Source organism: Chelatococcus composti (assembly GCF_014201415.1).
Taxonomy (GTDB): Bacteria; Pseudomonadota; Alphaproteobacteria; order Rhizobiales; family Beijerinckiaceae; genus Chelatococcus_A; species Chelatococcus_A composti.
The window spans coordinates 1-54,523 of record NZ_JACHEH010000006.1; the positions used below are offsets into that span (position 1 = coordinate 1).

Below are 54,523 nucleotides of genomic sequence, written 5' to 3' on the forward strand. Positions count from 1 at the left end.
CCCTCTCAGGATACCCCCAGAAGACAGGCCGCAAAAATACCGCCGCCTACGCTTCTCTTCCTCTCTCAACAATGTCAAAGAGCAACGGCAACCGAAGTTGCCCGCGAACCAGCATGGGCTCGCACTATATCAGCGACAGAGGAACCTGCGGCACCCAGCGGTTGCTCAGCGCCCGGTTCATGTCTCAGGTCTTGGAGGACCTTGTGCCTCTTTGTCAAGCGGCGTTGGAAGCCGTTCAACCGGAGAGGCGAGTGACGCATCGGCCGGCGGCTCATCGCTGCGGCCCGCGTCGTGTGTGGCGGTTTATGCTCAAATCGCCCGGAAAGGTCAAGCGGCTTCTTGCGCCATTTTCCACAGAAGCCGCCGATCCCTTGCCTCGCCTCGGTTTGACGCGTGGAAAACTCCCTTTCCAGCCCGCCCCCTTGCCAAATTTCCCGAGCGACTCGCCTCGCCGGCCGGATTCGCGCTTGCCGGGCCCTCTCCTATTCCGCCGGATGCGCCGCGGCCGCGGCCGGCACCGCTTCCTCGCCGGCGTGCTGGCGCTTGCCGATGAGGCTGTAGACCGTCGGCACGACGAAAAGCGTCAGGATGGTGCCGAGCGTCATGCCCCCCACGATGACCCAGCCGATCTGCTGGCGGCTCTCTGCACCCGCCCCCTGGGCGAAGGCGAGCGGCACGGCACCGAGCACCATCGCCCCGGTCGTCATGAGGATGGGCCTCAGGCGCAGCGCGGCGGCCTCGATCACCGCCTCGAGCCGGTCGCGGCCCGCCTCCTGCTGCTGGTGCGCGAACTCGACGATGAGGATGCCGTGCTTGGTGATGAGCCCGACGAGCGTCACGAGGCCGATCTGCGAGAACACGTTGAGCGTGCCGCCTGTGTAGTAGAGCGCCGCGAGCGCGCCCGTCATGGACAGCGGCACCGTCAGCAGGATGATGACGGGATCGCGGAAGCTCTCGAACTGTGCCGCGAGCACCAGATAGATGAAGGCGAGCGCCAGCACGAAGACGAGCGCGAGTGACTGGCTAGAGGCGCGGAACTCGCGGCTCTGGCCGGTCAGGTCCGTCTGCACCTGGTTGGGCAGCACCTCCTTGGCCGCCTGCTCGAGGAAGGCGATGCCGTCACCCATGGTGTAGCCGGGCGCAAGGTTGGCCGAGATGGTGACGGAACGCAGCTGGTTGAAGCGCTTCAACTCCTTCGGCGCCACCGATTCGTAGACCTTCACCACGTTGGAGAGCTGGATCATCTCGCCGTTCGGCGCGCGCAGGAAGATGGTCGACAGCGTCTCCGGCGAGGCGCGGTCCTCCGCGGCCAGCTGCACGTAGACATCGTACTGCTCGCCATCGAGCTCGAATCGCGTCACCTGCCGCCCGCCGAGCAGCGTCTCGAGCGTGCGGCCGACGACAGCAATGTCGAGCCCGAGGTCGGCCACCTTCGCCCGGTCGAGCTCGATGCGGAACTCGGGCTTGTTGAGCTTGAGGTCCGTGTCGACGTTGACGAGACCGGGCCAGGTCTCGATCCGCTCCATCAGCTTGTCGACGTAGCTCTGCAGCTCCTCGTAGGTGCCGGAGGTCTGCACGACGAACTCGATGGGGCGGGAGGAGCCGCGCTGCCCGAGGGACGCGGGGTTGATGGCGAAAGCGTTGACGCCGGCGATGCGCCGCAGCTTCGGCTGCAGGTCAGCGACGATGTCCTGCTGCTTGATGCTGCGCTCGTCCCAGTCGGCGAGGCGGCCGAAGGCCATGAAGTCGGTCACCTCCGGGAAGCCGACGATGCTCAGCGTGGAGCGGACGCCGGGATACTGCGACACCAGCTTCTCGACCTCCTTCGCGTAGCGTGTCGTATAGGCGAGTGTCGCGCCCTCCGGGCCGCTGCCGCGCAGCATCACCGCTCCGCGATCCTCCACGGGCGAGAGCTCGGAGCGCAGCTGGGTGAAGTAGAAGGCGCTCATGCCGGCCACGCCGGCAGCCAGCAGCACCACGAGCCAGCGCACCTTCAGCGAGGCGACGAGGGCCCGGCGGTAGCCGCGCTCGAGCGCCGACAGGAGCCCCTCCAGCGTGGAGAAGATGACGCCGGGGTTCGGATTGTGCTTGAGCAGGCGCGAGCACATCATCGGCGTCAGCGTCAGGGCTACGAAGCCTGACACGAGCACCGAGCCGGCGAGCGTCAGGGCGAATTCGAGGAAGAGCCGCCCCGTGCGGCCGGGCGAGAAGGCGACCGGCGCATAGACCGCGGCGAGGGTCAGCGTCATCGCCACCACGGCGAAGGCAATCTCGCGCGAGCCCTTGATGGCGGCGGCGATGGGCGTCATGCCCTCCTCGATGTGCCGGTAGATGTTCTCCAGCACCACGATGGCATCGTCCACCACGAGGCCGATGGCGAGCACCATGGCGAGCAGGGTGAGCGTGTTCACGCTGAACCCCATCGCATACATCAGCGTGAAGGTGGCGATGAGCGAGATGGGGATGGTGACGATCGGGATGATCGACGCCCGCAGCGAACGCAGGAAGAAGAGGATCACGAGCACGACGAGGACGATGGCCTCGCCAATGGTGTGATAGACGGCCTTGATCGAGCGGTCGATGAAGACGGCGTTGTCGTTGGCGATCTCGGCCGTCACGCCGGGCGGCAGCGATTCGTTGATCACCGGCAGCACCGCGCGCACCGCGTTGGAGACGTCGAGCGGATTGGCGACAGCCTGCTTGACGATGCCGACCGTGATCGTCGGGTTGCCGTTGTAGCGGCCGTCGCGCCTGAGATCCGCGGCGCCGAGCTCGACGCGCGCCACCTCTCCCATCTTCACCTGGTAGCCGTCCGCGCGCTTGACCACGATGTCACGGAACTGCTCCTCTGTGGTCAGCCCCGTGCGCGACAACACCGTGAACTCGCGCATCTGGCTCTCGATGCGGCCCGACGGCAGCTCCACGTTCTGGCTGCGCAGGGCGTTCTCGACATCCTGGACCGTCAGGTTGTAGGCGGCGAGCCTCTCCCGGTCGATCCAGATGCGCATGGCATAGCGACGCTCGCCGAAGATGGTGACGTCGGCAACGCCGTTGAGGTTCTTGAACCGGTCGACGACATAGCGGTTGACGTAGTCCGTCAGCTCCAGCGCATCCATCCCCTCGGCGATGAAGGAGATGTAGATGATCGGCTGGGCGTCCGCCTCAACCTTGGCGATGGTCGGCTCGTCGATCTCGTCCGGCAGGCGGCGGCGCACGCGGCTCACGCGGTCGCGCACATCGCTGGCGGCGACGTCGATGTCGACGTCCGGGCGAAAACGCACGGTGATGCGGCTCGACTCGGCGCGGCTCGTCGATTCGAGGATGTCGATGCCGGCGATGCCGGCGATCGAGCCCTCGAGCACCTGCGTCACCTGGCTCTCGATGATGGTCGCCGACGCGCCAGGATAGCTTGTGGTCACGGAGACCACAGGCTCGTCCACGTTGGGATATTCGCGCACCGTCAGCCGGTCGTAGGAGACGATGCCGACGAGGATGAGGATGAGGCTGAGGACGGTGGCGAAGACGGGACGGCGGATGCAGATCTCCGGCAGGCGCATCTCGATTCCCTTCCGCTCAGCCCTGGGCGGCGGTCGAGGCCACCACCTCGACGTTGGCGCCGTCGCGCAGCCTCTGCTGGCCGGCCGTGACGACCACTGCCCCCGGTTCAATGCCCTCGGTGACCTCGACGAGGCCGCTGTAGCGGTTGCCGAGCGTCACGCGCGTCTCCACCGCCTTGCCGTCCTCGACGCGGAAGACGAAGATGTCCTTCCCGCGCGGCACGATGGCCTCCTCGGGAACGGTCACCACCTGCCGCTCCTTGCTGCCCTTGATGACGATGCGGGCGAAGAGCCCCGGCCTGAGCACGAGGTCTGGGTTGGGCACCCGGGCACGCACGCTGAGCGCGCGTCCGTTGACGTCCACCAGCGGGTCAATGGCCTCGATGACGCCGGCGAAGGTGCGGCCGGGGAAGGCGTCGACGGTCACCTCGACGGCCTGCCCCACCGAGATGTCGGCGAGATGGATCTCCGGCACCTTGAAGTCGACGTTGAGGGTGTCGATCTTCTCGAGGTTCACGAGCGGCTGGCCGGTCGTGACATAGGCGCCGACTGAGACGGTGCGGATGCCGACGATGCCGGAGAAGGGAGCGCGAATCGTCAGCTTGTCGAAACGGGCCTTGATGAGCGCCACGGCAGCGCGCGCCATGGCGAGGTTGGCCACCGCCTCGTCGTTGGCGCGCTGGGTGGTATTGCCGGAACGCGCGAGGGTGCTGGTGCGCTCGTAGTTGGCGAGGGCGAGGTCGAGCTTGGCCTGCGCATCGTCCATCTCGGCCTGGGTCAGGCTGCCGTCCAGCTTGAAGAGGATGTCCCCCTCGTTGACCGCCTGGCCGTCGCTGAAGGCGATCGACGAGATGCGGCCGGCGATCTCCGACGCGATCTTGACCGATTCGTCCGAGGCGAGACTGCCGATGGAGCGGATGTCGACCGTCGAGACGGCCGGCTTGGCCACCGCGGTCTCGACAGCGAAGGCCGGTGCGCCGCGCGGCGTCGCCCCACTCTGGCCCTGGGCCGAGGCGTTCGACTGGAGCGTCGTCCACAGGCCGTCAAGCCTGCCCCCGTTGAGCAGGTAGGCCCCGGCCCCGGCGGCCGCGAGCAATGCAATGGCAACTACGACCGATTTGCGCATACCGTCCTCTAACTTCGCCGGCCCATCGCCGATGGAGCACAACGAGCTTGTCCCGGCATGTCGCAAACGCGTCCGGACGGCTCCGTCCAGCGGCCCGATGCGGCCGAGCCCTTCGAATTCGAGATTGTATGTTAGCTATGTGGCGGCTTACGGAAAGCGCCAAATTAAATCTTTGTCATCAAAGAACCGGCATGGGCGGCGCATCTTGCAGGCAATCGCTCAAAGAGCGGACAGGAGATGCCCGCCGTCGACGGGGATGACCGCCCCCGTCATGTAGGCCGAGGCGGACGACAGGAGCAGCAGCAGCACAGCATCGAGATCCTGCATGCGGCCGAAGCGCCGTTGCGGAATACGCCTGACGAGCGCCGCCCCGGCCTCACTCGCCAGGAAGTCGCGGTTGAGATCCGTCTCAATGTAGCCCGGCGCCAGCGCATTGACACGGATGCCGTGACGCGCCCATTCGAGTGCCATCTGCCTGGTGAGCTGGATCAGCCCCGCCTTCGACGTGGCATAGGAGCCGACCTGGCCGCCCTGGCGCAGGCCGAGGATGGACGCGACGTTGACGATCGCCCCGTCACCGCCCGCGGCGATCATCACCCGGGCCACCTCGCAGGCGACATGCCGCGCACCGGTGAGATTCGTGTCGATGGTCTCCGCCCACGCTTCCGGTGTTTCCTCAAGCAGTGGCTGCGTGCGGGCGATGCCCGCATTGTTGACGAGCCCGTCGATGGCGCCGAAGCGCGCGAGCACCTGCGCAATGCCCTCGCGGACGCGGGCAATGTCCCGCACGTCCATCGCCACGGGCTCGGCCTCGCCGCCGGCCATGCGGATCTCCTCGACGAGCGGCTCGAGCAGCGTGAGCCGCCGGGCGGCGACGGCAATATGAACGCCGTGGCCGGCGAGCACGCGGGCGAAGTGACGCCCGAGGCCGGACGATGCGCCCGTGACGAGCACAACCTTTCCGGCAAGGTCCGCGAAGGGGTTCGGCGCTTGCAGGCCACGCTCGTCCGGCATCCTCCCACCTGTCTGCTACCGACCCGTACCGACCCGGCAACGGGCCCCTCGGAGCTCCATGCGAGCACGCCTGCCCGGCCCGCGCAAGGCGGGCGGGACACGCGCCGCCCGCGCTGCCACATTCGCGTCGTACACAACGGGGAATGCGTGACCGGGCCCACGGAATTGTCGCAAGGCCCCGTTTGGCGCTACCGTCCGACATGGCCTGTGGCCGTTTCGCGTCGCGGAGAGTGAGACAGCATGCGCAACCCCGCCAGCCTCATCGACCGCATGCGCCTTGAGCTGCCGGAGATGAACCGGGCCGACCGGGCGGTGGCGGATGTCATCCTGCACGACATCGATGCGGCCACGCGGCTCAGCACCAAGGAGCTCGCCGGCAAGGCCGAGGTCAGCGAGCCGACGGTCATCCGCTTTGCGCGGCGGATGGGCTGCAAGGGCTTCACCGACTTCAAGATTCGCCTGGCCCAGGACTATGCCATCGGACGCATGTACCTCGTCGCCGAGCGCTCGGCGCCAGCCGAGACGGGGCGCGAGGTGGCCGAGCACGTCTACGAGGCCACGGCCCAGGCGCTCGCCAGCGCCTTCGCGCAGCGTGATCCGGCCGCGCTCGAGGCGGCCGTCGACGTGCTGAACAAGGCCCGCCGCATCTTCTGCTTCGGCGTCGGCGGCAGCTCGGCCAACGTCGCGCAGGAGGCCGAGAACCGGCTGTTCCGCCTCGATCTTGCCGCCTCGGCCACCGCCGACCCCTACAAGCAGCGCATCATCGCGGCGACGTCCAGCCCGGACGACGCTTTCCTCATCTTCTCGGTCACCGGCAAGCCGCGCTCACTCGTCGACGCGGCGGAGATCGCCCGCGGCATTGGCGCCGCTGTCGTGTCCGTGACGGCTCCCGGAACACCGCTCGCCGAGCGATCGACGGTGGTGGTCCCCCTCATCGCCTTCGACGAGGAGAAGTTCTTCTACATGCCGAATCGCGGCCGCTACGGGCAGCTGTTCGTGCTCGACTGCCTGGCGACGCTGATCGGCGCCCGGCGCATGAAGAGTGTGGCCAAGAAGCTCTGGCGCGCCCGTATGACACTCGTCGACCTGCACGGCTCGACCGAGAGCCAGCCCGTCGGCGACTGATTTCAGCGGCGTTGCGCTGGCCGACTGCAGCCGGCGCACGGCAGGTTTTTCACGCAGCAACGGCATAAGAGGCGGCGGACAGGCAGGCCCGGAAGGCTTTGCCAGCGCGCCTTTTCGCTACGGCCGGAAATGCAGCGGCGCCCGGTGAGACCATCGCACTCCAATCGAGTAATTAAATTACATACCCCTCCATCGCGCCCCAACCGGCAGGAGCCCGGGAATCTTGGGCCGCGCATGCCGCAATACGCCATAAATGCTTTGTATTCTCGCCATTTCGAGCATCCTGCACGCCGTCGTGCAATGCCGGCGCACGGCCACCCCGGACTTCGGGGGCCGATTGACACGGTGGTAATAAAACTACATAGTGCGCCAATTCCAATTCCAACCTGGCGAATGCGAAGCATGCAGCGCTCCGACAAGACCATTGTTTCCTTCCGTTTCGACGAAGTCATCGTCCCGGCCCATCCGGGCGTGATCAATTCGGAGAGCCTCGCAAAGCCGCTTCACATGCTGCCTGTCGGTGGCAAGGCGGCATGGAGCACGCAGTTCGACGAGCTGCCGAAGCTCATCGTGCGCATGACGCTTGCCGACGGCACCGTCGGCCTCGGCGAGTTCTACCGCGACCACGAATGGCCGCGCATCGAGGCGATCTGCGCCAACCTGCTGGGCACCTCCATCCTCGATTACCCGCTGCAGGACCTGCCGCTTCCGCTTTGCCGGGAATACGACGGCTTCGAATGCGCCATCTGGGACGCCTACGCGAAGTCTCTCGGCGTGCCGATGCATGCGCTGCTTGGCGGCGCCATCCGCGACCGCGTGCCCGTCAGCGCCTGGTCGAGCCACCGCACGCAGGAGGAGGTCGGCCCCTGGGTGCGCCGCTACTGGGAGCAGGGCTACAAGGTCATCAAGTTCAAATGCGACCTCGAGGATGACGTCGCCGGCTGGTGCGCCCGCATCAAGGAGCACGCGCCGGGCATGAAGGTCATCTTCGACCCCAACCAGCGCTGGGAGAACGCCGGCAACGCGCGGCGCATCATCCGCGAGCTGGAGCCCATCGGCAACGTGCTTTTGCTGGAGGATCCGCTGCCGCGCTGGATGCTGCTTGACTTCGCAGAACTGCGCCGCTTCTCCTCGATCCCGATCGTGCTGCACGTCTCCCTGCCGTATGTCTACCAGGGCCAGCGGCCGCACGATGCCATCAACGCCATCGCGCACAACGCCGTCGACGGCTTCAACTTCAACGGTGGCTTCGCCAAGTTCCAGGCGCTCGACCACATCGCCTCGACAGCCGGCCTCTACTGCTGGCACGGCTCGGAGGTGGACCTCGGCATCCTCGAGGCCATGTACGTGCACCAGTCGGCGGCGGCGAAGAGCTGCATCTGGCCGAGCGACATCTTCGGCCGCATGATCCGCACGCATGACCTCCTCGAGAAGCCGCTCGCCTTCGAGCCGCCCTTCGTGCGCATTCCGGACGATGGGCCGGGTCTCGGCGTGAAGCTGGACGAGGAGGCGATCGCGCGCTTCCGCACCGCCCAGCGCACCATCTCCTGAGGTCGCCGATGCGCTGGGAAAAACTCACCACGAACGAGATCGCCGCGCTCGACCGGTCGATCCCCGTCGTCCTCAACATCGCCGCCGTCGAGCAGCACGGGCCGCACCTGCCGCTCGACACGGACGTCGAGATCGGCGGCCACTTCCTCGCCCGGCTCGACGAGGCGCTGGGCGACCGGGTGCTGATCCTGCCGCAGGTCAAGGTGTGCTGCTCCGAGCACCATATGGACTTTCTTGGCACGCTCACCGTTCGCCACGAAACCTTCCTCGCCTATGTGGGTGACATCCTGGAAAGCGTCGTGCGGCACGGTTTCCGCAACCTCGTGCTGTTCAACAGCCACGGGGGCAACCAGGCCATCGGCCAGGTGCTGCTCGAGAGCTTCGGCGCGCGCCACCGCGACTGCCGCATCGCCATGCTGACATGGTGGCGGCTCGCCGCCCCCGAGCTCGAGAAGATCCGCGAGAGCGACTTTGCCGGCATCAACCATGCCTGCGAGTTTGAAACCTCGCTGATGCTCCATGCTGCACCCGACAGCGTGCGTCGCGCGCTGGTCAGCGGCATGAGCTATGTCCCCACACACGACTGGGCCCAGGCCGACATGATCCGCGCCAGCCGCGGGGCCATGTTCCGCTCCATGCACGAGATGTCGGGCGGTACGGGTGTCGTGGGCGACCCGTCGAAGGCAAGCGCAGAAAAAGGAGAGAGGATCACCGCGGCCGTGGTGAGCCAGCTCGCCCACGTCGTCTCGACGCTTGGCCGGGCGCGCTGAAGAAAAAGTTTCCACCGGCAACCAACAGAGGGGTGTGCCACATGTTCAGAAAGCTGGTCCTGGCGGGGCTCGCAGCGACGAGCCTCTCCTTCGCTACGGCGCTCCCGGGCCTGGCCCAGGAGCGCGGCGGTATCATCAACGTCGCGATGATCGGGGAACTCAACTCGCTCGATCCGACCGTGGCGACGGGTGACCTTCTCGGCACGGTGACGCAGCACTTCTTCGAAACGCTGTTCACCTTCGACAAGGATTGGAACGTCACGCCCCTGCTGGCCGAGAAGCTGCCGGAGGTCTCGGCCGACGGACGCGTCTACACCATCACCCTGCGCAAGGGCGTCAAGTTCCACGACGGCAGCGAGATGACGGCCAAGGACGTCGTCGCCTCCCTGCACCGCTGGTTCGAGCTCGCCTCGCGCGGCAAGCTGGTGCAGCCGAACCTCGCCGGACTTGAGGCGGTCGACGACTACACCGTCCGCCTCAGCCTGAAGGAGCCGTTCGCGCCCCTCACCGCGCTGCTCGCCTTCAACAATTCCGCCGCCGTCATCATGCCCGCCGGCAAGATGGACAACCCGCTCAAGGAGTACATCGGCACCGGCCCCTACATGCTCAAGGAGCGCAAGGCCGACCAGTACATCCAGCTCGTGCGCTTCGACGGCTACAAGCCGCGCGAGGGCGAGCCGAACGGCTTCGGCGGCGCGCGCAAGCAGTATCTGGACGAAATCCGCTTCGTGCCCGTGCCGGACGCGAACACGCGCGTCGAGGGCGCCATCGCCGGCCAGTATGACTATGCCGACCTTCTGCCCGTCGAGGCCTACGACCGCCTCAACGGCCAGGAGAAGACCGAGCCGATCCTGCTCAAGTCGTTCGGCTGGCCCATGTTCATCATGAACAACAAGCAGGGCCTGATGACCAAGCTGGAGATGCGCAAGGCCGTGCAGGCCGCGCTCAACGCCGAGGACATGCTGGCCGCTGCCTTTGGCAAGCCGGAGTTCTACACTGTCGACGGCGCGCTCTACCCGCAGGGCTATCCGTGGCGCACGGACGCCGGCACCGAGGCCTACAACCAGGGCAACCCGGAGAAGGCCAAGGAGCTCGCCAAGGCGGCCGGCTACGACGGCAAGCAGCCGATCCGCATCCTCACCAGCCGCCAGTACGAGTTCCACTACAAGATGGCGCAGGTGGCGGCGGAATACCTGAAGGCGGCGGGCCTCGCCGTCGAGCTGCAGGTGGTCGACTGGGCGACGCTGGTGCAGCGCCGTGCCGACCCGGCCCTGTGGGACATCTTCATCACCCACAGCCCCTTCCTGCCCGATCCGGCGCTCATCGCCCCGCTGCCGTCGACCTACCCGGGCTGGTGGGACAACCCGCAGAAGGAGAAGCTGCTTGTCGCCCTCAACGCCGAGCTCGACCAGAAGAAGCGCGAGGCACTCTTTGCCGATCTGCAGAAGCTGCTCTACGAGCAGGCCCCGCTCTACAAGGTGGGTGACTTCAGCGCCCTCTCGGCCAAGTCGCCGAAGCTGAAGGGCTATGACGCCTCGCCTTGGCCGTATTTCTGGAACGCCTATCTCGAAAAGTAAGACGGGGCGCCGGCCCACGCGCCGGCGCGCCGCCCTCCCCCATCGCCGGGGAGGGCACCGGGCGGGTGACGCCCGCGGATGAAAGGCCATAATCTTGCCGGCCCGCGGGGCCTGCCACTCAATCAGGCCCCGCCCCTCCCGGCAGCGAGTGGAGCGATGACCCGCTACATCCTGCAGCGTCTACTCGGCATGCTCGCCGTGATGTTCACGGTGGTGACGATCGTCTTCATCATCGTCCGCATCGCCCCGGGCGACCCGGCGGCGGTCATGCTTGGACCAGACGCGACGCCGGCCGACATCGCGGCGCTGCGTGCCCGCCTGGGGCTCGATCGGCCGCTTGCGGTGCAATACCTCTTCTTCCTCGGCCAGCTCGCCCGGGGCGACCTCGGCCAGTCGATCTTCCTCGACATGCCTGTGACCCAGGCGCTCGCCGAGCGGGCCGAGCCCACCTTCTTCCTGACCCTCTTCTCGATTCTCATCGCAAGCGCCATCGCGCTGCCGGTCGGCATCCTGTCGGCCTACAAGCGCGGCACACTGTTCGACCAGGCGGTAACGACCTTTGCCATGTTCGCGGCGAGCATTCCGAGCTTCTGGCTCGGTCTCGTTCTCATCCAGGTCTTCGCGGTGCGTCTCGGCTGGTTCCCTGTGGCAGGCTACGGTGGGCCCGACGCGCCCTTCCTCACGCGCCTGTCGCATCTCGTGCTGCCGGCGGTGGCGCTCGGCATCGTGTCCTCGGCGCTGATCACGCGCTTCACGCGCGCCTCGATGCTCGACGTGCTCAACGACGACTATGTGCGCACGGCCCGCTCCAAGGGCATGGGCGAGTTCCGCGTCGTCATGAAGCACGCTTTCAAGAACGCGCTCATCCCCGTGCTGACGGTGATCGGCCTCACCGCCGCCCTTCTCGTGTCGGGCGCGGTGGTGACGGAAACGGTGTTCAGCCTGCCGGGCATCGGCAACCTGGTCGTCTCGGCCGTTCTGAGGCGCGACTATCCCGTCATCCAGGGCGCGCTCCTCGTCATCGCGGCGATCTACGTGCTGATCAATTTCGGCATCGACATGCTCTACATCCTCATCGATCCGCGGGTGCGCTACTGATGGCTGCTGTCAGCATCACGCCCGCGCCGCGCATCACGACGCTCATCCTACAGCGCAAGACGCTGGCCATCGGCCTCGCCGTCATCCTCGCCATCGCGCTGCTCGCCCTGTTCGCGCCGCTGATCGCGCCCTACGCACCGAACAAGCTGTCCATCGTCAACCGGCTCAAGCCGCCGAGCGCCACCTGGCTCTTTGGCACCGACGAGTTCGGCCGCGACATCTTCAGCCGCACGATCTACGCCGGCCGCCTGTCGCTGACGGTGGGCGCGGCGGCGACGGCCCTCGCGGGAGTCATCGGCATCACACTCGGCATCGTCGCCGGCTTCTTCCGCCGGGCAGACACGGTGATCGCGCGCATCGTCGATGCCATGATGGCCTTTCCCGACATCCTGCTCGCGATCGCGCTCGTGGCTGCGCTCGGCCCCTCGCTGGCCACCGTCATCGTGGCGCTCGGCATCGTCTATGCGCCGCGTCTTGCGCGCATCGTGCGCGCCTCGACGCTGGTGATCCGGGAACTGCCCTATGTGGAGGCGGCGCGCGCGCTCGGCGTGCCGACGTGGCGCATCATGACGCGCCACGTGCTGCGCAACCTCGTCTCTCCCATCCTCGTGCAGGCCACCTTCATCTTCGCCTACGCCATGCTGGCCGAGGCCAGTCTCTCCTTCCTCGGCGTCGGCGTGAGCCCGGAGATCCCGACCTGGGGCACGATGATCGCCGCCGGGCGCCAGTACGTCGGCCAGGCCGACTGGATGACGATCTTCCCCGGCGTCGCCATCATCCTGTCCGTCCTGTCGCTGCAGCTCGTCGGCGACGGACTGCGCGACCTCCTCGACCCGCGACTCAGGAAGGACCTCTGAGCGATGGCCGCCGTCCTGTCCGCCCCCTCCCCCTCCCCACTCGCCGAGACGCTGCCCGAGGATGTGGTCCTGCGTGCCGACGACCTGCACACCCACTTCATCGTCGGCGAACGGGCGGCCAAGTCCGTCGACGGCGTGACGCTGACGGTGCGCCGCGGCCAGACGCTCGCCGTCGTTGGTGAATCGGGCTCCGGCAAGTCGGTGACGAGCCTGTCGATCATGCGGCTCCTCGCCTACCCCGGACGCATCGTCTCCGGCAGGATCCTCTACCGCCTGCGCGACGGCACGGTCGTCGATCTCGCGAGCCTGCCTGAGAAGCGCATGCGCGCCATCCGCGGCAAGGAGATCGCCATGATCTTCCAGGAGCCGATGACGAGCCTCAACCCGCTCTTCACCGTCGGCGACCAGATCATGGAGATGATCCGCCTGCACGAGCCGGTCTCCCGGCAGGAGGCGCGCCAGCGCGCCAGGCGGATGCTCGAACTCGTCGAGATCCCGGCTGCCGAGAAGCGGCTCGACCAGTATCCGCACGAGATGTCGGGCGGCATGCGCCAGCGCGTCATGATCGCGCTCGCGCTGTCCTGTAACCCGGCCCTTCTCATCGCCGACGAGCCGACCACCGCGCTTGATGTCACGATCCAGGCGCAGATCCTCGACCTGATGCGGCGTCTGCAGCGCGACATCGGCATGAGCATCCTGTTCATCACCCACAATCTCGGTGTCGTCGCCGAGATCGCCCACGAGGTGGCGGTGATGTATGCTGGCCGCGTCGTAGAACAGGCGCCGGTCGGGGCGCTCTTCGCACGCCCGCGCCATCCCTATACCAAGGGCCTGCTCGCCTGCATTCCCAACCCCGAACGCGACCGGACGGCGGACGGGAAACGGCTGATGCTGAAGCCCATTCCAGGCAACGTGCCGAGCGTGCTCGCCCTGCCGCCCGGCTGCACCTATGCGCCGCGCTGCCCGCTGGCTGAACCGCGCTGCGAACGCGAGGCGCCGGGCCTTGTGCCGGCCGGCCCCGGCCACCTCTCCCGCTGCTTCAGGCACGAGCTGCTGTGACCGACATGAGCCAGACCCAATCTCCGGCAGCGGGCGATGACGTGCTGCTGTCCGTCCGCAACCTCTCGAAGCACTTCCCTACGGCGAACGGCGTGGTGAAGGCCGTCGAGGACGTCTCCTTCGACGTGCGCCGCGGCCACATCGTCGGCATCGTCGGCGAATCGGGTTCGGGCAAGACCACGGCCGGGCGCTGCATCCTGCGGCTCGTCGAGCCGTCGGAGGGCGAGGCCATCTTCGACGGCGTCGACCTGTTCAAGCTGTCGCAGAAGGCGTTGCGCGCCTACCGCCGGCGCATGCAGATCATCTTTCAGGACCCCTACTCGAGCCTCAACCCGCGCATGCGCGTGGGCGACATCATCGGCGAGGCCATCGACACGCATCGCCTCGCCAAGGGCGCAGCGCGGCAGGCGCGCATTGCTGAACTGCTGACGCGCGTCGGCCTCAGCCCCGAGCATGCGCGCCGCTATCCGCACGAGTTCTCCGGCGGCCAGCGCCAGCGCATCGGCATCGCCCGGGCGCTCGCCGTCGAACCCGAGCTGATCGTGGCCGACGAGCCGGTGTCGGCCCTCGACGTGTCGGTGCAGGCGCAGGTGCTCAACCTGGTGCAGGAGCTGCAGAAAGAGCTGGGCCTCACCATGCTCTTCATCTCGCACGACCTCACCGTCGTCGAATACCTGTGCGACGACATCGTCGTGCTCTATCTTGGCCGCGTCATGGAGCAGGGGCCCGCGCGGGAGGTCTATGCCAATCCGCGCCACCCCTACACACGGGCACTGCTGTCGACGGCGCCGATTCCGGACCCGACGGTCCGGCGCGAGCGCGTCATCCTGCAGGGCGACATTCCGAGCCCGCTCGATCCGCCGTCCGGCTGCGTCTTCCGCACCCGCTGTCCCTTCGCCATCGACGCCTGCGCCACGACGGTGCCACCGCGCGAGACCGTCTCGCCCGGCCACACCGTCGCCTGCATCCGCCAGGCGGAACTCGCTTCCCTCGATATCCGGAAGGTCTCGGCATGACCCCCTACCAGCGCCTCGCCGATCTCGGCCTCACCCTGCCGCCCGCACCGAAGCCCGTCGCCACCTACGTGCCCTGCGTGCAGGAGGGCAACCTGCTCTTTCTCTCCGGCCAGGGGCCGCGCGAGGCGGACGGCCGCTTGCGCACCGGCAAGGTCGGCGCCGAGGTCGGCGTCGAGCGGGCCTATGACGATGCGCGGCTGACGGGCCTCAACCTTCTTGCGGTGATGCACGAGGCGCTCGGCGACCTCGGGCGGGTGCGGCGCGTGGTGAAGCTGCTCGGCATGGTCAACGCCGTGCCGGAGTTCGGCGAGCATCCGAAAGTGATCAACGGCTGCTCGGACCTGTTCGTTGCCGTGTTTGGCGACGCCGGGTGCCATGCGCGCTCGGCCGTGGGCTTCGGCTCCCTGCCCGACAACATTACGGTCGAGATCGAGGCCATCGTGGCGGTGGACTGAGGCAGGCCGTCCGCCAGCCGGCGGACAGCCTGCACAGCCACATTCTCTACTCGCCTGCCGCGGCCTTTTTCGCCGCCTTGCCTGCGCTTTTCTTTGCCGGCTTCTCTGCCGTTGTGTTGCCGGCCTCCTTCTTGGCGGCTGTCTTTTTGGCAGCGGTCTTCTTGCCGCTGCCGGAGGCGCGCTTGGCGCGGATGAGGGCGATGGCCTCCTCCAGCGTCAGGGCGTCCTTTTCCATGGTCTTGGGCAGGGTGGCATTGGTCGTGCCGTCGGTGACGTAGGGCCCATAGCGTCCGGCCTTGACGCTGAGCTGCTTGCCCGTCTCCGGCTCCTCGCCGAGAACCCGGCCCGGATCGGCCGCGCCGCCGCGGCGTCCGCCGCCCTGCTCCTTGGTGATGATGAGGTCGATGGCCCGGTTGGCGCCGATGTCGAGCACATCATCGTCCTTGCCGAGATTGGCATAGGTCTTCTCGTGCTGGACATAGGGGCCGAAGCGGCCGATGCCGACGAGAATCGGCTTGCCTGTCTCCGGATGTTTCGCCACCTCGCGCGGCAGCGACAGCAGCTTCAGCGCCTTCTCGAGATCGACGAGATCCGGCGAAAGACCCTTGGGCAGCGTCTGGCGCTTGGGCTTGTCTCCGTCCCCGAGCTGCACGTAGGGGCCGAAGCGGCCGTCGCGCAGGGTCACGTCGAGCCCCGTCTCGGGATCCTGGCCGAGGACGCGCGGGCCACTGTCGGCGCCGGCATTCGCCTCATCGCCGCTCGCGGTGAGCTGGCGCGTATAGCGGCACTCGGGATAGTTGGAACAGCCGATGAAGGCGCCGAACTTGCCGAGCTTCAGCGACAGCTGCCCGGTGCCGCAGCTCGGGCAGGCGCGCGGATCGCTGCCGTCAGCCTTCTTGGGGAAGATGTGCGGCCCGAGCTCCTCGTTGAGGGCGTCGAGCACCTCGCTCATGCGCAGGCTCTTCGTCTCCTCGATGGCGGCGATGAAATCGCGCCAGAAGTCGCGCAGCACCGCCTTCCAGTCGATCTCGTTGTTGGAGATGCGATCGAGCTGTTCCTCGAGGTCGGCCGTGAAGTCGTATTCGACATAGCGGCGGAAGAAGCTCTCGAGGAAGGCCGTGACGATGCGGCCCTTGTCCTCGGGCACGAGGCGCTTCTTGTCGATGGCGACATAGCCGCGCTCCTTCAGCACGGCGAGCACGGCCGCATAGGTGGAGGGCCGGCCGATGCCGAGCTCTTCCATGCGCTTGACGAGGCTCGCCTCGGTGTAGCGCGGCGGCGGCTCGGTGAAGTGCTGCGTGGCGCGGATCTCGCGCTTTTCCAGAACGTCGCCCGCCTTCATGGGCGGCAGGCGCCGGTTTTCCTCGTCCTCCTCGTCGTCGCGCCCTTCCTGATAGAGCTTCAGGAAGCCGTCGAAGGTCACGACCTGGCCCGTGGCGCGCAGCTCGAGCACGCGGTCGCCGGCCCTGGCCTCGATATCAACCGTGGTACGCTCGAAGATGGCTGATTCCATCTGGCTCGCCACGGTACGCGTCCAGATGAGCTCGTAGAGGCGTGCCTGGTCCGGGTCGAGATAGCGCGCCACCATCGCCGGCAGGCGGCCGAGATCGGTGGGGCGCACCGCCTCGTGTGCCTCCTGCGCGTTCTTGGCCTTGGTCGTGTACTTGCGCGGCGCGCTCGGCACATAGGCGTCGCCGAACTCCTTGGCGATGACCCGGCGTGCGCCGGCGATCGCCTCCGGCGCCATGTCGACACCGTCGGTACGCATATAGGTAATAAGGCCAACCAGCTCGCCTCCGATCTCGACACCCTCATAGAGGCGCTGGGCGATCTGCATCGTGCGGGCCGGGGCGAAGCCCAGCTTGCGCGAGGCCTCCTGCTGAAGGGTGGAGGTCGTGAACGGCGGCTGCGGATGGCGCTTGGCGGGCTTGGCCTCGACGGCGGTGACGCGGAACGCGGCCGTCTCGAGCGCCTTTCTGAACGCCTCCGCCTCCTCGCCGTTGCCGATGTCGAGACGAGCGATCTTCTTGCCGTCGGCACCGACGAGGCGGGCCTCGAACGTGGCTCCCTCCCCCGTGGCGAGCAGGGCGACGAGCGACCAGTACTCGCGCGGTACGAAGGTCTCGATCTCTCGCTCGCGGTCGCAGACGAGGCGCAGCGCCACCGACTGCACGCGCCCGGCAGAGCGGGCGCCGGGCAGCTTGCGCCACAGCACCGGCGAAAGGTTGAAGCCGACGAGATAGTCGAGCGCGCGGCGTGCGAGATAGGCATCGACCAGAGCCTGGTCGATCTGCCGCGGCTGGCGCATCGCCTCCAGCACCGCGTCCTTGGTGATGGCGTTGAAGGTGACGCGCTCCACGGGCACGCCCTTCAGCGCCTTCTTCTGGTTCAGCGTCTCGACAACGTGCCAGGAGATCGCCTCGCCCTCGCGATCCGGGTCGGTGGCGAGAATGAGCTTGTCCGCCCCCTTCACCGCCCTGGCGATGTCGGCAACGCGCTTGGAGCCGCGATCCTCCAGCTCCCAGACCATGGCGAAGTCCGCATCGGGATCGACCGAGCCATCCCTGGCCGGCAGATCGCGGATGTGGCCGAACGACGCCAGAACCTCATAGTCCTTGCCGAGGTACTTGTTGATCGTCTTCGCCTTGGCGGGAGATTCGACGACAACGACTTTCATCGAGTGTTCCTCGGCGAGCCTTCGGGAAAAGTGCGGACGGCCGGCACAAACACGACCGGCGGGCGGACTAGTTGAGTGAAAGGGGGCGCGAAGTCAAATGGCAAGGCACCGGCGGCGATGCAAGGGGCGCCCGGCGCCGGCCGAGCGGGGCGCCGGAAGAGGCCTTTTTCGGGCCTTTTCTCGCCGTGCCCTTATCGACAAGGGCGCCTGCCTCGTGTATAGGGCGCCACCAACTTAAAACAGCGCGCCGAAACGCTCGTGTCCGCGGGAACCTTCCTCCGGGCATGCCGGCAGGAGTGATCGACATGAACATCATCGAAGAGATCAACAAGGAACAGATCGCCAAGCTCACGGCGTCCAAGGAAATTCCGGACTTCGGACCCGGCGACACGGTGCAGGTCAACGTGCGCGTCAAGGAAGGCGAGCGCAGCCGCGTGCAGGCCTACGAGGGCGTGTGCATCGCCCGCAACGGCGGCGGCATCAACGAGAGCTTCACCGTCCGCAAGATCTCCTACGGTGAGGGTGTCGAGCGCGTGTTCCCGCTCTACTCGCCGCTCGTGGAGTCGATCAAGGTCGTGCGCCGCGGCAAGGTGCGCCGCGCCAAGCTCTATTACCTGCGTGATCGCCGCGGCAAGTCGGCCCGTATCACCGAGCGCAGCGAGCGCCGCACGGAGAGCGACGGCGAGTGATCTCCCCACGCACGGCCGGCGGCTGTCGCCGGCCCCTGGACGATGGAAGCGCGGCCTCTCGCCGCGCTTTTTCGTTTGTCGGGCCCTCTCCGGCACAGCACGCGCGGGAGCCATGCATTGCCGTGCCGCCGCGCGCGTTGTCGCTGCCGTTTTGATCTGTTAAAAACGGCGCGACATGATGAAGCGCGGGCAACCGATATGCCGGCCCGACGTGACGGCTTGCCGTCTGACGTCCCAGCCGCTGCCGACGACGCAGGAATTTGCGGCGCTGCACGATCATGCCCGCCTGCCATGGCGCTTCTTCGCGCGCCTTCTGGCCTGCACCATCGCCGACCTTCGCAGCGCCTGAGCCGGCGCCCTCCCGGACGCCCGCCAGGCATCGCGCCCCGCAAGGGGGGACGGCCGCAGGAGCGGCCCGTGACGCGGATCAACATGTCCCGGCCGGCGGCCCGGATGCGGGACTTAGGAAGCGACAAGTATTCCGATGGCAACTGCCATCACAGCATGAGAAGCCGAAACCCATGACAGCGCGCACCCTCTACGACAAGATCTGGGACGATCACGTCGTCGACACCCAGCCCGACGGCACCTGCCTGATCTATATCGACCGTCATCTCGTCCACGAGGTCACGTCCCCGCAGGCATTCGAGGGCCTGCGGGTCGCCGGCCGCAAGGTGCGCGCGCCGCACAAGACGCTCGCGGTCGTCGACCACAACGTGCCGACCACCGACCGCTCGCGGGGCATCGAGGATCCCGAGAGCGCGCTGCAGGTGGCGACGCTCGCCGACAACGCGCGCGACTTCGGCGTCGAGTATTACAACGAGCTCGACCGGCGCCAGGGCATCGTCCACGTCGTCGGCCCCGAGCAGGGTTTCACCCTGCCCGGCACGACCATCGTGTGCGGTGACAGCCACACCTCGACCCACGGCGCCTTTGGCGCCCTCGCCCACGGCATCGGCACCAGCGAGGTGGAGCATGTGCTCGCCACGCAGACGCTGATCCAGAAGAAGGCGAAGAACATGCTGGTCCAGGTCGACGGCGCCCTGCCGGAGGGTGTCACGGCGAAGGACATCATCCTCGCCATCATCGGCGAGATCGGCACCGCCGGCGGCACCGGCCACGTCATCGAATATGCGGGCGAGGCCATCCGCTCGCTGTCGATGGAAGGGCGCATGACCGTCTGCAACATGTCGATCGAGGGCGGCGCCCGCGCCGGCCTCGTGGCGCCGGACGAGAAGACCTACGCCTATCTCAAGGACAAGCCTAAGGCTCCGAAGGGCGCGGCCTGGGATGAGGCCGTGCGCTTCTGGGACACGCTGCGCACCGACGAGGGCGCGCATTTCGACAAGGTCGTCCGCCTCGACGCGGCCAACCTGCCGCCCATCGTCACCTGGGGCACGAGCCCGGAGGACGTCGTCTCCGTGAATGGCGTGGTGCCGAACCCGGACGACATCGAGGACGAGACGAAGCGCCAGTCGAAGTGGCGGGCGCTGGAGTACATGGGCCTCAAGCCGGGCACGAAGATCACCGACATCGGCATCGACCGGGTCTTCATCGGCTCCTGCACCAACGGGCGTATCGAGGATCTGCGCGAGGTGGCGCGCATCGTCGCCGGCAAGACGGTCCATCCCAACGTCAACGCCATGATCGTGCCGGGGTCCGGCCTCGTGAAGATGCAGGCCGAGGCCGAAGGTCTCGACAAGATCTTCAAGGCCGCTGGCTTCGACTGGCGCGAGCCCGGCTGCTCCATGTGCCTCGCCATGAATGCCGACAAGCTGAAGCCCGGCGAGCGCTGCGCCTCCACCTCGAACCGCAACTTCGAGGGGCGCCAGGGCTTCCGGGGCCGCACGCATCTCGTCTCCCCGGCCATGGCGGCGGCGGCGGCGATCGCGGGCCATTTCGTGGACGTGCGCACCTTCGGCTGAGCCGGGCGCGCCAATGCACGGCGGGCGTGGGCCGGCCCTCACGGACCGGCCCCGCGCGAAGCGGCCCCCGCCGTCAGTAGCGGCAGACCGGGCGCCAGCGCACCACCCGGCCGTGGCCGGGGATGAAGCGCGCCTGCTTCACCCAGTGGCAACGGTGGAAATAGGGACCGCCGTAGATGGGATGGGCGTACCATCCGGCGCTCCACACGCGGTGGTGATGATGGTGATGGTGGTGTCCGTGGGGCCTGCCGTGGCGGGCCTCGGCACTGCCGGCACCGAGGGCCGCGGCGCCGAGCCCGGCGAGGAGAGCGAGGGCCAGCAGGCCGGCCTTATGGCTGACACGGGGGAGGCGACGCTGCATCGAGGACTGGGTCATGGGTTCGGTCTCCTGAAGGCTAGTCGGTCGTTCCCTTTGCGCGCCCCGAGAGGCGAACGCGGGACAATCATGGCCGGGACCGCACGCCGTCGCTGTGCTGCGCAGCACACGCGACGCGGGTGGAACTGAAGGGAGGCGCCGGGTGGTCGCGATGAAGGGTGGTGACGAGGAGCGGCAGCGTGAAGCGCGCGAAGCCCTGGAGCGGGTGGAGCGGGACAGCGAGACGTTCGCCTCCTCCTCCCTCGGCCGTGCGGCGCGCCGCCTCGGCGACCACTTCTCCGGCCGCGACGCGGACCATCCGGAGGACGACCGCATCGAGGTCTGGGGCAAGCGCATCGGCCGCGCCCTCGGCCTCGTGCTCCTCGTCTATCTTCTCTATGCACTGATGCAGCAACTGGCGCACTGACCCATGGAAGCGCAGACCATGAGCACGAGCCGGGACACGGACCGCCTGCACGACCTGATGGCGCCCAGCATCGAGGCTTTCGAGGACCTCGCCCAGGCCGCCTTCGACACACTGCCGAAGGAGTTCCGCCGCCTGTGCGAGGGGGTTGTCATCCGTGTGGAGGACTTCCCGGACGAAGAGACGATGCAGGAGATGGGCTGCGAGAGCCCCTTCGACCTGCTCGGCCTCTTCCGCGGCTACGGCCTCGCCCAGCAGGGCGCGGTGCCGATGTCGGGGCAAATGCCCAACATGGTCTTCCTCTATCGCCGCCCGATCCTCGACTACTGGGCCGAGCACGAGGAGACGCTGGGCGCGATCGTCACGCATGTCCTCGTGCACGAGATCGGCCACCACTTCGGCCTCTCGGACGAGGACATGGAAGCAATCGAGGCCGCGGCGGGATGACCGGCGCGGCCGCCGGCTGCGCTAGGCGCACTATGCCGGCTTTGGTATGACACTGGGCAACACGGTCGCCGCGGCGGCCACAGACGGACGGAAGAGCGAAAGATGGAGAAATTCACCACCCTGACGGGCGTCGCCGCACCGCTCGAGATCGTCAATGTCGACACCGACATGATCATCCCGAAGCAGTATCTGAAGACCATCAAGCGCACCGGCCTCGGCAAGGGCCTCTTTGCCGAGATGCGCTACAACGAGGATGGCTCGGAGAACCCGGACTTCGTCCTCAACAAGCCGGCCTACCGCAACGCGAAGATCCTCGTGGCGGGCGACAACTTCGGCTGCGGCTCCTCGCGCGAGCATGCACCGTGGGCCCTGCTCGACTTCGGCATCCGCTGCGTGATCTCCACGTCCTTCGCCGACATCTTCTACAACAACTGCTTCAAGAACGGCATCCTGCCGATCAAGGTCTCGCCGGAAGACCTCGAGAAGCTGATGGACGACGCGCGCCGCGGCGCCAACGCGACGCTGACGATCGACCTCGAGGCGCAGGAGATCCGCGGGCCCGACGGCGGCAAGATCACCTTCGACATCGACCCCTTCCGCAAGCATTGCCTGCTGAACGGGCTCGACGACATCGGCCTCACCATGGAGAAGGCTCCGCGCATCGAGGCCTACGAGGCGAAGGCCGCCACGACGCGTCCTTGGCTCTGAGCGGAACCGGGCGCGGCCAGCCGCAGTGACGTCGTCGCGCCCCTCCCTCTGCCTGACCGCTCCCGATGGCGGGGCGGGAAACGGCGCGCAGTGCGGGTTGTCTGCGCTGCCTCGAACCACCGCCCGCAGTCCGACCAGGAGGCATCAGATGACGCGGCGTCTCATCTCCACCGGCTCGCCTTTCGAGAGGGCCTACGGCTATTCGCGCGCCGTGGTCGACGGCCCCTTCGCCTTCGTCGCCGGCACGACCGGCTACGACTACGCGACGATGACGATGCCGGAGGATGCAGCCGCGCAGGCCCGCAACTGCTGGGCAACCATCGCACGCACCCTGGAGGAGGCCGGCTTCTCCCTGGCCGACGTCGTGCGCGCCACCTACTACGTCACCGATGCCGCCCATGCGGAGCCCGTGCTCACTGTCTGCGGCGAGATGCTGGCCGAGGTGCGCCCGGCGGCAACCATCATCGTTGTCGCCGGCCTGCTGAAGCCGGAGATGAAGGTCGAGATCGAGGTGACGGCGCTGCGGCGCCAGGCCTGACACCAAGCGGAGTTGCCCTGCAGTGGCCAAAGCCATCCACACCATGATCCGCGTGCTCGACGAGGCACGCTCGCTCACCTTCTACGAGACCGCCTTCGGTCTGAAGGTTGCTGACCGCTTCGTCTTCGACGGCTTCACGCTCGTCTATCTGCGCAATGCCGAGGCCGACTTCGAGCTGGAGCTCACCATCAACCACGGCCGCAGCGAGCCTTATGCGCTCGGGGACGGCTACGGGCATCTCGCCTTCGCTGTCGACAATCTCGATGCCGAGCACAGCCGCTTGACGGCGGCCGGCCTGGCGCCGCAGCCGATCAAGGAGCTCACGCGCGACGGGGCGCGTCTGGCGCGCTTCTTCTTCGTGACCGATCCGGACGGCTACAAGATCGAGGTGCTCGAACGCCACGGCCGCTACCGCTGAAAGGCGGCGTGCGCCAGCCATGCGCCGCCGAGCCTTGCCAAACCCCTAACTGCGCAGCAAAACGCTGCGCGACAGTCTCATCCCGCGCAAACGAGGGCATTATGGCGTCCTACAATCTCCTTCTCCTTCCCGGTGACGGCATCGGCCCCGAGGTCATGGCCGAGGTGGAGAAGCTCGTCCGCTGGTTCACGAAAACTGGCATCGCCCGTTTCGAGACGGAGAAGGACCTTGTCGGCGGCTGCGCCTACGACGCGCACGGTGTCGCCATCACCGACGCGGCCATGGATCGCGCGCAGGCGGCGGACGCGGTGCTCTTCGGCGCCGTCGGCGGGCCGAAGTGGGACAAGGTGCCCTATGAGCACCGCCCCGAGGCGGGCCTCCTGCGCCTGCGCAAGGATCTCGGCCTCTTCGCCAACCTGCGCCCGGCGATCTGCTACCCGGCCCTCGCCGATGCCTCCTCGCTCAAGCGCGAGCTCGTCGAGGGGCTCGACATCGTCATCGTGCGCGAGCTCACCGGCGGCGTCTACTTCGGCGAGCCGAAGGAGATCGTGACGCTGGAAAACGGCGAGAAGCGCGCCGTCGACACGCAGCTCTACACCACCCACGAGATCGAGCGCATCGCCCGCGTGGCCTTCGAGCTCGCCAAGGTGCGCCGCAACAAGGTATCGTCCGCCGAGAAGCGCAACGTGATGCGCACCGGTGTGCTGTGGAACGAGGTCGTCACCCGCGTCCACAAGGAGGAATATCCGGACGTCGAGCTGGAGCACGTGCTGGCCGACAACTGCGGCATGCAGCTGGTGCGCAACCCCAAGCAGTATGACGTCATCGTCACCGACAACCTTTTCGGCGACATCCTGTCCGACGTGGCGGCCATGCTCACCGGCTCGCTCGGCATGCTGCCGTCGGCATCGCTCGGCGCCGAGGATCCGGCCACCGGCAAGCGCAAGGCGCTCTACGAGCCCGTGCATGGCTCGGCCCCCGACATCGCCGGCAAGGGGCTGGCCAACCCCATCGCCATGATCGGCTCCTTCGCCATGGCGCTGCGCTACTCCTTCGGCCTCGTGAAGGAAGCGGACATGCTGGAGAAGGCCATCGCCAACGTCCTCGACAGCGGCCTGCGCACGAAGGACATCGCCGGCCCCGGCGTCAATGCCGTCGGCACGGGCGAGGTGGGCGACGCCATCGTCAAGGAAATGGAGAAGCTCGCCGGCTGACGCCGCCGGGCCTCCCGCGGCAGGACGCCGCCGGCATGAGCCGGCGGCGCCGAAGCCGGAGCCGGGAGAGGAAGGGTGCAGACAGCGGCGGCGTTCGTCGTGGCGGCGCTGGCGGAGATCGCCGGCTGCTTCGCCTTCTGGGCCTGGATCAGGCTCGGCAAGTCCCCCTGGTGGCTGGTGCCGGGGCTTGCGTCTCTCGTCGTCTTCGCCTGTGCCCTGACCTTCGTCGAGACGGGCGCGGCCGGGCGCGCCTATGCCGCCTACGGCGGAATCTACATCGCCGTCTCGCTGCTCTGGCTGTGGGCCATCGAAGGGCTGCGACCGGATCGCTGGGACATCGCCGGCGCGGCGCTGTGCCTCGCCGGCGTCGGGATCATCATGGCGCCGCGCGCGGCCTGAGCCGGCGCCTGCGAGGCGCGGCTCAGCGCGGCGCCTGGAAGTCGACCGGGCCGAAGGGATTGCGCCCGCCACCGATGCGTGGCGGCAGGACGGACGAGCCGAACCGCTCCTGCACATTGGCGTAGACGGGCGAGGAATAGCTCTGCCCGGCGAGTACATAGTTCGACATCGACCCGACAGGAACGACCTTGCCGGGGTCGAGATAGCTGCGCGGCGTCACCGTGATGGTGCGCACACGGCTCTGCGCCTGGGCCACGCCTGCCACGGCCAGACAGGACGCTGCCATGGCAGCGGCCGACAGGATGATGGTGAGATGACGCATGGTGCTGACCCTCGCTTGCCGCATCGGCCATGCCATAACCCAAATACCATAACGCCTGGTGAAGGGCGCCGCTGCCGCCCGCGCGCTCAACTCGCCGTGACGACCGTTTAGCTGCGCCCGAAGGAGGCCGGCCGGGCCGGTGGCAGCGGCACGGCAACCGAGGTCGCGAACAGCTCCGCAATGCCCTCCGGGGCCAGCGCCTTCTCCGCCACCTGCGGACCGGCTCCACAGGGCGCGGCCGGTCGCGCCGCATGGAACAGGGCCTTCAGGTTCCGATCGCCCAGCGCCGCGGTCGGCTGGAGGCCGTCGACGACACAGCGCAGGCTTGTGTCGGCATGCGGCCTGTCGTCGGCCCCGCAGACCCAGCCGCTGAGGCGCAGTGCCGGCTCCTCGTTGAGCAGGCGGAAGACGGAGCAGCTGCGAACCACACCCTGGCCGGCGAGCTGCGCATCGGCCACCTCCATGGTGCCGAGTTTCGTCGCAACGCCGCGCGGCACTGACGTACGCGAGACGACGAGCCCGGCCTCCGAGGCGGCGCGCACCACATGAACGAAGAATGTGGACGGCGGGCCCGCTTCTCCGCCCGGCCGATAGACCGACAGGCGCAGGTGCGGACCCGGCATCGTGAAATGCCCGACGCTGATGACGTCCTCCTGCCCGCCGAGGCCGTGATGCTGGGCCTCGTAGGTCTGCTCGCCGTCGCCGAAGCCGGCACCAATGCCGGTGGATGCAAGCGAGAACACGGGTACCGGCTCGGTCACCCGGATCCAGATGGGCCGCGCCACGGCGGCATCGAGGCCGGGCGTCGCCGGCACCACGGCCTGCTCCGCGAGTGTGGGCTCCGCATGCGCCGGACCTGCGCCAGCCTCCTGAGGCTCCCGGGCGGCGAGAAGATACGCGCCGCCGGCAACGACGACAACGAGCAGTCCCGACAGGAAGGTGCGCTTCAGCCGCGCTGCGGCGTTGCGCCGTCGGCGCGGGCGCACACCTTCCAGCGCCTCGTAGAGGTCCAGGTCCTCATAGAGCCTGTCGTCCGGCGACAGCTGCGGCGGGCCGGCCGCCCGGCCTTGGTGATATCGCGTCATGGACACGCTCCCTGCCCTTCTGTTGTCGAAGGTTTCTGGTCTTGAAGGCGAGGTTCCCGCCATTTGCCTGACCATCCGTTACCGGGCCGGCGCTATCTGGCGGCAGAGTCAACGTCCGGTTTCCTGCCCCGGCGCGGCGGTAACGTTAACGGGGCTGTCGGGACGGCGCGCCGCATCACGTCGAACTTGACAGAACCCTTGCGCCGTGATGCAGAGATGATGCGGCCTGCGCTCATTCGGCCGCGACTGGAACCGACGGACTTTCCATGGCTTCGCCGCTCGCGCTCATCACGCCGACGAAAACGAAAGCCACGCTGACGGCCAAAACGGCCGGCTGACTGTCCGCTCGTCCCCCCGGTCCTCTCCCCACGGGGCGAGAGGAGGCGCCCGAGACGGCGCAAGACGCCCAAGGGGGGAGATGCGAAAAGTTCGAGGAGACAACGTGATGGGTTTCAAGGTCGCTGTCGTCGGCGCCACGGGCAACGTGGGCCGGGAGATGCTGGACATCCTGGCGGAGCGCGCCTTTCCGGCCGACGAGGTCGTGGCGCTCGCCTCGCGCCGCAGCCTCGGCCAGGAGGTTTCCTACGGCGACAAGAAGCTGAAGGTGAAGGACCTCGCGACCTTCGACTTCTCCGACATCGACATCTGCCTGATGTCGGCCGGCGGTGACGTGGCGCGCGAGTGGGCACCGAAGATCGGGGCCCAGGGTGCCGTGGTCATCGACAACTCCTCGGCCTTCCGCTACGACGCCGACGTGCCGCTGATCGTGCCCGAGGTGAATGCCGACGCCGTCGCGGGCTTTTCCAAGCGCAACATCATCGCCAACCCCAACTGCTCGACCGCGCAGCTCGTCGTGGCCCTGAAGCCGCTGCACGATGCGGCGACCATCAAGCGTGTCGTCGTGGCGACCTATCAGTCCGTCTCCGGCGCCGGCAAGGAGGGCATGGACGAGCTCTTCGACCAGACGCGCGCCATCTTCTCGGCCGGTGAGGTCAAGCAGAAGAAGTTCACCAAGCGCATCGCCTTCAACCTCATCCCCCATATCGACGTGTTCATGGAGGACGGGTACACGAAGGAAGAGTGGAAGATGACGGTCGAGACCAAGAAGATTCTCGACCCGAAGATCAAGCTCACGGCCACCTGCGTGCGCGTGCCGGTATTCATCAGCCACTCCGAGGCCGTCAACATCGAGTTCGAGAAGCCGATCACCGCCGACGAGGCGCGCGAGATTCTGCGCTCGGCCCCCGGCTGCCTCGTCATCGACAAGCGCGAGCCCGGCGGCTACATCACGCCCCACGAGGCGGCGGGCGAGGACGCCACCTACATCAGCCGCATCCGCGAGGACGCCACGGTTGAGAACGGCCTCGCCATGTGGATCGTCTCCGACAACCTGCGCAAGGGCGCGGCCCTCAACGCGGTGCAGATCGCCGAGTGCCTGGTCAACCGCAAGCTGATCACGGCCAAGAAGCAGGCCGCCTGACAACCTCTTGAGGAAGGCGACCGGCGGCCCCGTATGCTTGGCCGCCGGTTGCTGCCTTCAGGTGCAGCCGATTGCCGACACCCGGCCCGGCAGATCCGCGATCACCGGGGTGAAGACGCCGCTGTCAGGGTCGCGCACGAACAGATGGCCGGTGGCGACGCCGAAGAAGGCGCCGTGCAGCGCCAGCCGCCCCTTCTCCACAAGGATGCGCACGCAGGGGAAGGTCATGAGGTTGGCAAGGCTGTTCTCGATGGCCGCAAACTCCAGCTTGCGCAGGTAGTCCTGCTCGGCCTCGCCGTCCGGGCGCGGGCCGAGACGCTCCGCCGCCGGGGCGACAAGCTCCATCCATTTGCCGATGAAATCACCGGGCGAGAGCGGCTCGGTCTCGCCGGCGAAGGCGCGGATGCCGCCGCAATGGGCATGGCCCAGCACGACGATGTGCTTCACCTTGAGCGCCTGGACGGCGAACTCCAGCGCCGCGCTGGTGCCGTGGTGCGAAACGTTGTCGGGCTCGTAGGGCGGCACGAGATTGGCCACGTTGCGCACGACGAACATCTCGCCCGGCGCGGCATCGAAGATGACCTCGGGCGAGACGCGCGAGTCACAGCAGCCGATGATCATGATCTCGGGCCTCTGGCCCTTCTCGGCCAGCTGCTCGTAGCGGCCGCGCTCGCGCGGCAGGCGCTCCCGCACGAAGGAGGTGTAGCCGTCCGTCAGCCGTTGCGGGAAGGGAACGCCCGCCATCGGTCCGTCCTCCCTCACGCGGCTAGAGCCGCGAGCGCGGCAAGATCGACGTTGCCGCCGCAGGCGAGGACGCCGACCCGCTCGCCAGGCGCCGGCACATAGGCACCAGCGACGAGGGCGGCCAGCGCCGTCGCCCCGCCCGGCTCCGCCGCGATCCTGAGCCCCCGCCACAGCCGGCGCTGCGCCTCGACGATGGCCTCGTCGGGCACGAGCACGACGCGCTCGACCGCCCGGGCGCAGATGCCGTGAACAAGCGGCCCGACATTGCGGGCGCCGAGCGAGTCGGCCGCCACCGATTCGACCGGCACATCGACGGGCGCGCCGGCCGCGAGCGCCGCGTGCAGGGCGCAGGAGCCCTCCGGCTCCACCCCGACGACCCGGACCTTGCTGCCATACCACCAGGAGGCGATGCCGGAGATGAGCCCGCCACCGCCAACCGCGACGAGAACGGTGTCGAGGTCCGGCACCTGCTCCTCCCACTCGCGGCCTACGGTGCCCTGGCCAGCGATGGTCTCGACGGCGGAAAAGGGGTGGATGCGCAGCGCGCCGCTGTCGGCGACGTAACGGTCGCAGGCTTCCTGCGCGTCCGCGTAGCGTGCGCCGCCGATGACGATGTCGGCGTCGAAGGCGCGGATCGCCGCGATCTTGGGGGCGCTCGAGATCTCGGGCACGAAGATGCGCGCCTTCACACCCAGTTTCATCGCAGCATAGGCAACCGCGGCGCCATGGTTGCCACCCGACGCGGCCGCGACGCCGGCCGCCGGCACCGGCAGGGACAGGAGCGTGTTGAAGGCGCCGCGCGGCTTGAAGGAACCGGCGTGCTGGAAAAGCTCCAGCTTGATGTGGACCGGGATGTCGAGCCCCAGGTCGCCGGCCCCGAGGTCGATGACCGGGGTGCGGCGGATGTGCGGGCGGATGCGCTCGTGGGCTGCTTCGATCGCCGCGCGCGAGAGGGGGCCGTCAGCCGGGATGCCGTGCATGGATGTCTCCTCGCTGTCCGCACGGACCATAGCCGCGGCGGACGGCGCGTCCAACCCTCTGCGAATTGTCTTATGTCCAGATGGCGACTGGTAAATTCTCTCCATCGCGGCCCGGCGGATCGGGAAAGCTGCGGGCTTCGCCCCGCGCGATCCGCAGCGCGACGGTGAGCGTGGCGAGCGCATCGAGCACGTCGTCCGGCCCCGCGCCGGGCGGCGGTGGGCGGAAGGCTCCGTCGCCGAAGCCCGCGGCCCGCAGCAGGCCCTCGCGCCGGGCAGGGCCCTCGGGCCAGGGCCGGCCCTTCACCTTCTTCGGCCGGTCGAGCGCCCGCTCCCCATTGAGGCGCCAGAAGGCGACCTCGGGATGCGCCTCGAACACGCGGCCCGCGAGATCCGGCCGGCCGCGCAGGAGCGCATCGAGCTCCCGGATCTTCGGAAAGAGGCAGAAGCACTGCTTCGACACCCGCCGCGGCGGGTCGGACGTCGCGAGGGCGGCGGCGCAGGCGGCGCTATAGTCGCCCGCATAGACGGCTGCGCGCGACGGAACGGAAAAGACACTCGACTGGCGCTCGCCAAGCAGCGGCCGCACCAGGGATTCCGGGCCGCGCCCACCGTGACCGACGCGGTCGGGCAGGCCGATCGGCATGTCGACGGCGACGACGGCCGGCGCCTCGGGAAGGGCGAAGAGATCGGCGAAACGCGGCACCACGAGCAGGCGCGGCGCAGAGGGGCCGGCGGCCGGCGCCAGCGCCGCGACCCAGCCGGCCGGACAACCGTCGACCCCTGCCAGCCACATGGCCCCTACCCCATGCCGCAGTCCCCGGATGCTTTCTCCTTTCGCATGACTAGCGCACCGGCGTCGAGGCGTTATGCTGCACCGCCGAAAGGAGACACCTGCCCATGACAGAGATCCGTCCCCGCCGCAGCGCACTCTACATGCCCGGCTCTAACGCCCGCGCCCTCGAGAAGGCGCGCAGCCTGCCGGCCGACGTGGTCATTCTCGATCTCGAGGATGCCGTGGCGCCGGATGCGAAGGAGACGGCGCGGGCCCAGGTGGCGGCGGCCGTCTCGGCCGGGGGCTTCGGACCGCGCGAGGTCGTCGTGCGTATCAACGGGCTGGACACGCCCTGGGGGGACGAGGACCTTTCCGCCGCCATCGCCTGCGTGCCCGATGCCATCCTCCTGCCGAAGGTGTCGACGCCGGACGTGCTCGCCACGGTGGCTCGGCGGCTGGCGACGGCCGGTGCACCGCACAAGGTCCGCATCTGGGCGATGGTGGAGACGCCGCTCGCCATCCTGAACATCACGCAGATCGCCGCTGCAGCCGCCGACCAGTCGACGCGCCTCGAATGTTTCGTGATGGGCACCAACGATCTCGCCAAGGAGACGGGGGCGCGGCTGGTGCCGGGCCGGGCGCCGATGCTGCCGTGGCTCGCCACCAGCCTCCTGGCCGCCCGCGCGCATGGCCTCACGATCCTCGACGGGGTCTTCAACAATCTGTCCGATACAGAGGGCTTCGCCGCCGAATGCGCGGCGGCACGCGACATGGGCTTCGACGGCAAGACGCTGATCCACCCCAACCAGATTGCGGCGGCGAACGCCGCCTTCGCGCCCGACGCGGCGGAGGTGGAGCGCGCCCGCGCCATCATCGCAGCCTTCGACGCACCGGAGAATGCCGGCAAGGGCGCCATCAACCTCGACGGACGCATGGTGGAGCGCCTTCATGCGGAGATGGCCCGGCGCACGGTGCGCCTTGCCGAGGCGATCGCGGCGCGGCAGTGACGGGACGGCCCTGCCTACCGCCGGCGCAGCAGGAACACGCCGCTCTCGCCGAACAGGTTCCACACCCACCACGGCACGTTGACGCGCACGGGCTCGCCGCCAGCGTTGAGTGCCACGGCGCGCTCCATCTGCGCCCCCACCTCGTCGCACAGGGCCACGAAGTCGCGGATGGTGCAGAAGTGGATGTTGGGCGTGTCGTACCAGGAATAGGGCAGCTTCTCCGTCACCGGCATGCGGCCCTTGAGGCCGAGCTCCAGGCGGATGCGCCAGTGCCCGAAATTGGGGAAGGAGACGATGGCCCGGCGGCCGATGCGCAGCATGTGCTCCAGCACCTGCCGCGGCTGGCGCGTCGCCTGGATGGTCTGGGACAGGATGACGTAGTCGAAGGAATCGTCCGGATAGTCGGCGAGATCCGTGTCGGCGTCCCCCTGGATGACGGAGAGGCCACGCGCCACGCACTGGCTGACGCCCTCTCGCGAGATCTCGATGCCGCGCCCGTCGACGCGGCGCTCGCGCTCCAGGAGCGCAAGCAGCGCGCCGTCGCCGCAACCGACATCGAGCACGCGCGCACCGGGCTCGACCATCTCGGCAACGAGCCGGTGGTCGGGTCGTACCGGCTGCTGCTCCGCAAAGGCGGTGGTGGCATCCATGGTCACAGGCCCCGGGCACGCGCCGCGGCGGCAAGGAAGCCGCCGGTCGTGGCGAAGAGTTCCGGCTCGTCGAGCAGGAAGGCGTCATGTCCCTTGTCGCTCTCGATCTCGACGAAGCTGACAGACGCGCCCGCCGCGTTGAGCGCGTGGACGATCGCCCGCGAGCCGGAGGTGGGAAACAGCCAGTCCGACGTGAAGGAGGCGACGCAGAACCGCGTCTTTGTGCCACGAAAGGCGTTGGCCAGCACGCCGCCGTGGTCGGCGGCGAGGTCGAAGTAGTCCATCGCCCGCGTCACGTAGAGGTAGCTGTTGGCGTCGAAACGCTCGACGAAGGCCTCGCCCTGGTAGCGCAAGTAGCTCTCCACCTGGAAATCGGCGTCGAAGGAGAAGGTCGGGGCATCCCTGTCCTGCAGGCGCCGGCCGAACTTGCGGTGCAGGGCCTTCTCCGAGAGATAGGTGATGTGCGCGCCCATGCGGGCGACGGCGAGGCCCTTGGCCGGCTTGACGCCCTCCTCCAGATAGCGGCCGTTGCGCCAGTCGGGATCGGCCATCACCGCCTGGCGGCCGACCTCGTGGAAGGCGATGTTCTGGGCCGAGTGGATGGCGGCGGTAGCGATGGGGATGGCGGCGAAGACGCGCTCCGGATAGCTCGCCGCCCATTGCAGCACCTGCATGCCGCCCATGGAGCCGCCAACGACGCAGAAAAGGGTCTCGATGCCGAGGTGATCGAGCAGCATCGCCTGGGCGCGGACCATGTCGCGGATGGTGACGACCGGGAAGTCGAGCCCCCAGGGCTTGCCCGTCGCCGGGTTCAGGGAGGCTGGCCCCGTCGTGCCCATGCAGCCGCCGACGACGTTGGAGCAGATGACGAAGAAACGGTTGGTGTCGATGGGACGGCCGGGCCCGACCATCGTCTCCCACCAGCCCGGCTTGCCGGTGACGGGATGCGGGTTGGCGACGTGCTGGTCGCCCGTCAGCGCGTGGCAGACGAGCACCGCGTTGGAGCGCGCGGCATTAAGTTCACCGTAGGTCTGATAGGCGATCTGCCAGGGGGCCAGACGCGCACCGCAGTCCATGACGAGCGGCTTGTCGGGCCCGAAACGGGCTACAAGGCTAGCCGGCTCGTCCACCTGCGAAGCTCCCGGCTGCCTTGCGACTGCACCTTGGACCATCGCTCACCCGCAACGTTCCGGAGCCGTCCGACAATGCGGCATCCGTTCGTTTTACCGAACCTTTTTCCTAGTGAACGAAAGGCGCGCTCGTCAACCGCAAAGGCGGGCCGGGCGGCGTGAGGCGGCCATACCTTGAGGTCATGGTGCACCGACACCGATCTCTTTGCGTTCCGCCGCGCCGCGTTCTACAAGACCGGGCTTGCCGGCGGGCGTGGCCGGCACCTCACGCGGATCGGAGCTCATGTCGGAGACCCTGCCAAAAGTCGACCTCGCCACCCTGAGGCAGGAGATCGACCGGATCGACGAGGCGATGCACCGCCTGCTGATGGAGCGCGGCGAGATCATCGACCAGCTGATTGCAGTCAAGAAGACGCAGGAATCGGGTTCGGCCTTCCGCCCGGGGCGCGAAGCCGACATGATGCGCCGCCTGGCCGCCCGGCACAAAGGCATCCTGCCGCTCGACACGGCCGAGAGCATCCTGCGCGTCATCATCGCCACCTTCACCTACGTTCAGGCGCCCTACCGCGTGCATGCCGACATTTCGGGTGGCGATGCGCCGATGCGCGATTCCGCCCGTTTCCACTTCGGCTTCACCGTGCCCTACGTGCCGCACGCGAGCGCGGCCGAGGTCATTGCCGCCGTTGCCGCCTCCAAGGGCGATCTCGGCATCTTCCGCCCGGACCAGGGCACGGCCTCGGGCGCCTGGTGGGAACGGCTGGCCGCGCCGGAGGCACCGAAGGTCATCGCCCGCCTGCCCTTCATCAAGCGGCCCGACCATCCGGCGGCGACGCCGGTCTTTGTCGTGTCGAAGCCCGTGGCTGACGCTGCTGTGCGCGAGATCGTGCTGGTCTCGGCACGGGTGGAGCGATGGCGTGAGACCATCCCCGCCGCCATTTCCGCCCTCGGCGCCGAGGTGCTCGGCTCGGCAGGCACGCCCGGCGGCCTCTCCCTCCTTCTCTCCATTCCCGGCACGGTGACGCTCTCTGCCCTCGGGGAGGCGCTGACCGGCGCCGGCGCAGGGCGGGCGCATCTTGCCGAGATCGGCAGCCACGCCGCCCGCTTCGCCGTCCCCGAGGCCCAGCCGACGGGCGGCGACGCATCCACCTTCACCGTTCGATAGCGGAGCCCATCGCAATGGCCATTGTCCCGGCCCGTCCCGAGCCTCGTCCCGGCGTGCTCACCATCGACGCCTATGTTCCCGGCAAGAGCGCCGCGGCAGGCGTCGAGAAAGTCTACAAGCTGTCCTCCAACGAGACGCCGCTGGGCCCGAGCCCGCACGCCATCGCCGCCGCGCAGGCCGCTGCCGAGCAAATCGCCTATTATCCGGACGGCGCGGCGACCCGCCTGCGCAATGCGATCGCGGCCAAGTACGGCCTCGACGCCAACCGCATCGTCTGCGGCGCCGGCTCGGACGAGCTCCTGAGCCTCATCACCCATGCGTATATCGGCCCCGGCGACGAGGGCCTGTACAGCGAGCACGGTTTCCTCGTTTACCGCATCGCCATCCTCGCGGCCGGCGGCACGCCGGTGGTGGCGCCGGAGAAGAACCTGACGACCGATGTCGATGCCCTGCTCGCGCGGGTCACCGAGCGGACGAAGGTCGTCTTCCTCGCCAATCCCAACAACCCGACGGGCACCTACATCCCCTTCGACGAGGTCAAGCGCCTGCATGCCGGGCTGCCGCCGCACGTGCTCCTCGTGCTCGATGCGGCCTATGCCGAGTATGTGCGGCGCAACGACTACGCCTCCGGGCTCGAACTCGTGGCGACGAGCGAGAATGTCGTCATGACGCGCACGTTCTCGAAGATCTATGGCCTGGCGGGCCTGCGCCTCGGCTGGGCCTATATGCCGACGCACGTTGCCGACGCGCTCAACCGCATCCGCGGCCCCTTCAACGTCGGCTCCATCGCACTGGAGGCCGGCATCGCCGCCCTCGCTGACGACGCGCATGTGGCGGCCGCCGTGGCGCACAACGAGGAATGGCTGCCGTGGCTCACGCGGGAGATCGAGAAGCTCGGCCTCACCGTGACCCCGAGCGTCGGCAACTTCCTGCTCGTCCACTTCCCGGAAGACGAGAAGCGCGGCGCCAGGGCGGCCGACGCCTTCCTTTCCGCCCGCGGGCTGATCCTGCGCGGGGTCACCGCCTACGGCCTGCCGAACGCGCTGCGCCTGACGGTCGGCACGGCCGAGGCCAACCGCCTCGTCGTCGAGGCACTTGCCGATTTCCTGCGAGGGAGCGATGCCTGACCGTCTCGGCCCGCCGCGTGAAACACCGCTCTTCAAGCGGATCACCCTCATCGGTCTCGGCCTCATCGGCTCCTCGATCGCGCGGGCGGTGCGCCACCTGAAGCTTGCCGGCACGCTCGTGGCAGCCGATGCCTCGCCCGCTGTGATCGCCCGCGTGAGCGAGCTCGGCCTCGCAGACATCGCCACCACCGACGTTGCCGAGGCGGTTACCGACGCCGATCTCGTCATCCTGTGCGTGCCGGTAGGCGCCTATGCCGAGGTCGCCGCGACCATCGCGCCGCGCCTCAAGCCCGGCGCCATCGTCTCCGACGTCGGCTCGGTGAAGGCCGCGGCCATCGCACAGCTTTCGCCCCACATTCCGCCCGGCGTGCATCTGGTCCCCGCCCATCCCGTCGCGGGCACGGAGCATTCCGGGCCAGACGCAGGCTTTGCGACGCTGTTCATCGACCGCTGGTCGATCCTGACCCCGACGGACGATACCGATCCGGCGGCGGTCAACGCGGTGCGCGGCTTCTGGCGCGCGCTCGGCTCCAACGTCGAGGTGATGACGGCCCAGCACCACGACCTGGTGCTCGCCATCACCAGCCACGTGCCGCACCTCATCGCCTACAACATCGTGGGCACGGCGGCCGACCTCGAGGAGGTCACGCAGTCGGAGGTGATCAAGTTCTCGGCCGGCGGCTTCCGCGATTTCACGCGCATCGCCGCCTCCGACCCCACCATGTGGCGCGACGTCTTCCTCAACAACAAGGAGGCGGTGCTCGAGATGCTCGGCCGCTTCAACGAAGATCTCGCGGCGTTGCAGCGGGCCATTCGCTGGGGCGACGGCCAGACGCTGTTCGACCTCTTCACGCGCACGCGGGCGATCCGCCGCAACATCATCGCCGTGGGGCAGGAGACGCCCGAGCCCGACTTCGGCCGCCGGCGCGGCGAGGATAGCACCGGCCAGTGACGGCTCGCCGCTCAGCGCAGCGGCGAGACCGTGCCGACCTGGAAGGGACCGAAGAAGATGCGCCCGTCCGTGAAACGGATGGGCGGCAGCTTCGTCATGCCGGGCGAGGCCCCGTCTGGCGCCTTGCCGCCGAGGGCGGCGAGACCGCCCGCAAGGAGGCCGGCGAGCCCGTTGCCGCCGAGGCCGAAACGCGCGAGGAGGCCGTCGAGACCGGCAACCGACGCGTCGACGGTCCCCTCCGGCCGACGCTGGGTGTCGATCCCGAGGTGGCCGCTCGCCTCCAGGGATTGCGGGCCCTTGACCACGGCAAGGCGCGTCAGCTCCACGGCTCCACCGCGCTCCCGCCATGCGTCCAGCCGGGCGGGCGTCGAGCCGCGGGCGAGCAGCCCGGCATTGGTGACCGTGGCGCGCAGGGTGAGGTCTGCGGCCTCAGAGCTGGCGAGAAGGGCGTCGAGCACAGGCACCGACGCCTTGCGCATGTCGAGCGCAAGGTCGTAGGCGCCAGCGCGTTCCGGCGTGCGCCGGGCATGGAATTCCACGGCCTCGGCCCTGAAGTCCCCGGGAGACGAGCCGGGCACGCTCACCGTCATCGTCGGCTCGACGATGCTCACGGCCACGCGCTCTGGCATGTCGTTGGCGACGATGACGCTCGCATCAAAGCTGCGCCAGTCGAGCGTCAGGCTAGCGTCGTCGGACGTGCTGCGCACCACGAGCGGCCCCTCGACCTCGAGGATAACGTGCTGCGGCTGGTAGACCTGCGACACCGCGAGGAAGCGCTTCAGCTCGCCCGTGGCGGGGCCGATCTCCGTCTCGCCCGTAAAGGTGGCGTTCTCGCAGCGCAGCTCGAACCGGAAGGGAAAGCCGCCGACCGAGCGTTGCGGGCAGGACCACTGGCGCCCGTCCGCCGCCTCCCGCGCCAGCCACAGCTCGACCGCATCGAGCGCACGGGCACGCGCGACGAACCAGAAGACGGACCAGCCTGCGACGAGCAGCGCCAGCAGCAGGACCGGCAGGTAGAGCCCCCAGCGGCTGCGGCGCACGCCTGCCGGGCTCGTATCGACCTGTTCCCTTTCGTTCAACGCCCTCTCCCTTGTTGCACCGTCCCTTCCTACCTGTTACCCGCATTGCGGCCAAGCGGCGGCACGGGCACAAGGTCTCGGCGTCACGGCACGGCCTGTTTCAGCGACGAGACGGAAGGGCATGAGCCACGAATCGGGCGATCTGTGGGTCTTCGGCTACGGCTCTCTGATGTGGCGGCCCGGCTTTCCCTTCATCGACCGCTTTCCGGCCCGGCTCGCCGGCTACCACCGCGCGCTGTGCATCTATTCGCACGTCCACCGCGGCACGCCTGAGCGGCCGGGCCTCGTACTCGGCCTCGACCGCGGCGGCGCCTGCAAGGGCGTGGCCTTCCGCGTGCCCGGCCCGGAGGTCGAGGAGACAATCGCCTATCTGCGGGCGCGGGAGCAGGCGACATCCGTCTATCTGGAACGGCACCTGCCCGTGCGCCTCGCCAATGGCGAGCAGGTGACTGCCCTCACCTACGTGGCGGACCGCCGGCATCCCCAATATGCCGGCATACTGCCGCGCGAGGCGCTGCTGGCCATCGTCAGGCAGGGCGTCGGCCAGTCCGGTCCCAACCCGGAATATGTGCTGAACACCTACGAGCACCTCATGGCGCTCGACGTGCACGACGCCACGCTCGCCTGGCTCGCCGCCCAGCTGCACTGAGCGCACGCCGGGCGGATCACTGGAACGGGTGCAGGTCGCGCACGACGGCCGCGCGCGCCTCGGCGCTGGTGGCAAGGAGATGGACGTGGAGCTCCACAGCGCCACAGGCGCGCATCTGCCCGAACCAGGCGCTGTCGAAGCCGTGCGGCGAAAGCGGAGAGGACTCGCACACGCCGACGATGCGGCGCGCCTCGCCCTCGCGCGCGACGGCGATGAGCACGGCGTCGAGGTGCGCCTCCTGCCACATGGCCGTCAGCGGATAGACGGACACGACATAGCGGCGGCCCGAGCGCCCGCGCCAGGCGCGCAGGGGCAGGAGATCGCCGCCGGAAGCGACGTGGAGGGTCTCGTCCCGCACGGGCGAGCTCACACGGGCGGACGCAAGGGGACGACGCGCCACGTGCACGGGGAATTGGACGACAGCGCTCATTTCCGGCTCCACGTTCCCTTTTTGTTCGGAACAAAAAGAGAACATCTTAACCATGTTGTCAAGCGCCGTCGTTGCAGCTGATCACGCCCCGGCGCGTTCCGGCTGCGGCGGGGCGGCGTCGCCGATCTCGGCAAGCCCCTCGGCATGGAGGCGGCGGGCGGCAGGCTCGATGGTCTCGATCAGCGTCGGCACCAGGCTGTCGCGCGGCAGGCCGGGCGGAATCGGCGGCAGGAATTCGACGACAATCGTACCCGGCCGGCGGATGAAGCGCCGGCGCGGCCAGAAGAGGCCGGAGTTGAGGGCGACCGGCAGGCACGGCACGCCCAGCCGGTCGTAGAGATGGGCGATGCCGTACTTGTAGGCAGGCTCGGCCCCCGGCGGCCGGCGCGTACCCTCGGGAAAGATGATGATCTGCCGGCCGTCGCGGGCCTCCTCGGCAGCCTTTTCCGTCATGCGCACCATGGCACGGGCGCCGCCCTTGCGGTCCACGGGCACCATGTCGGCCTTCCACAGGTACCAGCCGAAGAAGGGGATGAACATGAGCTCCCGCTTCAGGATGAAGGTAGGGTCCGAAAAGAAGGGAACGAGGGCGAAGGTCTCCCACATCGACTGGTGCTTGCACGCCGCCAGGCAGCCGCCCTGGGGGATGTTGGACACGCCGCGCACCTCAAGGCGCGTACCGGCCAGGACGCGCAGGAGCCACAGCGACGTGCGCGCCCAGGCGCGGGCCACCGCCATCAGCATGCGCCGCGGTAGCAGCAGCATCGGCAGGCAGGCGATGAGCCAGACGATGAGGTTGGCGTAAAAGGCGACGTTGAAGGCGAGTGAGCGGAGAGCGAGCATGGCATCCGGCAGCATGTGCGCGCGGGGCCGGCGCGCGCTGACCGCCTAACGCAGCACGGGGGCAGTCGCAACCGGTTTGCGCCCGCCGATAAGCACGGCGACGCGCGAATCCTCCGGGTCGTGCTCCACCCAGGTACGCGCCACGGCCGCGAGATACTTCAGGTATTCCATAAAGAGCAGCCGCGCGGCCACCGGATCCCGCCACCACCGCTCGGTGTCGATGCGGTCAGCCGAGACCGCGTGGGGCACGAGTTCGGTCTCGGGCAGCACGTTGCCGAGCTCCACCAGCGACCGCGGCATGTGGTAGTTCGACGTGACCACGATCAGCGAACGGAAGGCATGCCGCTGCACCCAACGCCGGGTCTCGATCGCGTTGCCGATGGTGTTGCGTGCGCGGTAGTCAAGGTCGACGCAGCAGTCGACCAGGTCGACGAGCTCGGGATTGAGAATGGCGAGCTGGGCCGGCGTGGTGTGCTTGTTGACGCCGCTGATCAGCAGGCGACGGGCATGGCCCTGCCTCACGAGATCGGCCGCATCGGCAATGCGCTGGGCACCGCCGGTGAGCGCCACCACGGCATCCGCCCTTGCATCCACCCGCCGCCCGACGCGCCCCACCATGTCGGTGAAGACGAAGAAGCCGCCAACGAAGGCGAGGCAAGCAAGAAGGCCGGCGACCGCCAGACTGCGGCGCAGCATCCGCCAGCGACGGCGACGGCGGGGGGACGCGGCCGGCGCCACGGCGGTCGGCTCGCTATCGGCGGGGTCGGCAACCATCGGCTCGTTGCCAGCGATGCTCATGCTCTTACCTTTCGCTGTGCAGCATACCGACGATTGCGGCGCGCACTAGGCACAAGATGCACGCCGCCGCTTACCCTCAGCCGAGCCCGCGCAAATGCCGGTGCACCGTGAAGCGCGAGACAAGCGCCGTGGTGGTGGCGACGATCGCCGCCACGACGACGACGGCACCATAGCCGCGCCAGCCGATGTCGAAGGCGCCGAACAAGGCCTCGATCTGGTCCCCGCCCGGGCTCGCCCGCCAGTAGCCGGCGAGGAAGCCGAGGCACGCGATGAGCAGGATGGCCGCGAGGCAGCCGATGGCGCCGCCCTTGAGCCCGAGACCGAGGAACCGGACCTGGAACTCGCGCGCGATGAACCGGTCGTCGGCCCCCACGAAATGCAGCACCTCCAGGATCTCGCGGCTGCTCGCCACCGCCGCCCGCGTCGCGAAGGCGATGGCGAGCGCAGCCGCCGTGAGCACCAGGCCGACGATGGCAAGGGCAATGATGACGAGAGTGCTCGCCATGGTCGACAGGCGGGCGATCCAGGTGCGGTGGTCGTCGAGGCTGGCCGTCGGCACCTGCTCGGCCAGCTGCTGCTTCATGGCGGTGAGGTCTGGCGTGGTGTCGGACTTGAGACGCACGACGACGAGGCGCGGCACCGGCAGCTCGACGAGCTCGAGCCCCGTGCCGAGCCAGGGCGCCAGAAGCCGCTCCGCCTCCTCCTTCGAGTAGACGGACACCGAATCGACCTGCGGGTCGGCGCCAGCCACGGCGACGGCAGCGGCGACATCTGCCTCGATGTCGCGCTGGGCGTTGGGCTTCACCTGGATGGTGATCTCCCGGGAGATAGAGGAGCGCCATTCGGCCGAGGCGCTGGCCACGAGCTCGGCGGCGCCCGCCGCAAGCGCGGCGAGAAAGGTGAGAATGGCGATGACGGTGACGAGCGCCCGGCCAGCCACCGAATCGGCTGGGACGAGCGGCTGGTTGCGGCGCAGTGTCTCGGGCAGCGGCCCAAGGTCGGACTCGACGTCCGGTGCGGGGTTGGTCCGTTCGGTGCGGCGCATCATGCCGTCACTCGTAGATGTGCAGGCGGCCTTCGCCAAGCACCAGGCGGCGGGCATCCACCTGGTCCATCAGCGCAAGGTCGTGCGTGGCGATGATCACCGACGTGCCGAGCCGGTTGAGCTCCACGAAGAGGCGCAGCAGCCGCCGGGCGAGGCTCGGGTCGACGTTGCCGGTCGGCTCGTCGGCCAGCAGCAGCTCCGGCCGCGAGATGAGGGCGCGGGCGATGGCCGCGCGCTGCTTCTCGCCGCCCGACAGCACGGGCGGCAGCACGTGCATGCGCTCGCCCAGGCCCACCCAGCGCAGCAGCTCCACCACCTCGGCGCGATAGCTCGCCTCCTCGCGGCCCTGCACGCGCAGCGGCAGGGCGACGTTCTCGTAGGTGGTGAGATGGTCGAGCAGCCGGAAGTCCTGGAAGACGACGCCCATGCGCCGGCGCAGGGCGGTGAGCGCCTCCCCGCTGATCTGCGACACGTCCTCGCCGAAGAGGGTGATGAGGCCGCGTGTCGGCTTGAGGGCGAGAAGGATGAGGCGCAACAGCGTCGTCTTGCCGGCCCCTGAGGGGCCCGTGAGAAATTGGAACGAGCGCGGCTCGATCGAGAACGTCAGGTCTCGCAGCACCTCCGGCCCCATGCCGTAGCGCAGTCCGACATTGTCGAAACGAACCACCAGTCACCTCCTCGCGGCCGCGGCCTTCACGGTTCATTAACCATGACGGCCGACCAATTGGTGTCACGCGGATGCCCGTCCTAGCCGGGGCAGGCCGCGCATACCAGCCTGATTCGCCATGCCCATTGTCTGTCCTTCCCGCACCAACGCCTATAGGCTCGTCGATGCGGAGGCGCGGGCGCCCCGGAAGCGGGCAGCCCCGTGCCCGGTTCTTCCCCGCCTGTCCGACTTGCACACAGCACCGGCGGCGGTTAAGCGGCGGCATGCGCTCCGCTGCGGGCAACGATAAAGGCCAGACCATGCAGACGAAGACCATCCGGGTTCTGTTCGACGAGAAAGCGATCGCTGCCCGCAACGAGGAGATCGCCAAGGCCGTGGCCGCCTCCGAGCCACGCGACCTTCTGGTGGTTGCCGTGCTGAAAGGCAGCTTCATGTTCGCGGCCGATCTCATCCGCGCGCTGCACCGCGCCGGGCTCGAGCCGCAGGTGGAGTTCGTCCACATGTCGAGCTATCGCGAGGCCACCGTCTCCTCCGGGCACGTCGAGATCCTGAAGGATGTGGAAAGCGACGTGCGCGGCCGCGACGTGCTGCTCGTCGACGACATTCTCGAATCGGGCCGCACCCTCGCCTTCGCCAAGGATCTTCTGATGGCCCGGGGCGCGCGTACCGTGAAATCGGCCGTGCTGCTCGAGAAGCCGGGCAAGCGTGCGGTACGGATCGATGCCGACTATGTCGGCTTCGAATGTCCCGATCTTTTCGTGGTCGGCTACGGCATGGACGTGGCCCACCGCTACCGGCAACTGCCGTTCGTTGGCGTCGTTGAGGCAGAAAGAGAGGACCGCAAGGAGCAGTAACGATGGCGCATATTCTGCTCGTCGACGACGAGGAGGGCGTTCGGGGCTTCCTGAAGCGCGGGCTGGAGATCGACGGCCATGCCGTGGTCACGGCCGTCGACGGCGAGGATGGCCTTGCCCGTCTCGACCAGCACCAGGGACGGTTCGACCTTCTGCTCACCGACATCCGCATGCCCATCATGGACGGCATCGCCTTGGCGCATGCTGCCAAGCGCTCGTATCCCGAACTGCCCATCATGCTGATGACTGGCTTCGCTGACCAGCGCGAGCGGGCGAGCTCGCTTGACGGCGTCGTCATCGACGTGCTGACGAAGCCTTTCTCCCTGGCGGAGCTGCGCACGAGCGTGCGCGAGGCGCTGAACAGCTGAGGCCGGGGCAGGCGCGCGCCGCCATGCGCCCGGCGCGGGCGAGCTTGCCTGTCGCGGCCCTTGCCTGGTCTGCTAGCTCGCGCCATACGCAGGAGGCCCCTTTCCCGCGCCCACGGAGCCGCCCATGACCGCTTCCAAGAAGCCCTGGTCCGCCCGCACCCTCGCCGCCCAGGCCATGGGTGCCACGGATCCGCTGACCCGGGCCGTCGTCCCGCCGATCCATGTGGCGACGACCTACATCCGTGACGAGGACAATGGCTATTCCTCCGGCTTCGTCTACGGCCGGCCGGACAACGCCACGACGCGCGAAGCGGAGAATGTCCTCGCCATGCTGGAGGGAGGCAGCCAGGCCCTCCTCTTCGGCTCGGGCATGGCCGCGGCGACGGCCGTGTTCCAGGCACTCGGTCCGGGCGACCACATCGTCGCGCCCACGGTAATGTACTGGGCACTGCGCCACTGGCTTGCCAGCGAGGCCAGGCGCTGGGGCCTTCAGGTCGACTTCGTCGACACCACCGACCTCGATGCGCTGCGGGCTGCCGTCACGCCCGGCCGCACCAGGCTCATCTGGATCGAGACCCCGTCGAATCCGCTGTGGACGATCACCGACATCGCCGCGGCGGCCGAGATCGCCCACGCGGCCGGGGCGCGGCTCGCGGTCGATTCCACCACCGCCTCGCCCTACCACACCCGGCCGCTGGCCCTCGGCGCCGACATCGTCATGCATGCGGCGACGAAGATCCTCAACGGCCACTCGGACGTGGTCGCCGGCGCCCTCGTCACCAAGGCAGAAGATGATTTCTGGGCGCGCATCGCCGCCATCCGCCGGGGGCAGGGCGGCATCCTCGGACCCTTTGAGGCCTACCTCCTCACGCGCGGCATGCGCACCTTCCACCTGCGCGCCGCGGCCCAGAGCGCCTCGGCGGCCCGGCTCGCCGAGAAGCTCGCCGCGCATCCGGCGGTGTCGAAGGTGCTCTATCCGGGCCTGCCGGACCATCCCGGCCATGCCGTCGCCGCGCAGCAGATGGAGAACGGCTTCGGCTACATGCTGTCCATCCGGCTCGCGGCCGGCGAGGCCGCTGCCATTGCCACAGCCGCCAGGGTCGAGCTGTGGAAGCGCGCCACCTCGCTCGGCGGTGTCGAGAGCCTCATTGAGCATCGCGCCTCGATCGAGGGCGCAGGCTCGCCATGCCCGCCCGACCTGCTGCGCCTGTCCGTCGGCATCGAGGACCCGCAGGACCTTTACGACGATCTCGCCACCGCGCTCGACCGCGCCACGGGGCGCAGCTGAACCATTCAGCCGACCGCTGAGCGCAGACGCTCCCGCCCCCGCGCCGGCGCCTCGTCCCCTTCGCAGCCGATGCCTTGGTCCGCAACCCGGTCACCGAGAGCCGTGACGACATTGCGCGCGGTGGAGCGCACCAGGCGGCAGAGGGCCGGCAGCTCGCCGGCCTCGGCCTTGGGCATGCGGCGGCGCAGCGCCTCGGCGACCAGCGCCTCGAGACCCGTTTCCGACACCAGCATGTAGCGCGTGAACGGCCGGAAGGTGCCGGGGCTCGTCTCCAGCCGGACGAGCAGCTTGTCGTCCGGCCCGACGCAGGCAAGCGCCTGGGTGACATTGATGATGCCGGCCCGATTCATGGAAAAACGCAGCGCGCGGCAGATGTCTGCCGCGACGAACCACAGGCGGCCGCCGCGCTGGACGAAGCGCACGACATCTCCGCTGCCCGGCCAGGTCAGGCTGTGAACCGTGTCGATTGCGAAACTCTCCAGGGCCTCTCCCATCGCCGACAACTTCCCCCGCTCGTTGTTCCCATCTAGCTCACAACGTCAGGGGGCGGCGTGGCAATACCCGCCGAACCCATGCAGGGCGCTGCCCGTACAGGCCGCGCCCCGCAGGAGGCTCAGGCCGTCAGGACCTTCTCGATATCGTAGACCGGATGGGATGTGAGGGTCTTGTCCACCTCGGCGACGATCCGTTCACTGACCTCCTTGTGGAACGCCTTGCGCAACTCGCCGAGCGTCTGCGGTGGAGCGACGACGACGAGCCGCTCGAAGCGGTTCTCGTGCGCCGCCCGATAGAGCGCATCCGCGATCTCGCTGGCGAAACGGTCCTTGGCAAGGCGGTGCCAGTCGGTCGGCTCGATAGCGCTCTTGTTGTTGCTGGGGCGGCCGCGGTTCATGCGGCCGGGACTGTCCGTGGCCTGCTCGCGATTGGGCGGGTTTTCCTGTGCGAAGACATCCTCGACGACCAGATGGGGATAGGTGGCATCCCCCTCGTTGCGAAAGAAGAGCGCCTTTTCTCCATCGCCGACAAGCACCCAAGTACCGTGGGCAAGGCGTAGTCCGCTCATCTTGTTCCTCCTTGGCTGCACTCCTCATGTGGGAAGCGGGCGCGCAGGATGCCAGACGGTGCGCGGAGAGCCCCCGAGGCAGCGAACGAGGCAAGGGTCAGGAGGGTTCCTCGACGAGGCGGCGGGCGATGACCTGGGCCTGGATCTCCGCCGCGCCCTCGAAGATCGACAGGATGCGCGCATCGCACAGCACGCGCGACACCGGATACTCGAGCGCGAAGCCGTTGCCGCCGTGGATCTGCACCGCATTGTCCGCCGCCGCCCACGCGACGCGGGCCGCCAGTAGCTTCGCCATGCCGGCCTCGAGGTCGCAGCGCCGGCCCCCGTCCTTGGCGCGTGCGGCGAAATAGGTGAGCTGGCGCGCCAGCATGATCTCCACCGCCATCATGACGAGCTTGTCGGCGACGCGCGGGAAGTGGATGAGGCTTTTGCCGAACTGCACCCGCTCCTCGGCATAGCGCAGGCCGAGCTCGAAGGCCGACTGCGCAACGCCGATGGCGCGCGCCGCCGTCTGGATGCGGGCAGCCTCGAAGGTCTGCATGAGCTGCTTGAAGCCCTGCCCCTCGCGCCCGCCGAGAAGGTTCGCCGCCGGCACCTCGAAGCCGTCGAAGGCGAGCTCGTACTCCTTCATGCCACGGTAGCCGAGCACCTCGATCTCGCTGCCCGTCAGCCCCGCCACGGGGAAGGGATCGTCGTCCGTGCCACGCGGCTTCTCGGCCAGCAGGATGGAAAGGCCGCGGTGTCCTGGCTCGGCCGGGTTGGTGCGCACGAGCAGAGTCATGAGGTCGGCGCGCACGGGATGTGTGATCCACGTCTTGTTGCCGTAGACGCGGTATACGTCACCGTCGCGCTGGGCGCGTGTCTTCAGCGAGGCGAGGTCAGAGCCTGTGTTCGGCTCCGTGAAGACGGCCGTGGGCAGGATCTCGCCGCTCGCGATCTTCGGCAGGAAATGGGCCTTCTGCTCGTCCGTGCCGCCGCACAGGATGAGCTCGGCCGCGATCTCGGAACGGATGCCGAGGGAGCCGACACCGATGTAGCCGCGCGACAGCTCCTCCGAAACGACGCACATGGAAACCTTGGAGAGGCCCATGCCGCCGTATTCCTCGGGAATGGTGAGGCCGAAGACGCCGAGGGCAGCCATGTCGGCGATGGTCTCGAGCGGGATGTAGCTGTTGGTGCGATGCCATTCCTGCGCGTGCGGCACCACCTCGGCGTCGGCAAAGCGGCGCATCTCGGCGCGGATGGCCTCCAGCGTCTCGTCGAGGCCGGTGGCGCCGATGCTGGAGGCGCCGTCGCGCTGGCGCAGCAGCGTGGCGAGCCGCGCGCGGTTCTCGGCCGTGTTGCCCCGGGCGACGAGCGCCCTGAGCGCTGGCGTGCGCAGCGCGGCGAGCGCCCCCTCATCGAGGCCGAACACGTCTGGCCGCACAATCTCGCCCTGGCTCATGGGAATGCCGCCGAAGACCTGTGCGCAATATTCGCCGGCGCCGATGGCCAGGATCAGCTCCTCCACCTCGCCGAAGCGACCTTCCTCTGCGAGCCGGTCCGCCCAGGCGACAAGTTCGCGTACGGCCGTCGCATAGGTCGCGATCCAGGCGAGGCCGTGCGCCATGTGCTGGGCGCGGTCGAACCGCTCCGGCACAATCCGCCCCTCCGCCGTCACGGCAGCCCTTACCGCGCCGGCCGCGGCGCCGGTCAGGGTGCCGAGAGCCTCCGCGGCCTCGCGGGCGAGGCTGCGCAGGTCCGTCGGAATCGTGCGCGCGGCAGCGGCAGGGTTCATCGTGTCTCCCTTTCGTTGTCGTTTCCTGGATCGCTTCCTCGACAGGCGCTCAGGCATCAAGCCGGGCGCGGGCGCGCTCGACCACCCGGACGATGCCGGCCATCACCTCGTCGAGCGCGTAGTCCTTGGGCGTATAGACGGCGGCAACGCCGATGTTCTTCAGCACCAGCTCATCCTCGGGCGGGATGATGCCACCGACGACGACCGGGATGTGGCCAAGCCCTTCGGCCCGCAGCCGCGCCATCACGTCGCGCACCAGCGGCACGTGCGAGCCAGAGAGGATGGACAGGCCGATGACATGGGCGTCGACCGCGCGGGCGCGTGCCACGATGTCGGCCGGCGTCTGGCGGATGCCGTCATATGTCACGTCCATGCCCACGTCGCGGGCCCTGAGCGCCACCTGCTCGGCGCCGTTGGAATGGCCGTCGAGCCCCGGCTTGCCGACGACGAGGCGCGGTGCGCCGCCGAGCTTCTCGGCGAGATCCGCCACCAGGAGTCGCACCTCACGGTCGACGTCCGGCGAGCGCGTCTCGGTCGTCACGCCGGTGGGCGCACGGTATTCACCGAAGACGCGGCGCAGGGTCTCGCCCCACTCGCCCGTGGTGACGCCGGCGCGGGCGCAGCGGATCGACGGCTCCATGATGTTGCGCGCCTCCCGCGCCGCCGCCTCGAGATCGGCGAGGGCCGCCGTCACCTCGGCCTCGTCGCGCCGGGCCCGCCAGTCCCGCAGCCGCGCCACGGCCTCCATCTCGACCGTCTCCGGCACGGTGAGGATGGCGCCCTCACCGGCAAGGAGCGGCGAGGGCTCGCTCTCCGTCCAGCGATTGACCCCCACCACCACCTGCTCGCCCGCCTCGATGGCGGCGAGACGGGCCGCATTTGATTCGACGAGGGCACGCTTGAGATAGCCGGACTCCACGGCAGCGACCGCACCGCCAAGGGCCTCGATGCGGGCGAGCTCCGCCCGTGCCGCCTCCTTCAGGGCGCCGACCTTCTCCTCGATCACGCGGGAGCCATCGAAGATGTCGTCATACTCGAGCAGGTCAGTCTCGTAGGCCATGATCTGCTGCATGCGCAGCGACCATTGCTGGTCGAAGGTGCGCGGCAGGCCAAGCGCCTCGTTCCACGCCGGCAGCTGCACGGCGCGCGCCCGTGCCTTCTTGGAGAGCACGACAGCCAGCATCTCGATGAGGATGCGGTAGACGTTGTTCTCGGGCTGCTGCTCCGTAAGGCCGAGGGAATTGACCTGCACGCCGTAGCGAAAGAGGCGCTTCTTCGGGTCCGCGATGCCGTAGCGGTCACGGCAGATTTCGTCCCACAGCTCGGTGAAGGCGCGCATCTTGCACATCTCGGTGATGAAGCGCATGCCCGCGTTGACGAAGAAGGAGATGCGCCCCACCACCTCGGCGAAGGTCGCCTCGTCCACCTCTCCGCTGTCCCGCACCGTGTCGAGCACGGCGATGGCCGTGGCGAGGGCATAGGACAGCTCCTGCACCGGCGTCGCCCCCGCCTCCTGCAGGTGGTAGGAGCAGACGTTCATCGGGTTCCACTTCGGCACTTCCCGCGTCGTGAACAGGACGATGTCCTTGGTCAGGCGCATGGACGGCTGCGGCGGGAAGACATAGGTGCCGCGCGAGAGATATTCCTTGATGATGTCGTTCTGCGTCGTGCCCGTCAGCCGGTCGCGCGGGGCGCCCTGCTCGTCGGCCACGGCGATGTAGAGGGCGAGCAGCCACGCCGCAGTGGCGTTGATCGTCATCGAGGTGTTCATCTCGGCGAGCGGGATGCCCTCGAAGAGGGTGCGCATGTCGCCGATATGGGCGATGGAGACACCCACCTTGCCGACCTCGCCGCGGGCGAGCGGATGATCCGGGTCGTAGCCCGTCTGCGTCGGCAGGTCGAACGCGACCGAAAGGCCCGTCTGGCCGCGCGCGAGATTGGTGCGATAGAGACGATTCGATTCGGCCGCCGTCGAGTGCCCCGCATAGGTGCGAAAGATCCAGGGCCTGTCCCGGTGCGGGCGCGCGCTGCCGTCTCGCTCGCTCATGCCGTCTCTCCCTGTCACACGCGCGCAGATGCATGGCCCGCGCTGCTCGTTCTGCCATCGTCATGGTGCGGCGCAACAACCTACGCTGCAAGTGCAAAATGCCCAATAGGCCGAAGGTCGAATGCAACAAGGGCGCAGCCTGCGACATTTTCGCTTTCGCTGCACCGCAATATCATCCATTCTGGCCATGGCGCAGTGCAGCAGAGCCCCATTCAAGAGGGCGCGCCGAGGAAACACGAACGACAGGAGGCCGCATGAACGCCACCGCCAGAGCGACCGCCGCCCGCACCACGGAGGAGCGCAAGGATCTTTACGCTATCGGGGAGATCCCGCCCCTCGGCCACGTGCCGGAGAAGATGCACGCCTGGGTCATCCGCAAGGAGCGGCATGGACCGCCGGAGCAGTCGATGCAGCTCGAGGTGGTGCCCACCTGGACCATCGGCGACGACGAGGTGCTGGTGCTCGTGATGGCGGCGGGCGTCAACTACAACGGCGTGTGGGCTGCGCTCGGCCAGCCCATCTCGGTGCTCGATGTCCACAAGCAGCCATACCATATCGCCGGCTCCGACGCCGCCGGCATTGTCTGGGCGGTCGGCTCCAAGGTGCGGCGCTGGAAGGTCGGCGACGAGGTCGTCGTGCACTGCAACCAGGACGACGGCGACGACGAGGAGTGCAACGGCGGCGACCCGATGTTCTCCCCCTCCCAGCGCATCTGGGGCTACGAGACGCCGGACGGCTCCTTCGGCCAGTTCTGCCGCGTGCAGTCGCGCCAGCTCATGGAGCGGCCGAAGCACCTGACTTGGGAGGAAAGCGCCTCCTATACGCTGACGCTGGCGACGGCCTACCGCATGCTCTTCGGCCACCCGCCGCACACGCTCAAGCCCGGCGATAATGTGCTGGTCTGGGGCGCCTCCGGCGGGCTCGGCGTCTTCGGCGTGCAGCTGTGCGCCGCAGCCGGCGCCAACGCCATTGGCATCATCTCGGACGAGGACAAGCGCGACTACGTGCTCAGCCTCGGCGCCAAGGGCGTCATCAACCGCAGGGAGTTCAACTGCTGGGGCCAGCTGCCCAGGGTGAACTCGCCCGAATACGCCGCCTGGAGCCAGGAGGCGCGCCGGTTCGGCAAGGCGATCTGGGACATCACCGGCCGGAAGGACGTCGACATCGTCTTCGAGCATCCGGGCGAGCAGACCTTCCCGGTCTCGACCCTCGTGGTGAAGCGCGGCGGCATGGTGGTGTTCTGCGCCGGCACCACCGGCTTCAACCTCACGTTCGATGCCCGCTATGTCTGGATGCGGCAGAAGCGCATCCAGGGGTCCCACTTCGCCCATCTCAAGCAGGCGTCCGCGGCCAACAAGTTCGTGCTCGACCGGCGCATCGACCCCTGCATGTCCGAGGTCTTCCCGTGGCACGAGATTCCGGTGGCGCACACCAAGATGTGGAAGAACGAGCACAAGCCCGGCAACATGGCCGTGCTCGTCAACTCCCCGCGCCCCGGCCTGCGCAGCTTCGACGACGTGCTCGAGGCTTCGCGGGAAGGCTGAAAAAGCCCGTAAGGGGCGCTACGGCGCCTCAGCGCCCCCCTCCCGCTCACGAATCAGCGCGGCATTGAGCTCTCCGCCGAAGAGGAAGATCGCGGCGAGAATGTAGAGGAAGACGAGCACGATCATGCCCGAGGCAAGGCCGGCGTAGGTCGAGACGTAGTTGGTGGCGAAGCTCTCGAGATAGAGGCCGAAGGCCGTGCCGCCGAGGAGCCAGAGCACCAGCGTCGCTCCGATGCCGGGCAGCACAGACGCAACGCTGCGTCGCCCGCCCGGCAGAAGCAGGTGGGCGATCAGCAGCGCGACGACGATGACGACCGTCGCCACGGCAAAGCGCGCCGTCACGATGAGCGGCCCGAGCGGGCTCAGCGCCGGCACCTCGGCGACGATCGCCCGCCAGGCCAGCGGCCCGAACACGACGAGGAGGGCGAAGGCGATGAGGGCCACGGCCCCGACGAGGACGAAGGCAATGGCCTGGAGCCGCGTCAGCCACCACGGCCGCCAGTCGTAGCAGTCATAGGCGCGGTTGAGCCCGATCCGCAGTGATTCGACGCCGTTCGACGAGAAATAGACGGCGAGCAGCGCACCGACCGTCAGCAGGTCGCGCCGCTGCTGCGTCATGACCGTGCTCACCTCGCCGGCCAGCGGGCCGGCGACCTCGCTCGGCCAGGTCTCGAAGATGAGCTCGGCAACACCGCGGGCAAGGTCCGTCGAGCCGACAAACCCGGCGAGCGCCGCGACGAGGATGAGGAAGGGAAAGAGCGACATCAGGCCGGAGAGGGCGATGTGACTCGAGATCGCCCAGCCGTCGTGATCGTTGAACCGCTCGAAGGCCCGCCAGAGAACGCGCGCCCAGGTGCCGATCGCCTTCACCGTTGCCCCCTCCGCACGCCCGCCTTCCGCTTCGTGACCTGCATCGTTTCCCCGGTCCCCGCACACCAAGGTCGGTGCTCCGCCCATCCCTGGCAAGCCGGACGGCCAGCGGGCCGCAGTGTGGCCCGGCGGTCATTGCGATCCGGCCTTCGTCATGGTTGGGTGCGGCCTTCTTCGACAACGGATGGACAAGCCTTGCCGTTCCCGTCCGCTTCCCTCGCCGAACGGCTGATGCCGGCGCTTTTCGTCATCATCTGGGCGACAGGCTTCGTTGTGGCACGACTCGTCGCACCGCACGCCGAGCCGTTCACCTTCCTCTTCATCCGTTACTGCCTCACCATAGCGTTGCTTGGCAGCCTCTGCCTCGCGGCCGGTGCGCCCTGGCCGCAGACGCGGCGCGCCTGGGGCGAGGGGCTGGTGGCCGGCGTGCTGCTGCACGGCGTCTATCTCGGCGGGGTGTTCTGGTCCGTCCGCCAGGGCCTGCCGGCGGGCATCGCGGCACTCATCGCCGGCATGCAGCCGCTGCTCACTGCCGCGCTCGCCGCGCCGCTCATCGGCGAAAGGGTGAGCCCCCGGCGCTGGCTCGGCATCGTCACTGGCTTTGCCGGCGCGCTTCTTGTACTCGTGCCCAAGCTCGGCGGCGTGGGCGGCCTCTCGCCCGCCGCGGTGCTGGCCTGTACGCTCGGCATGGTGTCCATCACGATGGGCACGTTCTGGCAGAAACGGACGGGCTCCGCCGTCGACCTGCGCACCAACGCCGTCGTGCAGTTCATCGGGGCGGCGCTCGTAACCCTTCCGGCCATGCTCCTCGGTGGCGAGGTGCGCTTCGATCCCGTGCCGGCGGCCCTCGCCGGCCTCGCATGGGCCGTCGTCGTGCTTTCGATCGGCGGCATCCTCCTCCTGATGCATCTCATCCGCCGGGGCGCGGTGGCGGGCGTCGCCTCCCTGCTCTACCTGGTGCCGCCGGTCTCGGCCGTCATGGCCTTCCTCCTCTTTGGAGAGAGCCTGGCGCCGGTGCAGATGCTGGGCATGGCTATAGCCGCCGCAGGCGTCGCCATCGCAAGCCGCGCCTAGACCCGGGGCCCGGGCTCGACGTTTCGCCTCGTGGCCTCCGGGGCGCGATCGTGCGCTGCATATAGAGCGCGTCGGCCCCGTAGCTCGCCAGCTTCTCGGCAAGGCCAGGCAAATCGACCGCGGCGAAGCCGTGACGCCGCCAGAAAGGAGCGGAATTGTTGACAGCAACGAGCGAGAGGTTGTCGGTGCCGGCGATCTCGGCCTGCCGCACGAGATAGGGAAGCACCGCCGAGGCTGCGCCAGCACCGCGACTGGGCGGCAGCAGGGCAATGTCGTGCAGATAATAGGTGGTTGCTGCCGGGGGCAGGCTGCCGAGCAGACTGTCGAGCGGCGGCGGTGCGCCGACATGCCAGGGATGGCTCAGAAGGTAGCCCATCGCCTTGCCGTCCCGCTCGAGGAGGAGGCAGCCGGCCGGGAAGAGCGCGAGACGCTCGGTGAAAACCTCCGGCCGCTCGGGGAAGTCGGGATGCACGGCCTGCGCAATGGTGTCGACATCCGGCAGGTCGGTCACCGTCATGGGCCGCCACCCGGCACGGGCGGCGTCGCTGCCCTCGATCATCGCGGTCTACGCCTCGCGCTGCTCCGGCCGGGCGGCCACGAGCATGTAGTTGACGTCGAGATCGTGCGAGGGCCGCCAGCTGTCGGCGAGCGGGTTGTAGACGACGCCCGTGCGGTCCAGCACCGAGAGGCCGTTGTCCTCGATGGCGTCGGTCAGCTCGTCCGGCGTGACGAACTTCTCCCACGAATGGGTGCCGCGCGGCAGCCAGCGCAACACGTACTCGGCTCCCACGATGGCGAGTGCGTAGGACTTCAGCGTACGATTGATGGTGGCCATGAAGAGCAGGCCGCCAGGCTTCACCACGGCGCAGCAGGCCGCGACGAAGGCTCCGACGTCGGCGACATGCTCCACCACCTCCATGGCGCAGACGATGTCGAAGCGCTCGCCGCGGGCGGCGAGGGCCTCGACCGTCTCGTCGCGGTAGGTGATGGCAAGGCCGCCCCGCTCGGCGTGCAGGCGCGCCACCTCGACATTGGTGGCGGCGGGATCGAGCCCCGTGACCTCGGCCCCGAGGCGCGCCAGCGGCTCGCAGAGCAGGCCGCCGCCGCAACCGATGTCCACCACCGAGAGGCCGTGCAGGCAGGTGAGGCCGGACGGATCGCGGCCAAAATGCCGCGCCGCCTCGTCGCGGATGTAGCCGACGCGGACCGGATTGAACTTGTGCAGCACGCGCATCGATCCGCGAGGATCCCACCACGTGTCCGCGAGCGCGGCAAAACGTGCCACCTCCCGCTCGTCCACTGTCCGGCGCTGGCCTGCGCTGTGCCGCGGCTCGCTTGTCGTCCCAGCCATGTCCTTCACCCTTGTGCGGGTTCTGCCCCCTGCCGTTGACACGGAGGGGGGCTCCCGTCATCTATACGCGCCTTTTGCGTGCTTGGCGTCCGGCTTCTGGTCGCTGTAGCACCTCCCGTCGTCCTGTAAATGGTGTCAGTTTTGCCATGGCCCGTCTGGTGATGAAGTTCGGCGGCACGTCCGTCGCCAATATTGAACGCATCCGCAACGTGGCCAGGCACGTCAAACGCGAGGTGGACGCCGGCCATCAGGTGGCGGTCGTCGTCTCGGCCATGGCTGGCAAGACGAACGAGCTGGTCGGCTGGTGCCGCGAGGCCGCGGCCCTGCACGATGCGCGCGAATATGACGCGGTCGTCGCCTCCGGTG

Annotated in this window: 56 protein-coding genes (1 of these 56 cut by a window edge); 31 read left to right on the top strand and 25 right to left on the bottom strand. The window is 68.4% G+C overall.

Going from position 1 to position 54,523, the window contains the following annotated elements; translation table 11 throughout:
• Positions 1–482: 482 nt before the first annotated feature.
• The 3 genes from HNQ73_RS13250 to HNQ73_RS13260 all read right to left on the bottom strand — a co-directional run bounded on the left by HNQ73_RS13250 (position 483) and on the right by HNQ73_RS13260 (position 5,697).
• Complete coding sequence (locus tag HNQ73_RS13250; protein ID WP_183335367.1) at positions 483–3,557, bottom strand: efflux RND transporter permease subunit; 3,075 nt, start codon at positions 3,555–3,557, stop codon at positions 483–485.
• A 16-nt stretch (positions 3,558–3,573) separates the two neighbouring features.
• Positions 3,574–4,683: an efflux RND transporter periplasmic adaptor subunit gene (locus HNQ73_RS13255; RefSeq protein ID WP_183335368.1), complete on the bottom strand. Its 1,110-nt coding sequence runs from the start codon at positions 4,681–4,683 to the stop codon at positions 3,574–3,576.
• Positions 4,684–4,902: 219 nt separating this feature from the next.
• Positions 4,903–5,697 (bottom strand): SDR family NAD(P)-dependent oxidoreductase, encoded by a 795-nt coding sequence (locus HNQ73_RS13260; RefSeq protein ID WP_183335369.1) that lies wholly within the window; start codon positions 5,695–5,697, stop codon positions 4,903–4,905.
• A 240-nt stretch (positions 5,698–5,937) separates the two neighbouring features.
• On the opposite strand from HNQ73_RS13260, the gene HNQ73_RS13265 reads away from it, so the two are divergent.
• From HNQ73_RS13265 to HNQ73_RS13305, 9 genes are all read left to right on the top strand, one after another.
• Complete coding sequence (locus HNQ73_RS13265; RefSeq protein WP_183335370.1) at positions 5,938–6,822, top strand: MurR/RpiR family transcriptional regulator; 885 nt, start codon at positions 5,938–5,940, stop codon at positions 6,820–6,822.
• A 402-nt stretch (positions 6,823–7,224) separates the two neighbouring features.
• On the top strand, positions 7,225–8,373 hold the full coding sequence (locus tag HNQ73_RS13270; protein ID WP_183335371.1) for a mandelate racemase/muconate lactonizing enzyme family protein: 1,149 nt from the start codon (positions 7,225–7,227) through the stop codon (positions 8,371–8,373).
• 8 nt (positions 8,374–8,381) lie between these two features.
• On the top strand, positions 8,382–9,143 hold the full coding sequence (locus tag HNQ73_RS13275; protein ID WP_183335372.1) for a creatininase family protein: 762 nt from the start codon (positions 8,382–8,384) through the stop codon (positions 9,141–9,143).
• Positions 9,144–9,184: 41 nt separating this feature from the next.
• Complete coding sequence (locus tag HNQ73_RS13280) at positions 9,185–10,720, top strand: ABC transporter substrate-binding protein (protein WP_183335373.1); 1,536 nt, start codon at positions 9,185–9,187, stop codon at positions 10,718–10,720.
• 156 nt (positions 10,721–10,876) lie between these two features.
• Entirely contained in the window at positions 10,877–11,818 is a 942-nt protein-coding gene (locus HNQ73_RS13285; RefSeq protein WP_183335374.1) for an ABC transporter permease, read from the top strand.
• Entirely contained in the window at positions 11,818–12,675 is an 858-nt protein-coding gene (locus tag HNQ73_RS13290) for an ABC transporter permease (protein ID WP_183335375.1), read from the top strand. Before HNQ73_RS13285 ends, HNQ73_RS13290 begins: the two co-directional genes overlap by 1 nt.
• A 3-nt stretch (positions 12,676–12,678) precedes the next feature.
• Positions 12,679–13,734 (top strand): ABC transporter ATP-binding protein, encoded by a 1,056-nt coding sequence (locus HNQ73_RS13295; protein WP_183335376.1) that lies wholly within the window; start codon positions 12,679–12,681, stop codon positions 13,732–13,734.
• 5 nt (positions 13,735–13,739) lie between these two features.
• Positions 13,740–14,750 carry an ABC transporter ATP-binding protein gene (locus HNQ73_RS13300; protein ID WP_183335377.1) on the top strand — a complete coding sequence of 337 codons (1,011 nt, stop codon included), beginning with the start codon at positions 13,740–13,742 and terminating at the stop codon, positions 14,748–14,750.
• The gene (locus HNQ73_RS13305) at positions 14,747–15,205 is read left to right on the top strand and encodes a RidA family protein (protein WP_183335378.1); all 459 of its coding nucleotides are present in this window, start codon (positions 14,747–14,749) and stop codon (positions 15,203–15,205) included. The genes HNQ73_RS13300 and HNQ73_RS13305 overlap by 4 nt, the downstream gene beginning before the upstream one ends.
• A 46-nt stretch (positions 15,206–15,251) precedes the next feature.
• Here the strand turns inward: HNQ73_RS13305 and topA are convergent, their stop codons facing one another.
• Entirely contained in the window at positions 15,252–17,882 is a 2,631-nt protein-coding gene (gene topA / locus HNQ73_RS13310; RefSeq protein ID WP_183335379.1) for a type I DNA topoisomerase, read from the bottom strand.
• Positions 17,883–18,187: 305 nt separating this feature from the next.
• Between topA and rplS the strand changes: the two genes are divergently transcribed.
• The 3 genes from rplS to leuC all read left to right on the top strand — a co-directional run bounded on the left by rplS (position 18,188) and on the right by leuC (position 20,496).
• Positions 18,188–18,571, top strand: coding sequence for a 50S ribosomal protein L19 (rplS, locus tag HNQ73_RS13315; RefSeq protein WP_183335380.1), 384 nt, complete (start codon positions 18,188–18,190; stop codon positions 18,569–18,571).
• A gap of 211 nt (positions 18,572–18,782) precedes the next feature.
• Positions 18,783–18,920 carry a hypothetical protein gene (locus HNQ73_RS13320; RefSeq protein WP_183335381.1) on the top strand — a complete coding sequence of 46 codons (138 nt, stop codon included), beginning with the start codon at positions 18,783–18,785 and terminating at the stop codon, positions 18,918–18,920.
• A gap of 172 nt (positions 18,921–19,092) precedes the next feature.
• The gene (leuC, locus tag HNQ73_RS13325; protein ID WP_183335382.1) at positions 19,093–20,496 is read left to right on the top strand and encodes a 3-isopropylmalate dehydratase large subunit; all 1,404 of its coding nucleotides are present in this window, start codon (positions 19,093–19,095) and stop codon (positions 20,494–20,496) included.
• A 73-nt stretch (positions 20,497–20,569) separates the two neighbouring features.
• On the opposite strand, the gene HNQ73_RS13330 is transcribed toward leuC, so the two are convergent.
• Positions 20,570–20,872, bottom strand: coding sequence for a hypothetical protein (locus HNQ73_RS13330; protein WP_183335383.1), 303 nt, complete (start codon positions 20,870–20,872; stop codon positions 20,570–20,572).
• A 151-nt stretch (positions 20,873–21,023) separates the two neighbouring features.
• On the opposite strand from HNQ73_RS13330, the gene HNQ73_RS13335 reads away from it, so the two are divergent.
• From HNQ73_RS13335 to HNQ73_RS13365, 7 genes are all read left to right on the top strand, one after another.
• Positions 21,024–21,278, top strand: coding sequence for a hypothetical protein (locus HNQ73_RS13335; protein ID WP_183335603.1), 255 nt, complete (start codon positions 21,024–21,026; stop codon positions 21,276–21,278).
• 18 nt (positions 21,279–21,296) lie between these two features.
• Positions 21,297–21,722 carry a metallopeptidase family protein gene (locus HNQ73_RS13340; protein ID WP_183335384.1) on the top strand — a complete coding sequence of 142 codons (426 nt, stop codon included), beginning with the start codon at positions 21,297–21,299 and terminating at the stop codon, positions 21,720–21,722.
• Between the two features lie 102 nt (positions 21,723–21,824).
• The gene (gene leuD, locus HNQ73_RS13345) at positions 21,825–22,430 is read left to right on the top strand and encodes a 3-isopropylmalate dehydratase small subunit (protein WP_183335385.1); all 606 of its coding nucleotides are present in this window, start codon (positions 21,825–21,827) and stop codon (positions 22,428–22,430) included.
• 148 nt (positions 22,431–22,578) lie between these two features.
• A complete protein-coding gene (locus HNQ73_RS13350) occupies positions 22,579–22,968 on the top strand; it encodes a RidA family protein (RefSeq protein WP_183335386.1) in 390 nt (129 codons plus the stop codon).
• A 22-nt stretch (positions 22,969–22,990) separates the two neighbouring features.
• Positions 22,991–23,386 carry a VOC family protein gene (locus HNQ73_RS13355; protein WP_183335387.1) on the top strand — a complete coding sequence of 132 codons (396 nt, stop codon included), beginning with the start codon at positions 22,991–22,993 and terminating at the stop codon, positions 23,384–23,386.
• Between the two features lie 101 nt (positions 23,387–23,487).
• Entirely contained in the window at positions 23,488–24,600 is a 1,113-nt protein-coding gene (leuB, locus tag HNQ73_RS13360; RefSeq protein WP_183335388.1) for a 3-isopropylmalate dehydrogenase, read from the top strand.
• 75 nt (positions 24,601–24,675) lie between these two features.
• Positions 24,676–24,999 (top strand): YnfA family protein, encoded by a 324-nt coding sequence (locus tag HNQ73_RS13365; protein WP_183335389.1) that lies wholly within the window; start codon positions 24,676–24,678, stop codon positions 24,997–24,999.
• 22 nt (positions 25,000–25,021) lie between these two features.
• Here HNQ73_RS13365 and HNQ73_RS13370 read toward each other — a convergent pair whose 3' ends face one another.
• The gene (locus tag HNQ73_RS13370; RefSeq protein ID WP_183335390.1) at positions 25,022–25,321 is read right to left on the bottom strand and encodes a hypothetical protein; all 300 of its coding nucleotides are present in this window, start codon (positions 25,319–25,321) and stop codon (positions 25,022–25,024) included.
• 107 nt (positions 25,322–25,428) lie between these two features.
• Entirely contained in the window at positions 25,429–26,406 is a 978-nt protein-coding gene (locus HNQ73_RS13375; protein WP_183335391.1) for a hypothetical protein, read from the bottom strand.
• A 445-nt stretch (positions 26,407–26,851) separates the two neighbouring features.
• Between HNQ73_RS13375 and HNQ73_RS13380 the strand changes: the two genes are divergently transcribed.
• Entirely contained in the window at positions 26,852–27,886 is a 1,035-nt protein-coding gene (locus HNQ73_RS13380) for an aspartate-semialdehyde dehydrogenase (protein WP_183335392.1), read from the top strand.
• 57 nt (positions 27,887–27,943) lie between these two features.
• Here HNQ73_RS13380 and HNQ73_RS13385 read toward each other — a convergent pair whose 3' ends face one another.
• The 3 genes from HNQ73_RS13385 to HNQ73_RS13395 form a co-directional block, all read right to left on the bottom strand.
• Positions 27,944–28,630, bottom strand: a complete 687-nt coding sequence (locus tag HNQ73_RS13385) for a carbonic anhydrase (protein ID WP_183335393.1) — start codon at positions 28,628–28,630, stop codon at positions 27,944–27,946.
• A 14-nt stretch (positions 28,631–28,644) separates the two neighbouring features.
• Complete coding sequence (locus HNQ73_RS13390) at positions 28,645–29,610, bottom strand: threonine/serine dehydratase (protein WP_183335394.1); 966 nt, start codon at positions 29,608–29,610, stop codon at positions 28,645–28,647.
• Positions 29,611–29,680: 70 nt separating this feature from the next.
• Positions 29,681–30,403, bottom strand: a complete 723-nt coding sequence (locus HNQ73_RS13395; RefSeq protein WP_183335395.1) for a DUF429 domain-containing protein — start codon at positions 30,401–30,403, stop codon at positions 29,681–29,683.
• 104 nt (positions 30,404–30,507) lie between these two features.
• On the opposite strand from HNQ73_RS13395, the gene HNQ73_RS13400 reads away from it, so the two are divergent.
• A complete protein-coding gene (locus tag HNQ73_RS13400; RefSeq protein WP_183335396.1) occupies positions 30,508–31,389 on the top strand; it encodes an HpcH/HpaI aldolase/citrate lyase family protein in 882 nt (293 codons plus the stop codon).
• 14 nt (positions 31,390–31,403) lie between these two features.
• On the opposite strand, the gene metW is transcribed toward HNQ73_RS13400, so the two are convergent.
• Positions 31,404–32,039: a methionine biosynthesis protein MetW gene (gene metW, locus HNQ73_RS13405; RefSeq protein WP_183335397.1), complete on the bottom strand. Its 636-nt coding sequence runs from the start codon at positions 32,037–32,039 to the stop codon at positions 31,404–31,406.
• Between the two features lie 2 nt (positions 32,040–32,041).
• Complete coding sequence (gene metX / locus HNQ73_RS13410) at positions 32,042–33,211, bottom strand: homoserine O-acetyltransferase MetX (protein WP_183335398.1); 1,170 nt, start codon at positions 33,209–33,211, stop codon at positions 32,042–32,044.
• 241 nt (positions 33,212–33,452) lie between these two features.
• On the opposite strand from metX, the gene HNQ73_RS13415 reads away from it, so the two are divergent.
• From HNQ73_RS13415 to HNQ73_RS13425, 3 genes are read left to right on the top strand one after another with little or no spacing between them, the layout of a single operon-like run.
• Positions 33,453–34,331, top strand: a complete 879-nt coding sequence (locus tag HNQ73_RS13415; RefSeq protein WP_183335399.1) for a chorismate mutase — start codon at positions 33,453–33,455, stop codon at positions 34,329–34,331.
• A gap of 14 nt (positions 34,332–34,345) precedes the next feature.
• Positions 34,346–35,458: a histidinol-phosphate transaminase gene (gene hisC, locus HNQ73_RS13420; protein ID WP_183335400.1), complete on the top strand. Its 1,113-nt coding sequence runs from the start codon at positions 34,346–34,348 to the stop codon at positions 35,456–35,458.
• The gene (locus HNQ73_RS13425) at positions 35,451–36,410 is read left to right on the top strand and encodes a prephenate/arogenate dehydrogenase family protein (protein ID WP_183335401.1); all 960 of its coding nucleotides are present in this window, start codon (positions 35,451–35,453) and stop codon (positions 36,408–36,410) included. Before hisC ends, HNQ73_RS13425 begins: the two co-directional genes overlap by 8 nt.
• Before the next feature lie 11 nt (positions 36,411–36,421).
• On the opposite strand, the gene HNQ73_RS13430 is transcribed toward HNQ73_RS13425, so the two are convergent.
• Positions 36,422–37,489 (bottom strand): DUF2125 domain-containing protein, encoded by a 1,068-nt coding sequence (locus HNQ73_RS13430; protein ID WP_183335402.1) that lies wholly within the window; start codon positions 37,487–37,489, stop codon positions 36,422–36,424.
• Between the two features lie 121 nt (positions 37,490–37,610).
• Here HNQ73_RS13430 and HNQ73_RS13435 point away from each other — a divergent pair, with 121 nt between their 5' ends.
• Positions 37,611–38,138 (top strand): gamma-glutamylcyclotransferase, encoded by a 528-nt coding sequence (locus HNQ73_RS13435; RefSeq protein WP_183335403.1) that lies wholly within the window; start codon positions 37,611–37,613, stop codon positions 38,136–38,138.
• 16 nt (positions 38,139–38,154) lie between these two features.
• On the opposite strand, the gene HNQ73_RS13440 is transcribed toward HNQ73_RS13435, so the two are convergent.
• The 5 genes from HNQ73_RS13440 to ftsE form a co-directional block, all read right to left on the bottom strand.
• Positions 38,155–38,568, bottom strand: coding sequence for a hypothetical protein (locus tag HNQ73_RS13440; protein WP_244650199.1), 414 nt, complete (start codon positions 38,566–38,568; stop codon positions 38,155–38,157).
• A gap of 81 nt (positions 38,569–38,649) precedes the next feature.
• A complete protein-coding gene (locus tag HNQ73_RS13445; protein ID WP_183335404.1) occupies positions 38,650–39,411 on the bottom strand; it encodes a lysophospholipid acyltransferase family protein in 762 nt (253 codons plus the stop codon).
• Between the two features lie 45 nt (positions 39,412–39,456).
• The gene (locus tag HNQ73_RS13450) at positions 39,457–40,209 is read right to left on the bottom strand and encodes a YdcF family protein (protein ID WP_244650201.1); all 753 of its coding nucleotides are present in this window, start codon (positions 40,207–40,209) and stop codon (positions 39,457–39,459) included.
• A 76-nt stretch (positions 40,210–40,285) separates the two neighbouring features.
• Positions 40,286–41,257, bottom strand: a complete 972-nt coding sequence (locus HNQ73_RS13455; RefSeq protein ID WP_183335405.1) for a cell division protein FtsX — start codon at positions 41,255–41,257, stop codon at positions 40,286–40,288.
• A gap of 4 nt (positions 41,258–41,261) precedes the next feature.
• The gene (gene ftsE / locus HNQ73_RS13460; protein WP_244650218.1) at positions 41,262–41,885 is read right to left on the bottom strand and encodes a cell division ATP-binding protein FtsE; all 624 of its coding nucleotides are present in this window, start codon (positions 41,883–41,885) and stop codon (positions 41,262–41,264) included.
• Between the two features lie 335 nt (positions 41,886–42,220).
• On the opposite strand from ftsE, the gene hpt reads away from it, so the two are divergent.
• The 3 genes from hpt to HNQ73_RS13475 all read left to right on the top strand — a co-directional run bounded on the left by hpt (position 42,221) and on the right by HNQ73_RS13475 (position 44,431).
• A complete protein-coding gene (hpt, locus tag HNQ73_RS13465) occupies positions 42,221–42,775 on the top strand; it encodes a hypoxanthine phosphoribosyltransferase (protein WP_183335407.1) in 555 nt (184 codons plus the stop codon).
• Positions 42,776–42,777: 2 nt separating this feature from the next.
• On the top strand, positions 42,778–43,143 hold the full coding sequence (locus HNQ73_RS13470) for a response regulator (protein WP_183335408.1): 366 nt from the start codon (positions 42,778–42,780) through the stop codon (positions 43,141–43,143).
• Positions 43,144–43,267: 124 nt separating this feature from the next.
• Positions 43,268–44,431 carry a trans-sulfuration enzyme family protein gene (locus HNQ73_RS13475; RefSeq protein WP_183335409.1) on the top strand — a complete coding sequence of 388 codons (1,164 nt, stop codon included), beginning with the start codon at positions 43,268–43,270 and terminating at the stop codon, positions 44,429–44,431.
• Between the two features lie 5 nt (positions 44,432–44,436).
• Here the strand turns inward: HNQ73_RS13475 and HNQ73_RS13480 are convergent, their stop codons facing one another.
• From HNQ73_RS13480 to HNQ73_RS13495, 4 genes are all read right to left on the bottom strand, one after another.
• Entirely contained in the window at positions 44,437–44,925 is a 489-nt protein-coding gene (locus tag HNQ73_RS13480; protein WP_183335410.1) for a BRO-N domain-containing protein, read from the bottom strand.
• 119 nt (positions 44,926–45,044) lie between these two features.
• The gene (locus tag HNQ73_RS13485; protein WP_183335411.1) at positions 45,045–45,494 is read right to left on the bottom strand and encodes a baeRF12 domain-containing protein; all 450 of its coding nucleotides are present in this window, start codon (positions 45,492–45,494) and stop codon (positions 45,045–45,047) included.
• A 97-nt stretch (positions 45,495–45,591) separates the two neighbouring features.
• Positions 45,592–47,271 (bottom strand): acyl-CoA dehydrogenase family protein, encoded by a 1,680-nt coding sequence (locus tag HNQ73_RS13490; protein WP_183335412.1) that lies wholly within the window; start codon positions 47,269–47,271, stop codon positions 45,592–45,594.
• Between the two features lie 49 nt (positions 47,272–47,320).
• On the bottom strand, positions 47,321–49,318 hold the full coding sequence (locus tag HNQ73_RS13495) for a protein meaA (protein WP_183335413.1): 1,998 nt from the start codon (positions 49,316–49,318) through the stop codon (positions 47,321–47,323).
• A 254-nt stretch (positions 49,319–49,572) separates the two neighbouring features.
• On the opposite strand from HNQ73_RS13495, the gene ccrA reads away from it, so the two are divergent.
• On the top strand, positions 49,573–50,862 hold the full coding sequence (ccrA, locus tag HNQ73_RS13500) for a crotonyl-CoA carboxylase/reductase (protein WP_183335414.1): 1,290 nt from the start codon (positions 49,573–49,575) through the stop codon (positions 50,860–50,862).
• Positions 50,863–50,880: 18 nt separating this feature from the next.
• Here the strand turns inward: ccrA and HNQ73_RS13505 are convergent, their stop codons facing one another.
• Positions 50,881–51,732, bottom strand: coding sequence for a YihY/virulence factor BrkB family protein (locus HNQ73_RS13505; protein WP_183335415.1), 852 nt, complete (start codon positions 51,730–51,732; stop codon positions 50,881–50,883).
• A gap of 195 nt (positions 51,733–51,927) precedes the next feature.
• On the opposite strand from HNQ73_RS13505, the gene HNQ73_RS13510 reads away from it, so the two are divergent.
• On the top strand, positions 51,928–52,806 hold the full coding sequence (locus HNQ73_RS13510) for a DMT family transporter (RefSeq protein ID WP_244650204.1): 879 nt from the start codon (positions 51,928–51,930) through the stop codon (positions 52,804–52,806).
• Here the strand turns inward: HNQ73_RS13510 and HNQ73_RS13515 are convergent.
• Positions 52,766–53,365 (bottom strand): GNAT family N-acetyltransferase, encoded by a 600-nt coding sequence (locus tag HNQ73_RS13515; RefSeq protein ID WP_183335416.1) that lies wholly within the window; start codon positions 53,363–53,365, stop codon positions 52,766–52,768. The two genes, HNQ73_RS13510 and HNQ73_RS13515, sit on opposite strands and share 41 nt — an antisense overlap.
• Before the next feature lie 6 nt (positions 53,366–53,371).
• Entirely contained in the window at positions 53,372–54,157 is a 786-nt protein-coding gene (ubiG, locus tag HNQ73_RS13520; RefSeq protein WP_183335417.1) for a bifunctional 2-polyprenyl-6-hydroxyphenol methylase/3-demethylubiquinol 3-O-methyltransferase UbiG, read from the bottom strand.
• Between the two features lie 146 nt (positions 54,158–54,303).
• Here ubiG and HNQ73_RS13525 point away from each other — a divergent pair, with 146 nt between their 5' ends.
• On the top strand, positions 54,304–54,523 hold the beginning of the coding sequence (locus tag HNQ73_RS13525; RefSeq protein WP_183335418.1) for an aspartate kinase. It continues 1,019 nt past the right edge of the window; only the first 220 of its 1,239 coding nucleotides appear in the window; the start codon lies at positions 54,304–54,306; its stop codon lies off the right edge, out of view.

Excerpts from the sequence above, each read along its gene's own strand:
- HNQ73_RS13250 (WP_183335367.1), bottom strand. The coding sequence starts at position 3,557 with ATGCGCCTGCCGGAGATCTGCATCCGCCGTCCCGTCTTCGCCACCGTC.
- leuB (WP_183335388.1), top strand. The coding sequence starts at position 23,488 with ATGGCGTCCTACAATCTCCTTCTCCTTCCCGGTGACGGCATCGGCCCC.
- HNQ73_RS13335 (WP_183335603.1), top strand. The coding sequence starts at position 21,024 with ATGAAGGGTGGTGACGAGGAGCGGCAGCGTGAAGCGCGCGAAGCCCTG.
- HNQ73_RS13370 (WP_183335390.1), bottom strand. The coding sequence starts at position 25,321 with ATGCGTCATCTCACCATCATCCTGTCGGCCGCTGCCATGGCAGCGTCC.
- HNQ73_RS13435 (WP_183335403.1), top strand. The coding sequence starts at position 37,611 with ATGAGCCACGAATCGGGCGATCTGTGGGTCTTCGGCTACGGCTCTCTG.
- leuD (WP_183335385.1), top strand. The coding sequence starts at position 21,825 with ATGGAGAAATTCACCACCCTGACGGGCGTCGCCGCACCGCTCGAGATC.
- HNQ73_RS13305 (WP_183335378.1), top strand. The coding sequence starts at position 14,747 with ATGACCCCCTACCAGCGCCTCGCCGATCTCGGCCTCACCCTGCCGCCC.
- HNQ73_RS13445 (WP_183335404.1), bottom strand. The coding sequence starts at position 39,411 with ATGCTCGCTCTCCGCTCACTCGCCTTCAACGTCGCCTTTTACGCCAAC.
- HNQ73_RS13440 (WP_244650199.1), bottom strand. The coding sequence starts at position 38,568 with ATGAGCGCTGTCGTCCAATTCCCCGTGCACGTGGCGCGTCGTCCCCTT.
- HNQ73_RS13425 (WP_183335401.1), top strand. The coding sequence starts at position 35,451 with ATGCCTGACCGTCTCGGCCCGCCGCGTGAAACACCGCTCTTCAAGCGG.
- hisC (WP_183335400.1), top strand. The coding sequence starts at position 34,346 with ATGGCCATTGTCCCGGCCCGTCCCGAGCCTCGTCCCGGCGTGCTCACC.
- ubiG (WP_183335417.1), bottom strand. The coding sequence starts at position 54,157 with ATGGCTGGGACGACAAGCGAGCCGCGGCACAGCGCAGGCCAGCGCCGG.
- HNQ73_RS13275 (WP_183335372.1), top strand. The coding sequence starts at position 8,382 with ATGCGCTGGGAAAAACTCACCACGAACGAGATCGCCGCGCTCGACCGG.
- HNQ73_RS13515 (WP_183335416.1), bottom strand. The coding sequence starts at position 53,365 with ATGATCGAGGGCAGCGACGCCGCCCGTGCCGGGTGGCGGCCCATGACG.
- HNQ73_RS13475 (WP_183335409.1), top strand. The coding sequence starts at position 43,268 with ATGACCGCTTCCAAGAAGCCCTGGTCCGCCCGCACCCTCGCCGCCCAG.
- leuC (WP_183335382.1), top strand. The coding sequence starts at position 19,093 with ATGACAGCGCGCACCCTCTACGACAAGATCTGGGACGATCACGTCGTC.
- HNQ73_RS13490 (WP_183335412.1), bottom strand. The coding sequence starts at position 47,271 with ATGAACCCTGCCGCTGCCGCGCGCACGATTCCGACGGACCTGCGCAGC.
- HNQ73_RS13330 (WP_183335383.1), bottom strand. The coding sequence starts at position 20,872 with ATGACCCAGTCCTCGATGCAGCGTCGCCTCCCCCGTGTCAGCCATAAG.
- HNQ73_RS13265 (WP_183335370.1), top strand. The coding sequence starts at position 5,938 with ATGCGCAACCCCGCCAGCCTCATCGACCGCATGCGCCTTGAGCTGCCG.
- HNQ73_RS13485 (WP_183335411.1), bottom strand. The coding sequence starts at position 45,494 with ATGAGCGGACTACGCCTTGCCCACGGTACTTGGGTGCTTGTCGGCGAT.
- HNQ73_RS13290 (WP_183335375.1), top strand. The coding sequence starts at position 11,818 with ATGGCTGCTGTCAGCATCACGCCCGCGCCGCGCATCACGACGCTCATC.
- rplS (WP_183335380.1), top strand. The coding sequence starts at position 18,188 with ATGAACATCATCGAAGAGATCAACAAGGAACAGATCGCCAAGCTCACG.
- HNQ73_RS13495 (WP_183335413.1), bottom strand. The coding sequence starts at position 49,318 with ATGAGCGAGCGAGACGGCAGCGCGCGCCCGCACCGGGACAGGCCCTGG.
- HNQ73_RS13385 (WP_183335393.1), bottom strand. The coding sequence starts at position 28,630 with ATGGCGGGCGTTCCCTTCCCGCAACGGCTGACGGACGGCTACACCTCC.
- ccrA (WP_183335414.1), top strand. The coding sequence starts at position 49,573 with ATGAACGCCACCGCCAGAGCGACCGCCGCCCGCACCACGGAGGAGCGC.
- HNQ73_RS13255 (WP_183335368.1), bottom strand. The coding sequence starts at position 4,683 with ATGCGCAAATCGGTCGTAGTTGCCATTGCATTGCTCGCGGCCGCCGGG.
- topA (WP_183335379.1), bottom strand. The coding sequence starts at position 17,882 with ATGAAAGTCGTTGTCGTCGAATCTCCCGCCAAGGCGAAGACGATCAAC.
- HNQ73_RS13280 (WP_183335373.1), top strand. The coding sequence starts at position 9,185 with ATGTTCAGAAAGCTGGTCCTGGCGGGGCTCGCAGCGACGAGCCTCTCC.
- metX (WP_183335398.1), bottom strand. The coding sequence starts at position 33,211 with ATGGTCCAAGGTGCAGTCGCAAGGCAGCCGGGAGCTTCGCAGGTGGAC.
- HNQ73_RS13380 (WP_183335392.1), top strand. The coding sequence starts at position 26,852 with ATGGGTTTCAAGGTCGCTGTCGTCGGCGCCACGGGCAACGTGGGCCGG.
- HNQ73_RS13285 (WP_183335374.1), top strand. The coding sequence starts at position 10,877 with ATGACCCGCTACATCCTGCAGCGTCTACTCGGCATGCTCGCCGTGATG.
- HNQ73_RS13270 (WP_183335371.1), top strand. The coding sequence starts at position 7,225 with ATGCAGCGCTCCGACAAGACCATTGTTTCCTTCCGTTTCGACGAAGTC.
- HNQ73_RS13340 (WP_183335384.1), top strand. The coding sequence starts at position 21,297 with ATGAGCACGAGCCGGGACACGGACCGCCTGCACGACCTGATGGCGCCC.
- HNQ73_RS13400 (WP_183335396.1), top strand. The coding sequence starts at position 30,508 with ATGACAGAGATCCGTCCCCGCCGCAGCGCACTCTACATGCCCGGCTCT.
- HNQ73_RS13390 (WP_183335394.1), bottom strand. The coding sequence starts at position 29,610 with ATGCACGGCATCCCGGCTGACGGCCCCCTCTCGCGCGCGGCGATCGAA.
- HNQ73_RS13295 (WP_183335376.1), top strand. The coding sequence starts at position 12,679 with ATGGCCGCCGTCCTGTCCGCCCCCTCCCCCTCCCCACTCGCCGAGACG.
- ftsE (WP_244650218.1), bottom strand. The coding sequence starts at position 41,885 with ATGGGGCCGGAGGTGCTGCGAGACCTGACGTTCTCGATCGAGCCGCGC.
- metW (WP_183335397.1), bottom strand. The coding sequence starts at position 32,039 with ATGGATGCCACCACCGCCTTTGCGGAGCAGCAGCCGGTACGACCCGAC.
- HNQ73_RS13300 (WP_183335377.1), top strand. The coding sequence starts at position 13,740 with ATGAGCCAGACCCAATCTCCGGCAGCGGGCGATGACGTGCTGCTGTCC.
- HNQ73_RS13470 (WP_183335408.1), top strand. The coding sequence starts at position 42,778 with ATGGCGCATATTCTGCTCGTCGACGACGAGGAGGGCGTTCGGGGCTTC.
- HNQ73_RS13350 (WP_183335386.1), top strand. The coding sequence starts at position 22,579 with ATGACGCGGCGTCTCATCTCCACCGGCTCGCCTTTCGAGAGGGCCTAC.
- HNQ73_RS13415 (WP_183335399.1), top strand. The coding sequence starts at position 33,453 with ATGTCGGAGACCCTGCCAAAAGTCGACCTCGCCACCCTGAGGCAGGAG.
- HNQ73_RS13455 (WP_183335405.1), bottom strand. The coding sequence starts at position 41,257 with ATGATGCGCCGCACCGAACGGACCAACCCCGCACCGGACGTCGAGTCC.
- hpt (WP_183335407.1), top strand. The coding sequence starts at position 42,221 with ATGCAGACGAAGACCATCCGGGTTCTGTTCGACGAGAAAGCGATCGCT.
- HNQ73_RS13395 (WP_183335395.1), bottom strand. The coding sequence starts at position 30,403 with ATGTGGCTGGCAGGGGTCGACGGTTGTCCGGCCGGCTGGGTCGCGGCG.
- HNQ73_RS13375 (WP_183335391.1), bottom strand. The coding sequence starts at position 26,406 with ATGACGCGATATCACCAAGGCCGGGCGGCCGGCCCGCCGCAGCTGTCG.
- HNQ73_RS13450 (WP_244650201.1), bottom strand. The coding sequence starts at position 40,209 with ATGAGCATCGCTGGCAACGAGCCGATGGTTGCCGACCCCGCCGATAGC.
- HNQ73_RS13260 (WP_183335369.1), bottom strand. The coding sequence starts at position 5,697 with ATGCCGGACGAGCGTGGCCTGCAAGCGCCGAACCCCTTCGCGGACCTT.
- HNQ73_RS13480 (WP_183335410.1), bottom strand. The coding sequence starts at position 44,925 with ATGGGAGAGGCCCTGGAGAGTTTCGCAATCGACACGGTTCACAGCCTG.